This window comes from Pseudoduganella sp. jia 9 (assembly GCF_055502615.1).
The window spans coordinates 280,184-323,007 of record NZ_JBUPWE010000009.1 but is presented as its reverse complement, the minus strand read 5'-3'; the positions used below and the strand labels follow the sequence as shown (position 1 = coordinate 323,007).

General features: G+C 66.2%; 34 protein-coding genes and 1 rRNA gene (1 of these 35 cut by a window edge). 14 read left to right on the top strand and 21 right to left on the bottom strand.

The genetic code is table 11. The annotated features are described in order from the left end of the window. The first annotated feature begins 9 nt into the window (after positions 1-9). The 7 genes from rrf to ACY34H_RS13960 all read left to right on the top strand — a co-directional run bounded on the left by rrf (position 10) and on the right by ACY34H_RS13960 (position 8,906). Positions 10-122 (top strand): 5S ribosomal RNA (gene rrf / locus ACY34H_RS13990). A gap of 364 nt (positions 123-486) precedes the next feature. Beyond that, on the top strand, positions 487-2,187 hold the full coding sequence (locus ACY34H_RS13985) for a hypothetical protein (RefSeq protein WP_464978090.1): 1,701 nt from the start codon (positions 487-489) through the stop codon (positions 2,185-2,187). Between the two features lie 269 nt (positions 2,188-2,456). Beyond that, on the top strand, positions 2,457-4,913 hold the full coding sequence (locus tag ACY34H_RS13980; RefSeq protein ID WP_464978089.1) for a DUF8189 domain-containing protein: 2,457 nt from the start codon (positions 2,457-2,459) through the stop codon (positions 4,911-4,913). A gap of 11 nt (positions 4,914-4,924) precedes the next feature. Beyond that, positions 4,925-5,194, top strand: a complete 270-nt coding sequence (locus tag ACY34H_RS13975) for a hypothetical protein (protein ID WP_464978088.1) — start codon at positions 4,925-4,927, stop codon at positions 5,192-5,194. Between the two features lie 143 nt (positions 5,195-5,337). Continuing rightward, positions 5,338-5,841, top strand: a complete 504-nt coding sequence (locus tag ACY34H_RS13970) for a hypothetical protein (protein WP_464978087.1) — start codon at positions 5,338-5,340, stop codon at positions 5,839-5,841. Between the two features lie 171 nt (positions 5,842-6,012). Further along, entirely contained in the window at positions 6,013-7,458 is a 1,446-nt protein-coding gene (locus ACY34H_RS13965) for a DUF2868 domain-containing protein (protein ID WP_464978086.1), read from the top strand. Further along, on the top strand, positions 7,455-8,906 hold the full coding sequence (locus tag ACY34H_RS13960) for a DUF3482 domain-containing protein (protein WP_464978085.1): 1,452 nt from the start codon (positions 7,455-7,457) through the stop codon (positions 8,904-8,906). The genes ACY34H_RS13965 and ACY34H_RS13960 overlap by 4 nt, the downstream gene beginning before the upstream one ends. A gap of 37 nt (positions 8,907-8,943) precedes the next feature. Here ACY34H_RS13960 and ACY34H_RS13955 read toward each other — a convergent pair whose 3' ends face one another. From ACY34H_RS13955 to ACY34H_RS13945, 3 genes are all read right to left on the bottom strand, one after another. Further along, positions 8,944-10,344: a hypothetical protein gene (locus tag ACY34H_RS13955; protein WP_464978084.1), complete on the bottom strand. Its 1,401-nt coding sequence runs from the start codon at positions 10,342-10,344 to the stop codon at positions 8,944-8,946. 164 nt (positions 10,345-10,508) lie between these two features. Continuing rightward, positions 10,509-11,780, bottom strand: coding sequence for a nitronate monooxygenase (locus tag ACY34H_RS13950; RefSeq protein WP_464978083.1), 1,272 nt, complete (start codon positions 11,778-11,780; stop codon positions 10,509-10,511). A gap of 33 nt (positions 11,781-11,813) precedes the next feature. Further along, positions 11,814-12,299 (bottom strand): YajQ family cyclic di-GMP-binding protein, encoded by a 486-nt coding sequence (locus ACY34H_RS13945; protein ID WP_464978082.1) that lies wholly within the window; start codon positions 12,297-12,299, stop codon positions 11,814-11,816. 133 nt (positions 12,300-12,432) lie between these two features. On the opposite strand from ACY34H_RS13945, the gene murB reads away from it, so the two are divergent. Next, a complete protein-coding gene (gene murB, locus ACY34H_RS13940) occupies positions 12,433-13,473 on the top strand; it encodes a UDP-N-acetylmuramate dehydrogenase (protein WP_464978081.1) in 1,041 nt (346 codons plus the stop codon). Here murB and ACY34H_RS13935 read toward each other — a convergent pair. The 14 genes from ACY34H_RS13935 to ACY34H_RS13870 all read right to left on the bottom strand — a co-directional run bounded on the left by ACY34H_RS13935 (position 13,434) and on the right by ACY34H_RS13870 (position 30,325). Then, complete coding sequence (locus ACY34H_RS13935; RefSeq protein ID WP_464978080.1) at positions 13,434-14,489, bottom strand: diguanylate cyclase domain-containing protein; 1,056 nt, start codon at positions 14,487-14,489, stop codon at positions 13,434-13,436. The genes murB and ACY34H_RS13935 overlap by 40 nt on opposite strands. Before the next feature lie 58 nt (positions 14,490-14,547). Further along, positions 14,548-15,576, bottom strand: coding sequence for a chemotaxis-specific protein-glutamate methyltransferase CheB (gene cheB, locus ACY34H_RS13930; protein ID WP_464978079.1), 1,029 nt, complete (start codon positions 15,574-15,576; stop codon positions 14,548-14,550). After that, a complete protein-coding gene (locus ACY34H_RS13925) occupies positions 15,573-17,939 on the bottom strand; it encodes a hybrid sensor histidine kinase/response regulator (RefSeq protein WP_464978078.1) in 2,367 nt (788 codons plus the stop codon). The genes cheB and ACY34H_RS13925 overlap by 4 nt, the downstream gene beginning before the upstream one ends. Further along, positions 17,936-18,511, bottom strand: coding sequence for a chemotaxis protein CheW (locus ACY34H_RS13920; RefSeq protein ID WP_464978077.1), 576 nt, complete (start codon positions 18,509-18,511; stop codon positions 17,936-17,938). The genes ACY34H_RS13925 and ACY34H_RS13920 overlap by 4 nt, the downstream gene beginning before the upstream one ends. Positions 18,512-18,519: 8 nt before the next feature. Further along, a complete protein-coding gene (locus ACY34H_RS13915; protein ID WP_464978076.1) occupies positions 18,520-19,869 on the bottom strand; it encodes a CheR family methyltransferase in 1,350 nt (449 codons plus the stop codon). Continuing rightward, entirely contained in the window at positions 19,866-20,318 is a 453-nt protein-coding gene (locus tag ACY34H_RS13910; protein ID WP_464978075.1) for a chemotaxis protein CheW, read from the bottom strand. The genes ACY34H_RS13915 and ACY34H_RS13910 overlap by 4 nt, the downstream gene beginning before the upstream one ends. A 10-nt stretch (positions 20,319-20,328) precedes the next feature. Continuing rightward, on the bottom strand, positions 20,329-22,131 hold the full coding sequence (locus ACY34H_RS13905; protein ID WP_464978074.1) for a methyl-accepting chemotaxis protein: 1,803 nt from the start codon (positions 22,129-22,131) through the stop codon (positions 20,329-20,331). A gap of 133 nt (positions 22,132-22,264) precedes the next feature. Then, entirely contained in the window at positions 22,265-23,497 is a 1,233-nt protein-coding gene (locus ACY34H_RS13900) for an argininosuccinate synthase (protein ID WP_137316729.1), read from the bottom strand. An 18-nt stretch (positions 23,498-23,515) separates the two neighbouring features. Then, complete coding sequence (locus ACY34H_RS13895) at positions 23,516-23,923, bottom strand: VOC family protein (RefSeq protein WP_464978073.1); 408 nt, start codon at positions 23,921-23,923, stop codon at positions 23,516-23,518. Between the two features lie 19 nt (positions 23,924-23,942). Continuing rightward, the gene (gene argF, locus ACY34H_RS13890) at positions 23,943-24,866 is read right to left on the bottom strand and encodes an ornithine carbamoyltransferase (RefSeq protein ID WP_464978072.1); all 924 of its coding nucleotides are present in this window, start codon (positions 24,864-24,866) and stop codon (positions 23,943-23,945) included. 110 nt (positions 24,867-24,976) lie between these two features. Beyond that, positions 24,977-27,808, bottom strand: coding sequence for an ATP-binding protein (locus ACY34H_RS13885; RefSeq protein WP_464978071.1), 2,832 nt, complete (start codon positions 27,806-27,808; stop codon positions 24,977-24,979). 2 nt (positions 27,809-27,810) lie between these two features. Then, positions 27,811-28,707, bottom strand: coding sequence for a ribosome small subunit-dependent GTPase A (gene rsgA, locus ACY34H_RS13880; RefSeq protein WP_464978070.1), 897 nt, complete (start codon positions 28,705-28,707; stop codon positions 27,811-27,813). After that, a complete protein-coding gene (locus ACY34H_RS13875) occupies positions 28,704-29,048 on the bottom strand; it encodes a 4a-hydroxytetrahydrobiopterin dehydratase (RefSeq protein ID WP_464978069.1) in 345 nt (114 codons plus the stop codon). Before ACY34H_RS13875 ends, rsgA begins: the two co-directional genes overlap by 4 nt. Further along, complete coding sequence (locus ACY34H_RS13870; RefSeq protein ID WP_464978068.1) at positions 29,045-30,325, bottom strand: M48 family metallopeptidase; 1,281 nt, start codon at positions 30,323-30,325, stop codon at positions 29,045-29,047. Before ACY34H_RS13870 ends, ACY34H_RS13875 begins: the two co-directional genes overlap by 4 nt. A 47-nt stretch (positions 30,326-30,372) precedes the next feature. Between ACY34H_RS13870 and orn the strand changes: the two genes are divergently transcribed. Continuing rightward, positions 30,373-30,969, top strand: a complete 597-nt coding sequence (gene orn / locus ACY34H_RS13865; protein WP_464978067.1) for an oligoribonuclease — start codon at positions 30,373-30,375, stop codon at positions 30,967-30,969. A gap of 60 nt (positions 30,970-31,029) precedes the next feature. Here the strand turns inward: orn and ACY34H_RS13860 are convergent, their stop codons facing one another. Next, positions 31,030-31,713, bottom strand: a complete 684-nt coding sequence (locus tag ACY34H_RS13860) for a PEP-CTERM sorting domain-containing protein (protein WP_464978066.1) — start codon at positions 31,711-31,713, stop codon at positions 31,030-31,032. Positions 31,714-31,885: 172 nt separating this feature from the next. Next, complete coding sequence (locus ACY34H_RS13855; protein WP_464978065.1) at positions 31,886-32,581, bottom strand: UPF0149 family protein; 696 nt, start codon at positions 32,579-32,581, stop codon at positions 31,886-31,888. Positions 32,582-32,662: 81 nt separating this feature from the next. Between ACY34H_RS13855 and ACY34H_RS13850 the strand changes: the two genes are divergently transcribed. Both ACY34H_RS13850 and ACY34H_RS13845 read left to right on the top strand, forming a co-directional pair. After that, complete coding sequence (locus tag ACY34H_RS13850; protein WP_464978064.1) at positions 32,663-33,652, top strand: serine/threonine protein kinase; 990 nt, start codon at positions 32,663-32,665, stop codon at positions 33,650-33,652. Between the two features lie 115 nt (positions 33,653-33,767). Continuing rightward, positions 33,768-35,960 carry a coiled-coil domain-containing protein gene (locus ACY34H_RS13845; RefSeq protein WP_464978063.1) on the top strand — a complete coding sequence of 731 codons (2,193 nt, stop codon included), beginning with the start codon at positions 33,768-33,770 and terminating at the stop codon, positions 35,958-35,960. Positions 35,961-36,229: 269 nt separating this feature from the next. Here the strand turns inward: ACY34H_RS13845 and ACY34H_RS13840 are convergent, their stop codons facing one another. Together ACY34H_RS13840 and ACY34H_RS13835 are read right to left on the bottom strand one after the other, a co-directional pair. After that, on the bottom strand, positions 36,230-36,604 hold the full coding sequence (locus tag ACY34H_RS13840) for a hypothetical protein (RefSeq protein WP_464978062.1): 375 nt from the start codon (positions 36,602-36,604) through the stop codon (positions 36,230-36,232). Between the two features lie 32 nt (positions 36,605-36,636). Next, positions 36,637-37,680, bottom strand: a complete 1,044-nt coding sequence (locus tag ACY34H_RS13835) for a DUF475 domain-containing protein (protein WP_464978061.1) — start codon at positions 37,678-37,680, stop codon at positions 36,637-36,639. A 138-nt stretch (positions 37,681-37,818) separates the two neighbouring features. Here ACY34H_RS13835 and ACY34H_RS13830 point away from each other — a divergent pair, with 138 nt between their 5' ends. From ACY34H_RS13830 to ACY34H_RS13820, 3 genes are all read left to right on the top strand, one after another. Next, positions 37,819-38,241, top strand: a complete 423-nt coding sequence (locus ACY34H_RS13830) for a divergent PAP2 family protein (RefSeq protein ID WP_464978060.1) — start codon at positions 37,819-37,821, stop codon at positions 38,239-38,241. 306 nt (positions 38,242-38,547) lie between these two features. Continuing rightward, entirely contained in the window at positions 38,548-39,696 is a 1,149-nt protein-coding gene (locus ACY34H_RS13825) for an efflux RND transporter periplasmic adaptor subunit (protein WP_464978059.1), read from the top strand. Between the two features lie 21 nt (positions 39,697-39,717). Then, positions 39,718-42,824 carry the 5' portion of an efflux RND transporter permease subunit gene (locus ACY34H_RS13820; protein WP_464978058.1) on the top strand. Its footprint extends 115 nt past the window's final position, so 3,107 of the gene's 3,222 nt are visible here — the first part of the coding sequence; its start codon is at positions 39,718-39,720; its stop codon lies beyond the right edge, outside the window.

Below are 42,824 nucleotides of genomic sequence, written 5' to 3'. Positions count from 1 at the left end.
CAAGTCATGCCTGATGACCATAGCAAGTCGGTCCCACCCCTTCCCATCCCGAACAGGACCGTGAAACGACTTTGCGCCGATGATAGTGCTGCAACCAGTGTGAAAGTAGGTTATCGTCAGGCTGTTATATAGAGAAACCCCCGTCCAGTGATCTGGCGGGGGTTTTTCGCATTTGAACGCTTTGCAGTGTGCTGCGGACTTGGAGCTCGGTCCCGGTTTTAGTGCTCCGCCGGGCACTGCCCGACGTCGCTCTGGCGGGGGTTTTTCGCATTTGAACGCATGCTTTGCAGTACGCCGCAGACTGGCTCCATGTCCCGAACCGGCGCTCCTCCGGGCGCTGCCTGGCGTCGCTCTGCGGCGCGGCGGCAGCCAGACTGTGGCATTCTGGCCTGCGGCACTGGTGATCGGCCGAAAAGATGCTCATTGTCAACTTTCCAGGATGTGGCCCTTGATAAGCTCGGCGCTTTACCAAAGCAGGGAGCCAATATGGCCAAGATCCTTTTTGCCGCCGTCGCCACCGCCTTTTCCATGCTCGCGTGCGCCACGGAGAATCCCGTGACGGCGGCAACCGCTGGCCTGAAGGGCGCACTGGAACGGGAATCCATCGGCCTCCTGCCCGCCGATGGCATGCAGCTCAGTACCGGGAAATGCGGCCATTGCAGGGTGCCCAGGCAGGCCCTGTGGTATTTCCAAAACGAGGTGATTGCCGTGCCTGGAGATGGCATGACGGTGTCGGCCTCCACGCCGGGAACGCACAGGCGACGCGATGTCGCCGGGTGGTCGATGACGCCGCACGCCGAAAAGCTGGCCTATCCGTCCGTCACGTGGATCGGCGCGCCGAGCATCCTGGAGGGGGCAGTCATGATGCCGGGCGCGCGGCGCGTCCGCACTGTGGCCGGGAGTGAACTTGCCATCGAATTCGTGCCAAGGCTCGCTACCAACCTGTCCTATGCCAATAGCGCCACGGCAGCTTACTTCGCCGGACGCGAAGTCAGGCTGCGTGGCCAGATCGGCGGCACCAGCGAAAAAGCAGTATTCGTTACCCGGACGATCTGGCCCGGCGATTTCGCTTTCGATCCGGCCGGCATGCAAAACCAGCCGCTTCAGGAACCGTCGGACCTGACCGCATTCGTGAAAGCCCCGGGCAACCAGGAGGGCGGTATCGAAACGCGCCTTTTATGGGAACGGCACCCCGGCCAGCCGCGTGACTGGCGGCGCAAGCCGGTATTGGGATTCGTATTGAACGGTGCACAGGGCGACGACGACGAATCGCTGGGCGGGCATTTCGCCATCGCCACGGGCCGCATCGGCGACCGGGGTGAATGGTCCGACTGGGCCGTCAACAATTTCTACAATCTGGATTCGGTCAGCGAAAAGGGCATCGTTGCGGCCACGCTGCCGATGGACAACTACCTGATGGACCTGAACAGCGGCCAGCAATACTACCGCCCGTCCTGGATGCTGGTGGCGGTATTGAACAACGCGCGTACGGCGGCGGCATTCCAGGGTGGTGTACAGCGCATCATGAACCAGCTGTACCGGCACGATTTTCAGTATCGCCATGCCAGCGCCAATTGCGCCGGTATCAGTATCGACGTGTTCGACTCCCTTGGCTGGAAAATCCCGACAAGGGGCCCGACCGCGCCGCTGAAGTCGCTTGCCGCATACGCCTATGTTGCCGCCAGGGACGGCAGCCTGCGGAGTGGCCGCAACATCTATGATTACCTGAATGAAGAGCAAATCAGGCTCTTGCCGGCCGTGGCATTCGAGGCTGCCGGACTGGACCTGCTGCGAATCGTCGGCCCCACTGGCACGCAACGCGGCCTGACCGGGTACGAGCGGCAGCTCAGGAGCGATGTCGACGCTGTTTTCCTGGTGCGCATCCCGCAGGTTCCGTCCAGCCGTGCAACAGGCTCGGCACCGGTATTGTCATTCGACGAATTCCGCGCCAGGGTGCCGGCGAACCAGGCCGACTGGAAAATAGTGCCCGTCCCGGCGCGTCCTTTTCCCGCCGCGCTGCGCGATTCCTCCAGCGTGGCGGAAGCCGAACCGTCGCGGATCCCGCTGCCGGTCGCCAGCCTCGGCGCGATCCTGGCAGCGCTCGCTCTGTGGCTCTGGCAGCGCAAGGCGAAATCGAAAGCCGGCAGTAAACAGTCCGCTCCAGCGCCGGACGAGATGGTCTATTAACGGGCCGCATGCTGTTGTGCCCGGCTGCGTAGCCGGCACAGCCGGATGCCAGGCTCGGCAGCTACGGCATATCCCTGTTTTATTCTCCCTATCGCCTTCCGCTCTGCGGATCAATATTAATGTGTGCCGATGCTGCCGATAGGCGGCGCCCTTTGCATTATTTGGCCTAGTATCAAATGAGAGATTCCACCCACGCAGGAATGGAAGCAGGGCGCACGGGCGCTCTGAATTGCGCACGACGACGCGGTACTCATGACTAGGGAGGCAACATGAAAGCGAAACAGCAAAAAAGCGCACGCGCACCGATGGCCGATGATTGCGACTGTAGCGAACCGAACGCGGCGAAAAGCGAGCAGGGGATCGAGGGCAATGGCCTGGCACATTTCTACATGCCTGGCGAACAGCCGCGCGGCCTGGCCGATCCGGATGATCGCGGCATGCCGGGCGTGTCGAAACGGGCGCCCCGGGATGGCATGCCGGATGGCGGCATGAGCGAGCGGACCGACGGCCGCGTCGACGGCATGCCCGGTGGCGGCATGAACGGTGGCGATGGCCATGGCGCACTGCAAGGGGCCGGCGGCTCGGGCGGCATGGGCGGGGCCGGTGGTGGCGGCGGCAGCGGCGGCAGCGGCGGATCCAGCGGCCCAGGCGGAGAAAACCGCCCGCAAGTGCGCCGCTGTGCCACGATGGATGTGCATCGACGCCTGCTGTCGACCAATCCCGACTATGCGCGCGCGCGCGACGACATCGAAATCCAGGCGCTGCGCTACGAGTCCGGCGAAGCAAGCCCGCAGCGCAGCGGCATTACCCGCATTCCCGTGGTGGTGCATGTGGTCTGGAATACCACGGCGCAGAACATTTCCGACGCCCAGATCGCCAGCCAGATCGACGTGCTGAACCGCGATTTCCGCCGCACCAATCCGGATGTCGGCACGGCACCGGCACCGTTCCTGCCGCTGGCGACGGATGCGCGCATCGAATTCTTCCTCGCTACCAGCGATCCGGACGGGGCCTCGACGACGGGCATCCAGCGCCGCCAGACCACGGTCGCGTCGTTCAGCGATGACGACGCCGTGAAATCCAGCGCAAGCGGCGGCCTGGACGCCTGGCCCGCCGACCGCTACCTCAACATCTGGGTGGCCCAGCTGGGAGGCGGCCTGCTCGGCTATGCGCAGTTCCCCGGCGGCCCGGCCGCCACCGATGGCGTGGTCTGCCTGCAGTCGGCGTTCGGTACGACCGGTACCGCGGCGGCCCCTTTCAACCTGGGCCGCACGACCACGCATGAGATCGGCCACTGGCTCAATCTCAACCATATCTGGGGCGACGACGGCACCGGCTGCTCCGGCACCGACAACGTGGCCGACACACCCAACCAGGGCGGCGCCAATACGGGAGAACCGACCTTCCCGCGTATCTCGTGCAGCAACGGGCCGAACGGCGACATGTACATGAACTACATGGACTATGTCGACGACCGGGCCATGGTGATGTTCAGCGCCGGCCAGGTGGCCCGCATGCAGGCATGCCTGGACGGCGTGCGTGCCAGCATCGGGCTCGACGCGGCCGCCACCAGCCGCTCCAGTTCGGAGCCGGTCGTGGCATGGGGGGCGAATCGTCTCGATATCTTCGTGCTGGGTACCGACCGGGCGCTGTACCACAAGTGGTGGGGCGGTTCCTCATGGGGACCGGCGGTCGCCGGTTATGAAAGCATGGGCGGAACCTGTACCAGCGTTCCGCAAGCGGTGGCGTGGGGCCCGAACCGCCTCGACGTGTTCGTCACCGGCACGGACAGCGCGCTATACCACAAGTGGTGGAATGGTTCCGCGTGGGGCCCGTCGGCCACTGGCTATGAAAACATGGGCGGCATCTGCTCCGGCGATCCCCGCATCGTCTCCTGGGGCCCGAACCGGCTCGACGTCTTCGTGCTCGGCAGCAATCGCTCGCTGTTCCACAAATGGTGGAACGGTTCGGCCTGGGGACCTTCCGTCACCGGCTACGAAGACCTGGGCGGCACCTGCCTGGGGCAGCCGGAAATCGTGTCGTGGGGGCCGGACCGGCTGGACATTTTCGTCATCGGCACCGATCGCGCGCTCTATCACAAATGGTTCGACGGCACCTCCTGGGGTCCGTCGCCGACCGGTTATGAGCGGCTGGGCGGTATTTGCACGTCGGCGCCCCGCGCCGTGTCGTGGGGTCCGAACCGGCTCGACATCTTCGTTACCGGCACCGATGGCGCGCTGTATCACAAGTGGTGGAATGGTTCCGCCTGGGGACCGTCCGCCACCGATTTCGAACGGATGGGAGGCATCTGCGTCGGCGAGCCGGAGGCGGTGTCGTGGGGCCCGAACCGGCTCGACCTGTTCGTGATCGGCACCGACAGTGCGCTGTATCATAAATGGTGGAACGGTTCCGCCTGGGGACCTTCGCTCACCGGTTACGAGAACCTGGGCGGTACCTGTACGTCCACGCCGCGCGCCGTATCGTGGGGCAGCGCTCGGCTCGACGTATTCGTCACCGGCACGGACAGCGCGCTGTACCACAAGTGGTGGAACGGCTCGGCATGGGGCCCCTCGGCCACCGGCTACGAGTTCATGGGCGGCGTGATTTCCGCGTTCCGCGAAGGCGCACCGGAGCCGGACGGGCAGACACCGCCGGCACCCCGGCAGCCGTTGATCGCCACGACGCCCAGGGATCTGCTGCAGCAGTCGCTGACGATGAGCGCGTGAGCGGAGCCACCGTGGAAACACGACCTCCCGCCATCGGCGCGGCGACGACCTGGGCTCACTCGTTCGAAGAGGACGAGGGCGATGTCCAGGTCTACCGCCCGCGCGACACGTTTCCATTCCCGCCCAGCCGGAAGGGGCGGGAAACCCTGGTCTTCGATCCGTCCGGGCGCGCCAGTTCCGGCATGCCCGGGCCGGACGACCGCATGATGGCGCCACAGGCCGCGGCACCCTTCGATATCGTCGAGGCCAGTGCCGATCTGTTGAAAGTCAGGAAGCGCTGACGCACCGGGGCCGCCGCGCCACCGCCGGCGAGTGAGTCTCTTCCTACATGCCAGCGGTCCCCGCGCCGATACAGCCACGTCAACCGGGGGTGCATGATCCCTGTGTTGACGCCCGGCCGGCGTCGCCACAGGAGGAGCACATCATGTCGAAGAAAGGCAGCGCGGACGACAAGCGCGTCCGTTCACAAACCACCACCAACCTGAATACGGTCGCCGAAGGCAGCATGCAGACACGGGCCCCGGGGGCCGTGCAAAAGGGCAGCGCGAACGTGCAATCCGCTTCGGAAGAGCAGCAAGGCGCATCGCTGCGCGACCGTGGTTCCCTGCAGGGTACGCCGCAGGGCACGGCGGAGGAGAATGTCGGCAGCAGCCGCGGCGGCGAAGGAGCCCAGCAGGCAGGCTGGAGCGCCCGCCAGAAAGCCATTCGCAACGAAGCCCGTGCCGACGAGGACCGGGAAGCCGCGCCCCAGCAGTCCGGCTACGGCGGCCTCGAACAGAAGCAGCGTGCCGGCTCGCAGGAATCGCCGACGGGACCATCCGGCAACCGGCAGTCCGGCGCGGCGGACAACCAGCAGCGCCAGGGCAATCCTGACGAACAACCATCCGACGCCGGCAGCCGCCGCACCGACAAGATCCAGCAACGCTGATCGGCTGGCTGCCGGCCCCTGGCGCGACTGTCAGAGGCCGGCAGCCGCATGTCCCCCGCATGCAGTGCATTCAGCCTGAAGGAAGAACTGCGGCCCGAAAGGACGCCGTTGAGCGAACGGCTGCCGCGCGCTATGGGCGTTACAATCCGGATTCAACAATGAAGGATGCCCATGAACGAAGAGCTGGCCCGCAGCGTGGTTCTCGTCCGCGCGATCGAAACCACCGACCAGAAGCGCGAAATCCTCAGCGACGACGACCGCCGCTATGCCAACCGCACCGCCCGCGAGCTGGCCCAGTGGCAGGCATCGGAAACCAAAGCCGAGGCGACTTCCGAACATTTCCTGCAGCAGCGTTCCGAACAGGTCATCAAGAAGCTGTCCCAGCGGCACCCGGCGTTTGCCGCATTTGCCAGGCGCGCGCCGGGCCTGCATGCCACCGGCTGGCTGTTGCCGTTGCTGGCGCTGGCACTGGGTGCCGGCCTGGACCGGATCACCGATCCGCACCGCGTCGATCTGCTGTCCGCGCCGCTGCTGGCGATCATCGCCTGGAACCTGCTCGTTTATGTGGTGATGCTGGTCTGGCTGTGCATACCGAAGGCAGGCGTCACCCGTGTGCGGGCAGCCTGGATCCGCCACCTGTCCGTGGGCAAGGGCGCCATGCCGCGCAAGATGCCGCATGCGCTGTCGTCCGGGCTGTACGCGTTCATGGCCGACTGGGCCCAGCTGAGCGCGCGGCTGAACGGCGCGCGGCTGTCGCGCACGATCCATCTGTCCGCCGCGCTGTTCGCCGTGGGCGCGCTGGCTTCGCTGTATGCGCGTGGCATGCTGTCGCAATATGGGGCTGGCTGGGAAAGCACGTTCCTGGGCGCGGCACAGGTCCATGAACTGCTGGGTATCCTGTTCTGGCCGGCGATCGCCGTGTTCGGGCTGCAGGGATTCACGCTGGCCGACGTGCAGGCATTGCACTTTGCCGCCGGCGCGCCGGCAACGGCAAGCGACGGCGCCCGCTGGGCGCACCTGTACGCGGGCACCCTGCTGTTGCTGGTCGTCCTGCCGCGGCTCGTGTTTGCCGCATTCGCAGCGGCCAGGGCATCGGTGCTGAAGCGCCGCTTTCCCATCGATCTCGACCAGCCGTATTTTCGCCAGCTGAACGACGCCGCCGGCGGCGAAGCCGGCACGCTGCGCGTGCTGCCCTACAGCTTCACGGTCGATGAGGCGCGCTCCCGCGGCCTGGAAGCGGTGGCCGCGCAACTGCTGGGCGAGCGCGCCCGTGTGCGCCTGCTGGCGCCGGTGGCGTATGGTGCCGACCTCGCGGCCGCGCTGCGCGACATCGATCCGCGCGATCCCGGCGTGACGTCCACGGCACTGCTGTTCAGCCTTGCGGCTACGCCCGAGAAGGAAACACATGGCGCGTTCATCACGCATGCAGCGGGTGTACTGGCCCAGCGTGCCGTCGTGCTGCTCGACGAATCCGCCTTCACCAGCCGCACGCCGGACCCGCAGCGGGTGCGCGAGCGCGTCGAATTGTGGCGCGAGTTCTGCGTGTTCCACGGCGCCGAGCCCACAGTCGTGAACCTGCTCGCAACACGCGCGCCGGCCAGCGGGGAGGGCGCATGAGCACGACGATCCAGCTGGCCCTGATCTCGCACACCAATAACGGCAAGACCACGCTGGCCCGCACGCTGCTGGGCATGGACGTCGGCGAAGTGCGCGATGCGGCGCATGTGACGGCGCTGAACGAATCGCACACCTTGCAGGCCACCGAAGAAGGCGATCGCCTGGTGCTGTGGGATACGCCCGGCTTCGGCGATTCGGCGCGGCTGATGAAGCGCCTGGCCATGGCCGGCAACCCGATCGGCTGGTTCCTGCGCGAAGTGATCGACCGTTACCGCGACCGCCCGTTCTGGCTCAGCCAGCAGGCGCTGCGCGCCGCGCGCGACGATGCCGACATCGTGCTCTATCTCGTCAATTCCGCCGAGCGGCCCGAGGATGCCGGTTACCTGCCCTCCGAAATGCGCATCCTCGAATGGCTCGGCAAACCCGTGCTGGTACTGCTCAACCAGATGGGGCCGCCCCGGCCCGCACCGGAAGAACAGGCCGAGCAGCTGCGCTGGCGCGAACACCTGCGCCAATACGGCGCGGTCCGCGATGCGCTGCCGCTCGACGCGTTTGCCCGCTGCTGGGTGCACGAACATGTGTTCTATGAAGCGCTCGGCCGGCTCTTGCCGGAAGACAAACGGCCGGCGCATGGCCGCCTGCTGGCCGCATGGGAAGCGCAGAACGCGCAGCGCTTCCACCAGTCGATGGCCGTGATCGCGCAGCAGTTGCACGACGCGGCGCGCGACCGCCAGCTGGTCGAAACGGTCGACAAGGGCATGCTGGGCGCCGCGCTGAAGCTGGTCGGCATCGGCAAGGGCGACGATCGCAAGCGGCAGGAACGGGCCATGAACACGCTGGCCGCGCGCCTCAATCTCGGCATCGGGCAAGCCACCGTCAGCCTGCTGTCGCTGCACCGGCTCGATGCCAGCGCGGCCACCACGATCAATGCCCGCGTCAGCAACAACTTCACCGTCAAGGCGCCGCTGGAGAAGGGGCAGGCGGCGCTGCTGGGCGCGATCGTCTCGGGCGCCGCGACCGGCCTGTCCGCGGACCTGGCCGCCGGCGGGCTCACGCTGGGCACGGGCGCACTGCTGGGCGGGGTGGTCGGCGCGCTGACGTTCGCCGGCGCCGCCTGGGGTTTCAATGCCAGTACCGAGCGCAACACGCCATCGATCACGCTGTCCGACGAGTTCCTGCGCACGCTGCTGGTCAGCAATGTATTGCGCTACCTGGCGGTGGCGCACTTCGGGCGCGGGCGTGGCAACTTCGTTGAAAGCGAGGCGCCGGCCTTCTGGCAGGACGAGGTGGAGCAGGCCGTCGCCCTGCGCGAAACCGACATCGCCGGCTTGTGGCGCACGCTGCGCGAGCAGGACGAGCCGGACATTGCAGCCACCACGGCACTGCTGGCCGCGATCGCCAGGCAGGTGCTGGCGCGGCTGTACCCGGGCGCGCCGATCCCGGGCTGAGCCGCTTCGTGCTGCGTCGCTTCGTGCTGCGTCACCGTCACAGCTTCCCTTCGAGCACATAGCCGTCGGCGAAAATCAGGGCCGGATCATGGTCGCCCGAATGGGTGCCTGGACCATTGACGAGGCCGGCGGCCAGCCAGCCGCCGTTCGACGCCGCCAGCGAGCGCACCTGGTTCTGGCGCGCACCCGCCGTGAAGGGCAGGCGTTGTTGGACGGCGCCATTGGCATCGAGCACGGCCAGCAATGGTTGCGACGTTTCGGAGATGCTCGCGCCACCCGGGTTCTGGGTGTAAGCAGTGGTCCCGGCCGCGAGCATGCGCCCTCCGGCCAGCGGCAGCAGGTCGAACACGATGTCGCAGCGGTCCACGTCGATCAGCTGCACGCGCGGATCCTGGCCGGGCTTGAGCAGTGCCACGTAGGCATCCCAGCCGGCGCCGTTTGCCGGTGTCGACGTGCGCTGCCTTCCGGCCACGGCGATCGTGCCGCCGACCCAGCGCACGCCGTGTATCTCGGGGCGTACCGGCATCGGCACCACGCGCGTGCCGAGACGCGTGCCGGCGGCATCGAGTTCGGTCACGAACAGGCCATACACCATCGCGGCCGGCAGCGTTTCGTTGAAATGGCGGGCATGGCCTTCGATCAGGTTGGTCCGGTCATTCTGTACGGCGATGGCGATGCGCCCTGTCGGACTCACGTCGAGGCGGACGTGGGCTGGATTGGAAAGCGACTGGAACGGGTCGAAGCCGCCGCCAATGATGGCGCTCAGGCCCAGCTGCACGCCGGGCTCGACCAGCGTGCGCCAGCGCTGGTGGAATCCGGCCTGGCCGTAGTCGAAACGATAGGCGACGACCGCATCCTTGCCGGTGCGCAGGACGAGCACCGCGTCTTCGCCAAGCGGGGCAAGGCGCGCCGCGTCGCGTGTCACGTAAGGCAGCATCGAATGCGGATCGCGCACGTAGATCGGGTCGTCCATGAACGGGTCGTGCGGCACCGCCGGGTCAAGCCAGGCCTGCTCGCGCAGCAGGGTGCCGCGTCCGTCGAACCGCAGCAGGCGCACTTCACGGTCGGTGCCGAGTATCGCCGACACCTCGAGCGAAGGGTGCTGGGTGAAGTCGAGCAGCGACCAGCCGGGCTGCGGCGTGTACGGAACGGGCGCGCCGGAGGCTTGCGCGAACAGCAGTCGACGCTCCGGCCGGGTCAGTGCTTCCACCTTCTGGCTTTCGGCCAGCGCCACCCACGTGCCACGCTCCGCGCGCACCTTGGCAATTGCCGCGCCGGTGAGCGCGTACTGTACCGGTGGCGGTGGCGGTGGCGGTGGTGGCGGCGGCTCGCCGTCCTGGCGCGGATCCGGGTCGGACGAGCCGCCGCCGCATGCGGCAAGCAGGGGCACGGAGAGCATGGACAACATGGCGCGCCGGCGCGCGAGGGAAGGGAGCATGGTGTGTTCCTGTGATGAAGGAACAGCCCATTCTAGAGAGCGAGTGTCGCGAAACTATCCGCGAACTGTCGCGATTTGTCCGCCAGCTTGTTACGAGAAGTAAGAATTGAAACGGCGCGATCCTTGCGGACCGCGCCGTTCTTCGGCGTTGTGTCAGGTGACGTTTACGCCGCTGCCGCTTCCTCGCGTTCCGGCAGCGCGATGCGGTTGTCGGTACTGAACTGGTAATCGCGGAACACGTGTTCCGCGGTCAGCAGCTGGTAGTTGCCATTGGCCAGCTTGTGCGTGGTGTCCTTCAGCCGGTAGGTATAGTGGCCGCAGGTCCAGCAGTTGAAGTTGCGCATGTGCGTGCACAGGCAGGTCTTGTCCATCACCTTCACGCCCTTGTCGCTGCCGCCGTTCGCCGTCACTTCGCGGTTGTACGAATTGATGTACGAGCAGTTGCCGTTGGCGTCCAGCAGGTAGCCGTAGGATTCGCAGCCGGGACGGGTGTTGGCGCCGATTGCCGGCGTGTTGCGCAGCATGCGCATCGGGTAGCCGGTGGGCGAGACGCCGTTGACGATCACGTCCTCTTCCGAAGCGCGGGCGTATTCCTGCTTCACCTTGTCCGGCAGGCCGCATTCCTTGGTGATCGTGAAGCGCGTGGCCACCTGCACGCCGGCCGCGCCCATTTCAAGGAACGACACGGCATCGCTGCCGGTAAAGATGCCGCCGGCGGCGATGACCGGGATCTCCAGCCCTTCGCCCTTCAGGTAGGCAAGCACTTCGCCGGTGATCGTGTGCAGGTCATAGTCCTGCCAGTCTTCCAGGCCGAAGCCCAGGTGGCCGCCGGCCAGCGGGCCCTCGACGATGACGAAATCGGGCAGCCGGTCCAGCTTGGCGTTCTTGCGCAGGAAGATCTGCAGCGCGCGTACGGACGACACGATGATGCCCAGCTTGGCGTCGCGGAAGCGCGGGTGGTCCGCCATCAGGCCGAACGAGTTGAAGTGCAGGCCGGCGGACAGCGTGATGCCGTCGATGCCGGCATCGAGCGCCGCATTCAGGCGCACGCGCAGCGTTTCGCGCGGGCCGTTCATCGTCAGCTTTTCCATGCAGTTCACGAAGATCAGGCCGGGGCCCTTCTTTGCTTCCATGGTCTTGCCGATGTGCAGGCGCTGCGCCTCGGCCAGGCGCTCGAGGTCGAACTGCACGACCGCCTTGTCCATATTGTTGATGTTGAACTTGTACAGCTTGGTCTTTTCCTTGACGAAGCTGGTATCGAAGCGGCGGTCGGAGACGTCCTCGACCATCGCATCGGAAATATGACCGATGCCGCCCAGGCGGGCAGCCTCCAGCGCCAGCCCGGCCGTGGAAATGTCCACGCCCATGCCGCCGATCATGATGGGTACATACTCTTTGTCGCCGAACCGCAGGCGAAAATCATCAACACGTTTCATTGCTTTCCTCAGGGACTGCCGGCAGGCGCCGGGTCAATCGCGGAAGTTGTTGAACTCGAGCGGCGTATCGGCCACTTCCTTGCGCAGCAGCGCCATCGCGGCCTGCAGGTCGTCGCGCTTGGCGCCCGTGACCCGCACCGATTCGCCCTGGATGCTGGCCTGCACCTTCATCTTGCTTTCCTTGATGATCTTGGTGATCTTCTTGGACGTATCCGAATCGAGGCCGTTCTTCACCTTGATGACCTGCTTGACCTTGTCGCCGCCGATCTTCTCGACCTTGCCTTCGTCCAGGAAGCGCACATCCACCTTGCGCTTGGCCAGCTTGTTGGTCAGCACATCCTTCACCTGGTTCAGCTGGAAGTCGGAGTCGGCGAACGCGGTGAGGTCGTTTTCCTTCTGTTCAACGCGTGCGTCGCTGCCCTTGAAGTCGAAGCGGGTGGTGATCTCCTTGTTGGACTGGTCGACGGCGTTGCGCACCTCGATCATGTCCGCTTCGGAGACGACGTCAAACGATGGCATGATGTTTCCTTTCGAATTTTTGTTGCTCGCGGCTACGCCGCGCGAAGATGCGACATTTTAACGGACGCGCGCTGCGAACGGTCGATCGTTTTTATCGTGTCCCTCTATAATCGAGCAAATTACTCAGTCAGCCATGCATCCCGAACCGACCCTCCAGCACGATTTTTCCCTGCGCGACCTGAACACCTTCGGCATCGATGCGCGCGCCCGCCACTATGTACGCATCACGGCGGCACACCAGCTGGCAACGCTGCTCGGCGAGCCGCGGCTGGCCGCCTTGCCGCGCCTCGTGCTGGGCGGCGGCAGCAACCTGCTGCTGACGGGCGACTTCGACGGCCTCGTGCTGCACATGGCCAGCAGCGGACGCGAGATCGCCGGCGAAAGCGGACAACACGTGCTGGTGCGTGCGCAGGCGGGCGAAAACTGGCACGGTTTCGTGGAGTGGACGCTGGCGCAAGGCCTGGGCGGCCTGGAAAACCTGGCGCTGATTCCCGGCACCGTGGGGGCGGCGCCGATCCAGAACATCGGCGCCTACGGCCTGGAAACCAGGGACGTCTTCCACAGCCTGACCGCGTTCGATCCCGCGACCGGCACGCTGGCGACGCTGGATGGCGCGGCTTGCCGCTTCGCCTACCGGGACAGCATCTTCAAGCACGCGGCGGGCCGCGGCCTGGTCATCGTCGACGTCACGTTCGCGCTGCCGCGCGCGTGGCGGCCGAACCTGCGCTATGCCGAGCTGGCCAATGAGCTCGCCAATGCCTCGACGAAGCAGGGAAGCGCGGGGCCCAGCGCGCGGCAGGTGGCCGATGCCGTCATCGCGATCCGGCGCCGCAAATTGCCGGACCCGGCCGTGATCGGCAATGCCGGCAGTTTCTTCAAGAATCCGGTGGTCAGCGCGGAGCAGTGCGCAGCGCTGCTGGAGCGCCATCCGGCACTGGTGCACCACCGGCAGGATGACGGTAGCGTGAAGCTGGCCGCCGGCTGGCTGATCGACCAGTGCGGCTGGAAAGGCAGGAATCTGGGCGCGGCGGGCGTCTATCCGAAGCAGGCGCTGGTGCTCGTCAACAACGGCGGTGCCAGCGGGGCCGACGTGCAGCGCCTGGCGCACGCGATCCAGGCCGACGTGCAGGCGCGCTACGGTGTGCTGCTCGAGCCGGAACCCGTGTTCGTCTGAACCGCTGCGGCGCCAGTGGCGCGATTGCGGCCGCCGTCCTTGGCGGCGTAGAGCGCGCGGTCGGCGCCATCGACCAGTTCGGCCGGCGAATGGCCCGCGGCCGGTACCAGCGTGGCGATACCGATCGACATCGTCACGATACGGTGCGGCGCTTGCGGATTGTCGATGCCCAGGTCGGCCAGTGCGCGCAGGCAATACTCGGCCACGCTGCGCGCCCCGGCTTCATCCGTATCGGGCAGCACCAGCGCGAATTCCTCGCCGCCGTAGCGGGCGGCCAGGTCGGCCGGGCGCTTCAGGCAGGCCGTCAGCACGGCCGCCGCCTTCTTCAGGCACAGGTCGCCGGCCAGGTGGCCGAACGTGTCGTTATACAGCTTGAAGCAGTCGATATCGCACAGCAGCAGCGACAGCGGCCGGCGCTCGCGCTGGCCGCGCTGCCACTCGTTGTGCAGCGCTTCGTCGAAACGGCGGCGGTTGGCGATGCCGGTCAGGCTGTCCAGCGCCGCCAGTTTCTGCAGTTCGATGTTCGCTTCGGCCAGGTGCTTCTGGCTCTCGCGCAGGAAGCGGAACGCCTCGTCGCGCTGCAGGCGGCTGATGTAGGCGCCCGAGTGATAGCGCACGCGCGCCAGCAGTTCCAGCCGGTCCGGCAGCTTGACGAGGTAGTCGTTGGCGCCGACCGCGAAGCCATGCGCCTTCGAGGCCGCTTCATCGCGCGCCGACAGCACGATCACGGGCACGTGCTCGAGCTGCGGGCTGGCACGGTAGCGGCGGATCAGGTCGAAGCCATCCCAGCCTGGCATCACCAGGTCCTGCAGGATCACGGTCGGTTGCAGGCGCTCTGCGCAATCCACGGCGGCGGCCGGATCGGTCACGAAATGGAACTCGATATCGGTCTGGTCGGCCAGCATGCGGCGCACGGCTTCCACGACCAGCAGCTGATCGTCGACGAGCAGTACACGCACCTTGAAACTGGTGAGAGAAAATTCCGGTTCCGCGCCAGCGGTGAAGGCCTGGGACATCGGCATTCCTAAGGGTTGATACAACGGTTGAACGCTGGCGGCGTTCAGGGTTGCTTCCCTAGGGTTTGCCTCCAGTGATATTGCGTAAAAACGGGCCGATCTTTTGCAGCGGCAGCACGAGCTGCGCCGCATCGAGTTCGGCGGCCGCGCGCGGCATGCCATAGACGGCGCTGCTTGCCTGGTCCTGCGCGACCGTGGTCTTGCCGGCCCGGCGCATGGCCAGCAAGCCTTCGCCGCCATCGCGGCCCATGCCGGTCAGCAGGATGCCGATCGCATCGTCGCGCCAGTGCTGCGCCACGCAGCGGAAGAAGACGTCGACCGATGGGCGGTAGGCATAATCTTTCGGCACAGCATCGTAACCCAGTTGGTGATTTTCATCCAGTACCAAATGGTCGTTACTTTTAGCTATCATCACGGTTCCGCCCATCAACGGATCGCCATGTTCGATCGGGCGCACCGGCATCGTCAGCTGGTCGCCGAGCCACTTGGCGAAATGATCGGCGAAGTTCTCGTCGATGTGCTGCACGACCACGATCGCGCAGTCCGGTGGGGCCTGCCAGTCGGCAAGGATGCGCGCCACGGCCACCGGGCCGCCGGTCGAGGCGCCGATCGCCACCAGCGAGCGCAAGCCGGGCACCGCCCGTTCGACGGCCGGTGCGGTGCCGCGCGGTGGCAGTGCCTGCACGCCGCCGCTATGCCGGATCAGCTTTTCCATCGTGCGCAGCTTGGCCAGCAACTGGGCTGCGCCCTGGTCATGGCCCGGAATCAGGATCGGCGTCGCGGTCACGTCCAGCGCACCGGCGCCGAGCGCGCGGAACACCTGGTTGACGCTGTCCTGCGGCTGGCCGGTGACGACCAGGATCGCGCACGGCGACTCGGCCATGATACGCCGCGTCGCTTCCACGCCATCGAGTTCCGGCATGTTCAGGTCCATCAGCACCAGATCCGGCCGGTTCTCTGCGCACATGCGCACGGCCTCCAGGCCGGTGCGGGCGATCCACAGCACCTGGTGCAGCTTGGTGCCGGCAATCACGCGGCGCAGCGCTTCCGCCGCCATCGCGACATCGTTGGCGATACCGATCTTCATCGGAACGCATCCCCGATCAGGTCGGCCACCGCGTCCAGCAGGGTCTCGTCATGGAAACTGCCTTTCGTGAGGTAGTAGTCGGCACCGGCGGCCAGGCCTCGCGCGCGGTCTTCCGGCCGGTCCTTGTAGGACACGATCATCACGGGCAATGTGTGCAAATGCGGATCCTTCTTGATCAGGTTGACGAGTTCGATGCCGTCCATGCGCGGCATGTCGACGTCGGTGATGACAAGGTCGTAGTCGCCGGAACGCGCCGCGTTCCAGCCGTCCATGCCATCGACGGCGATGTCGACCTCGAAGCCGCGGCCGGTCAACAGCTTGCGCTCCATTTCGCGCACGGTGAGCGAATCGTCGACGACGAGGATGCGTTTCATTCTACGCTTTGCCGCGCCGCCGGCGCGCGCCAATTGGTGCAGGCCGCCTTCGGCCAGCAATTTGTCGATCGACATCAGCAGGTCGGAAACGTCGAGGATCAGCACGGGGTCGCCATCATTCAGCAGGGCGGCGGCGGCGATGTCGCGCAGCTTGCCGAAGACCGGATCGATGTTGTGCACGGTCAGGCTGCGCTCGCCGCGGATCGCGTCGACCACCAGCCCGTAACGGTGGGCGCCGCTGCCCACCACGATGACGGGCAGCAGTTCCTGGGGCCTCATCTCGCCCAGTTCCAGTACCTGGGCGGCCGAGACCAGCCCCACGTTCTCGCCCTCGAATTCGAAGAACTGCTTGCTTTCCAGTGTGTGGACGGCGGTGCGCTGCACCTGCAGCACCCGCTCCACCTTGACGATCGGCAGCGCGTAAGCTTCGCCGCCGATGTCCACCACCAGAGAACGCACGATCGACTGCGTCAGCGGCAGCGTGATGTGGGTATGGAAGCCTTGCCCCGGCACCGATTCCAGCCGCACCGTGCCGTTCTGCTCGCGGATCGTGTCGTGCACGATATCGAGGCCCACGCCACGGCCGGATATCTCGGTGACCTCGGCCTTCAGGCTGAACGCCGGCAGGAACAGGAACTGCATCAGCTCCGCGTGCGACATCGTGTCGGCCATCGCCTGCGCGGCCATGCGGCGCGCCACCACGGCGGCGCGGATGCGCTCCGGATCGACGCCGGCGCCGTCGTCATGGATGTCGATGTTCAGCATGCCGGCGCGGTGCCGCGCCTCGAGCACGATGGTGCCGTGCGGCGGCTTGCCCGCGTGCGCGCGCGCGCCGGGTGCTTCGATGCCGTGGTCGACGGCATTGCGCAGCATGTGGTTCAGCGGGCTTTCGATGCGGGCCAGGATATCGCGGTCGACCAGCGTGTCCTCGCCGCGGATCTCCAGCCGGACATCCTTGCCCAGGCTGCGGGCCAGGTCGCGCACCATACGCGGGAAGTGATGCACGCCGTCGCGGAATGGCCGCATGCGCAGCGCCAGCACTTCATCGACCATGCCTTGCGTCACATTCAGCAGGCGGCGTTCGTACTGCTCCATGTCGCCCACGTGCGCCAGGATGAACTGTTTCAACGGCTGGCCGCGGTGCACCACCTGCGCCACCTTGTCGCGCAGTACCGGGTCGCCGCTGCGGTCGATCGCTTCCTGCAAATCGTCCAGCGCGGTGAACAGCGCGGCCTGGTGGCGCTTGTGCCGCTGCATCGCCTGGATCAGCGGCTGCATCTGGTGCGCCGCGATGCGCGCCTCGCCGGCCAGCGACAGCAGCCGGTCCGACTGCACGGCGGGCTTGCCGCGCGGTGCCGGCGTTTCTGCCGGAGCGGCCGGCGGGGCGGGATCGCGCGCCGGTTCGGGCACCGCGGCGGCAGGGGTCGCAAGCGATGCGGCGGCAGGCAGCGCCGCTGCCGCGGAACCCGGCTCGGGCATTGCGGCCGGCGCGGAAGCCGGAGCCGATGCAGGAGCCGATACAGGAGCCGATACAGGAGCCGGCGAGGCCTGCGCGGCCACCGGCTCGGGCAGGAACGCGATATTCCGGATCGCGTCCATCGTGCGCCGGATCGTGTCGCCCTGTTTTGCCAGCCAGTCCTGCAGGCCGCTCTCCTGCAGGTGCGAGCATTGCACGATCAGGTCCACGCCGGCCAGCAGCACGTCGACCCGGTTCGGGCTCAGTTTCAGCAGGCCGTGCTGGGCGGCGATGAACGCATCTTCCATGCCGTGCGACAGCTGGACGATCACGTCCAGCCCGACGATGGCGGCAGCGCCCTTGATCGAGTGGGCCGCCCGCATCATCGCTTCGAGCGCCGCCGGATCGGCATGGCGCTCGACCGACAGCAGGCAGTCCGTCAGCGCCTGCGTCTGGCTCTCCGCCTCCATGCGGAACAGTTCCAGCATCGAAAACTGCGACAGGTCGCCGTCGGGAGCACGCGGTCCGCTCATCGCAAGGCCCTCGCCAGTTGTGGCCCCAGCAATGCCGCATCCAGCAGGCCGATGCGCATCTCTCCCTCGGCCACCACGCCGGACAGGTAACGCTGCAGGCCCTTGCTGATGGTTGACGCCGGCGGCTGCACGCGGCTTTCGGCATAGCGCACGATGCCGTGCAGGTCGGCTACCGGCAGCGCGTAGGCACGCGCTTCCCATTGCACCAGCAACAGCCGCGCGAACGTGTGGCGCCCGCTACGCGCGCTGCCGCCGTCGGCGTCGATGCCGAGCAGGTCGGCCAGTGCGATGCATGGATGCAGCTGCCCGCCCACGTTGACGATCCCGCGCAGGCCGCGCGCGGTGCGGTGCGGCACCCGGTGCGGCAGTACATGGGGCGCGACGCGCAGCAGCATCGGCGTCGGCAGCGCCAGCCATTCGGCGCCGATGCGGAATGCCACGGCCGAGGCGTCGGCGGCCTCGCTGCGGGCAAGCGGAGCGCGGAAGTGTTCGGCCCACTCCTGCAGGTAGGCGTCGTCGATGGCGCCGTCCGTGCTGCGCTGGCGGGGTTCCGGTGGTGTGACTGTATTCATCGTTCCATTCATGGTTCGGCCTTGTCTCCTGTCCGACCGCCTGCCTGGCCTCCTGCCTGGCCAGCCCTGCGCCGCCACACGCGTGCGGCGCGCTCCTGCAGGTTGTCGCGTGCCGCCGCGTCGCCGCGCCGTCCCGCCAGCAGGGCCAGGTGGCACAGCGCGTCGTAGTGGTCCGGTGCAAGGTAGATGCAGCGCCGCAGGTGCGCCTGCGCCTCGTCCGGCGCGGTATCTTCGGTGAGCAGTCCCAGCAGGAACCAGGCGCCGGCGTTGTCCGGCTCGCGTGCCGCCAGCGCGCGGCACAGCGCTTCCGCTTCGCGCCGCAGGCCCAGGTCCGCCAGGCGGCTTGCCTCGTCCAGCGTGCCCGCCGGCGCCGCTGGCGGCGTAATCGGCGGCGGTGCGGCCGGCGGCAGGGCTGAACGGCGCGGGACGGCATGGGCTGGCGCCGCAGGCACGGCAGCGGGCGGTCGGGCCGCCGGCCGGGGCACTGCCCGCCGCTCGCGCGGCTGGACCGCGGGCTGCGGGCGCCGGCGCCGCTCGGCGGCTGCCTCGCTCATCGGCAGGGGCAGGCCGGCATAGGGCCCGTCCTCCGGCGCGCCATCCTTGCGCAGCGCGAACGCCTGGCGGTAAGGCAGCGGCGTGAAACCGTTCTGCACGAACGACGGCACCTCGGCGTAGCCAGCCAGCAGCACGCCGTCGTCGGCCAGCAGCGCGGCCAGCCGCGCGATCGCGGCGGCGGTGGTCGGGGCGTCGAAGTAGATCAGCAGGTTGCGGCAAAAGATCACGTCGTAGCTGCGCGCCGGCGCCAGATCGCTCGCCAGCAGGTTGCCCTGGCGGAAGCGCACCCGCCGCCGCAGCGCTGGGTCGATCAGGTACAGATCGTCTTCCACATGCGTGAAGTGCCGGTCGCGAAAGGCCAGTTCCTTGCCGCGGAACGCATTGCGGCCGTATATGCCTTCCTGGGCGCGCGCGATGCAGGCGGTGGACAGGTCGACGGCGTCGATCGCGAACGCCGTTGGCGGCACCCCGGCATCGACCAGCGCCATCGCCAGCGTGTATGGCTCCTCGCCGCCGGCACACGGGATCGACAGCATGCGCAGCAGTTGCCGCTCGCCAGCGGCTAGGCGCCGCTGCGCGTAGGCCGCCGCCACGGCGAATGCCTGCGGATCGCGGAACAGCCAGGATTCCGGCACCACCACCAGTTCCACCAGCGCCGCCAGTTCGGTCTCGTCGATGCCCTGGTCGTACTGCTGGCGGTCGGCAATGCCGGTGGTGGCCATCCGGCCGAGCACCGCCCGCTCGACGGTTTCGCCGCTCAGGTTCATGCCCGTGGCCGCGCGCAGCCGCTCCAGCGTGTTCATCGCGGATCGCCCTGGAACAGCAGGGCGCGCAGGGCATCGGGCAACATGCGGTCCGGCTCCACCAGTTGCACGATGCCTTGGCCGTCGCCGGCCACGCGGTCGAGGAAGGGCGCTGCCAGCACGCCGGCCGGCGCCAGCGCGCCGTCATCGACGTCCTGCACGCCCTGCACGCGTTCGGCCACCAGGCCGAGTTCGTGCAAGGCGCCGTCCGGCCCGGTGTAGTCGACCAGCACGATGCGCGTGTCCACGCGGCGCGCGGCGCCGGTATTGCAGGCCAGCGTGCTGATATCGATGACCGGAATGCTGGCTCCGTGCAGGTTCATCAGGCCGGCCACCGCGGCCGGCGCGCCGGGCAGGGCCTTCAGCGCCATCAGCGGCAGCACGCGCCGTATCGCCGCCAGCGGCAGTCCATAACGGTCAGCGCCGATGTGGAAGACCAGCACTTTCATGACGGCCGGATCAGACGTTGACCGCGAACGTGGCCACTGACGTCTGCAGGTCGCTGGCCGCGTACTGCAGCTGGTGCACCGCCTCGCTGGTGGCCTTCAGCGATTCGACGGTCTGCTGCGTGGCATCGTTCAGCTGCATCATGGTTTCCGAGATCTGCTGCGCACCCACCGCCTGCGCCTGCATGCCCTGCAGCACCGCATCGAACTGGGGCGCCAGCTTGCGCACCTGGTCCATCATGCCCGACAGATGGTCGGTCACCGCGCGCACTTCGCCCACGTTGCGGCGGATCTCTTCGGAGAACTTGTCCATGCCCATCACGCTGGCGGATACGGCGGACTGCATCTCCTTGAGCATCTGCTCGATGTCCCAGGTGGATACCGAGGTCTGGTCCGCCAGCCGGCGGATCTCGGTGGCCACCACCGCGAAGCCGCGGCCCGCCTCGCCGGCCTTTTCGGCCTCGATCGCGGCGTTCAGCGACAGGATGTTGGTCTGGTCCGCCACCTTCGTGATCGTCGTCAGCACGCTGTTGATGTTCGATGCCTTCTCGGACAGCGCGGCCAGCTTGGCGTTGATCGAATCGGTGGCCGAGACCATGTTCTGCATGGTCGCATCCATGCGGCGCAGGTTTTCCTGCGCCTCGGCGGTGGCCGTCGTCGTGTAGTCGGCCACCGCGGTGGCGTCTTCCATCGTCTTCAGCAGCTGCGACGTGTTCGACGAGATTTCCTTCGTGGTCGACAGCACTTCGACGCTGGTCTGCGCCTGCTCGACGCCGGTGGCCTCCTGCTGCTTGGCCGACGCGGCGATCTCGGTGGCCGACGTGGTGACCTGGATGCCGGCCTTCTGCACATTGTTGAGCAGCAGGCGCAGGTTGTCGAACATGCGCGCCAGGCCGTGGCCGAGCTGGCCGATGGCGTCGCTGCCGCCGATGTCCACCTTGCCGGTCAGGTCGCCCGAGGCGGCCCGCGACACCACGGCGAGCAGGGAATCGACTTTCGCGCGCAGTTCGTCCGTGGCCGCCCGTTCGCGCTGCTGGTTATCCTGGATCGACTGGGCCATCCGGTTGAATTCCATGCCGACCTGGCCCAGTTCGTCGCGCGACACCACTTCGACGCGCGCGCCCTGGTCGCCGGATGCGATGCGGCTCACCACGTTGGTCAGGTTGTTCAGCGGACCCATGATCGCCTGGGTGAGCAGCCAGACGATCAGCATGCCCAGCAGCACGCTGACGGCACCACCGGCCAGCAGTACCAGGTTCATGTCGCGCCGCAGTTCGGTGGCGGCTTGCGAGCGTTCCGCCAGCAGGCTGTTTTCCTCCGCACGCGCCTGGTCGAGCAGCGCGTGCACCGCGTTCACGGCAGGGCTGCCCTGCTGGAACTGCGGCATGCGGCCGATGACGTCGGCGGCGCCCGGCGCGTCGCCCAGCTGCGCGCGGCGCGCGGTCTGCGGCTCGATCACATCGCGCACCCACGCGTTGATCAACGTTTCAAGCTGGCGCACGCGCGCCAGCTGCGGCGGATTGTCGGCAACGAGCTTCTGCAGCGCGGCGACCGCGGCGGGCACCCTGGCCAGCTCGGCACGCACCCTGGTCATGCGCGCCTCGGCGCCGGTCAGGTAGAAGCCGCGGGTTTCAGCCTGCACTTCCATCACGGCGAGGCTGACCCCATCGATCGCGTGCAGTACCTGCATGGTATGCCGGTCCCACTCGTTGGCCTCCGACAGGCGGGAGAAGTTGTTGTAGGCCAGCACCAGCAAAATCAGCAGGATCGCCAGGATCGCGCCGAAGCTGGCGTACAGCTTGTTCTTGATGCTCATGTTCTGGATCATCGTTCTTGTCGCCTCCGAAGAGTTCGTGTCGTGGGCAATGTATCACTTTCCGCGTGTGGGGCGAGCACGGCGGAAGTAAAAAGGGCTGCCACCCGGCAGCCCTCGTTTCCCGAAGGATGGCTTATTGGCCGCGCTTGATGCGGGCGTTGGCCGCGATGCGCATGCGCAGCGCATTGAGCTTGATGAAGCCGCCGGCGTCGGCCTGATTGTACGCGCCGCCATCTTCGTCGAACGTGGCGATGGTCTGGTCGAACAGGGAGTCGGTCTTCGAATCGCGCGCGACGACGATGACATTGCCCTTGTACAGCTTGACGCGTACCCAGCCGTTCACGGTCTGCTGCGTGTGGTCGATCAGCGTCTGCAGCGCCACGCGCTCCGGTGCCCACCAGTAGCCGTTGTAGATCAGCGAGGCGTAGCGCGGCATCAGGTCGTCCTTCAGGTGCGCCACTTCGCGGTCCAGCGTGATTGATTCGATCGCGCGGTGCGCCTTCAGCATGATGGTGCCGCCCGGCGTTTCATAGCAGCCGCGCGACTTCATGCCCACATAGCGGTTCTCGACCAGGTCGAGGCGGCCGATGCCGTGCTTGCCGCCCACGCGGTTCAGCTCCGTCAGCACTTCGGCCGCGCTCATGCGCTTGCCGTTCAGGGCCACGATGTCGCCCTTCTCGTATTCGATGTCGAGGTACTCGGCCTGGTCCGGTGCCGCCTCCGGCGACACGGTCCAGCGCCACATCGATTCCTCGGCTTCGGCGCTCGGATTTTCCAGGTGACGGCCTTCGAACGAGATGTGCAGCAGGTTGGCGTCCATCGAATAGGGCGCGCCGCCGTTCTTGTGCTTCATGTCGACGGCGATGCCGGCATCCTCGGCGTATTTCAGCAGCTTTTCGCGCGACAGCAGGTCCCACTCGCGCCACGGCGCGATCACTTTCACGCCCGGCTTCAGCGCGTAGGCGCCCAGTTCGAAGCGCACCTGGTCGTTGCCCTTGCCGGTGGCGCCGTGCGAGATCGCGTCGGCGTTGGTCTCGTTGGCGATCTCGATCAGGCGCTTGGCGATCAGCGGGCGGGCGATCGACGTGCCCAGCAGGTATTCGCCTTCGTACACGGTGTTGGCGCGGAACATCGGGAACACGAAGTCGCGCACGAATTCCTCGCGCACGTCGTCGATGTAGATGTTTTCCGGCTTGATGCCGAACTTCAGCGCCTTGGCGCGTGCCGGTTCCAGTTCCTCGCCCTGGCCCAGGTCGGCCGTGAAGGTGACGATCTCGCAGTGGTAGTTATCCTGCAGCCACTTCAGGATGACGGAGGTGTCCAGGCCGCCGGAGTAGGCGAGGACTACTTTCTTAATGTCGCTCATTGCAATTCCAATCTACATTCAAACAGGATCGTGGCAGACCGCTTCGATGTTGTGCCCGTCCGGGTCCAGCACGAAGGCGCCATAATAATTAGGGTGATAGTGGGCGCGGATGCCCGGTGCGCCGTTGTCGCGCGCTCCGGCCGCCAGCGCCGCCGCGTAAAACGCGTCGACCAGCGCGCGGCTGGCGACGCGCAACGCAACGTGCACGTGGCCGTGTTCCGCATTGCCAGCGGATCTGCCGGGTGCCGCTTCCGAGATCCAGAAGTCGGGCTTCCGGTCCTCGCCGAAGCCAGCTACGCGAACGGTACCCGTGATCTCCGGGCCCAGTTCCATCAGCATGGCATAGCCGATCGGTGCCAGCGCTTTCTGGTAGAACGCGCGGCTGTTGGCAAAATCGGTGACGATGATTCCAATGTGGTCGATCATGGATGGCTTTCGCGATGTCTTACTTGCTGTCGAGGCGGCCCAGCAGCAGGTATTCGATCAGCGCCTTCTGGATGTGCAGGCGGTTTTCCGCTTCGTCCCACACCACCGACTGCGGGCCGTCGATGACTTCCGCCGCGACTTCCTCGCCGCGGTGCGCGGGCAGGCAGTGCATGAACAGTGCGTCCGGGGCCGCGCGCGCCATCTTGGCGCCATCGACGATCCAGCCGTCGAAGGCTTTCAGGCGCGCGGCGTTTTCTTCTTCGTAGCCCATGCTGGTCCACACGTCGGTATTGACCAGGTGGGCGCCCGCGCAGGCGTCCGACGGATTGTCGAACAGCGTGAAGCGGTTGGTGGAGACCAGCGACATGTCCATGTCGTAGCCCTTCGGCGTGGACACGTTGACATGGAAGCCGAACACCTCGGCCGCCTGCAGCCACGAATACAGCATGTTGTTGGCGTCGCCCACCCAGGCCACCGTCTTGCCCGCGATCGGGCCGCGGTGCTCGTAGTAGGTGAAGATGTCGGCAAACACCTGGCATGGGTGGTGCTCGTTGGTCAGGCCGTTAATCACGGGCACCCGCGAATTGGCGGCGAAACGCTCGATGATCTCCTGGCCGAACGTGCGCACCATGATGATGTCGCACATGCGGGACATGACCTGGCCCGCATCTTCCACCGGTTCGCCGCGGCCCAGTTGAGAATCGCGCGTGTTCAGGTAGATCGCGGCACCGCCCAGCTGGTGCATGCCGGCCTCGAACGACAGGCGCGTGCGGGTGGAATTCTTCTCGAACACCATCACCAGCGTGCGGTCGATCAGCGGGTGATAGATCTCGTAGTTCTTGAACTTGCGCTTGATGATGTGCGCGCGTTCGATCACGTATTCGTACTCTTCGAGGGTGAAGTCGGAAAACTGGAGATAATGCTTGATCGGTTTTGTAGACATATTCACAACGGATTGGGCGGCGCGATGGTGCTGCACACTTGAATCGGCTCGCCGGATGGCCGGGCCTTCGCGGCAAGTTGGCAAATCATTATAAGGGGTTTTGCCGGGGACTAATAGATCGGCGGCTGGCGTTCCGGATCGTTGTGCGGCGCCACCAGCGGCAGCTCCACCGTGAATGCGGTACCGGCGCCGCTGCTGGCCACCGCGATCTGCCCGCCGAGCAGGCCGGTGACGATGTTGTAGCTGATCGATAGCCCGAGGCCGCTGCCGCCCCGGCCCAGCCGGGTGGTGAAGAATGGATCGAAGATGCGCGACAGGTGCTCCGGCGCGATGCCGGCGCCGTCGTCCTCGAACACGATGACGGCCTTGCCGTCCGGCCCGGCGCTGGCCGTCAGCTGCATGGTGCCGCCCGCGCGGTTGTCGAAGGCGTGCAGCAGCGCGTTATTGATGAAGTTGGTGATGACCTGGCCGAAGGGGCCGGGATAGCTGTCCAGCTCGATCCCTTCCGGTACATGGAAACCGATCCGGTGCCCGGAAGCGCGGATCCGGTTCATCATCGTGGCCACGATCTCGTGCGTAACCTGGTGCAGCTGGAAACGGCGGCGCTGTTCGGTGGTGCGGTCCACCGCTACCTGCTTGAAGCTGGCAACCAGGTCGGCGGCACTGTGCAGGCCGCGCATGACCAGTTCCGACGCCTTGCGGGCATCGTCGATGTAGGCGGCCAGTTCGGAACGGCGCAGGCCGGGCCCGTTCAGGGCGTTCTCCAGTTCGAGCGTTCTCTGTTCCAGCGTGCTGGCGATCAGCAGGCTGTTGCCGATCGGCGTGTTCAATTCGTGCGCCACGCCGGCCATCAGCGCGCCCAGCGCGGCCAGCTTTTCCTGCGCCGCCAGCTGCGACTGCGCTTCCTGCAACTGGCGGTACGCCTGCGCGTTGTCGAGCGCGATGGCGCCATAGGCGCACAGCGTGCGGAAGATCAGCCGTTCCCGTTCGCCGTACGCGGCGCGCTGGCGTGCCTGCACGGTCATCGCCCCCAGCACGCGCTCGCCCACCAGCAGTGGCGCGAACAGCGCGCTGGCGCACTGCGCGCAGCCGTCCACGGCCGGGGAATGACGAGCCAGGTCGTCCACCGCGATTTCGCGCCGCTCGCGCACACAGCGCCGGCTCCAGGCGGTCTCGTCGTCCGGCGCGATGGTGAACGGCGCCAGCGGCGCACCTGCTTCGATGCCGAATGCCAGTGCCAGCGTGGCGCCGTCCGGCGCCTGCAGCACGATCGCAAAGGCATAGGCGGGCAGCAGCGCATGCACATAGCGGCTCAGCACGTCGTAGATGCCATCGGCGTCCAGGTGCATGGTGATTTCCTGGCCGATCGCGGACAGGCGCTGCAGGATGGCGCTGGTCTGCTGCTGCAGCTCGGCGCGCTCCGCCTCTGACACCGCCAGCGCGCGGTGGTGCCGTTCCTCGGCGCGCGCCTTCTCGGTTTGCCGGTGCAACTGCATCGCGATGGCGCGCCGCGTCGCCTCCTGGCTGTGGGTCTTCTCGCGCGCGGCGCTGGCGGCGCGCGCCGTCAGGTACGCTTCGCGATAATCGCCCACGCGGGCGTATTGCTCGGCCAGCGCGTCGTACAGGTCGCCCGGGACGATGTAGCCGTCGATCGTGGCGGCCACCTGCAGTGCCTGGCGCAGGTAATGCAGCGCCGGGCTGGCTTCGCGCATGCCAACGGGGCCGGGCAGGGCGTGCCTGCCGTGGATCAGTGCCAGCACGCGCAGCCCGGCCACCTGGTTGTACAGGTTGTGATGGCCGGCGGCCAGGCCGATCGCCTCCTGCGCCAGCACCATCGCCTCGGCGGGCCGGCCGAGGAAGCACAGGCCATGGGCGCAGCCGCGCCGTGCCACCATCCGGAAGTCGGCCTGGTCGAGTGCATCGGCGCGCAGCGACAGCTGTTCGAAGGCCGCCAGCGCCCCCTGGTAGTCGCTTTGCGCCAGGCACAGGTCGCCTGTGTACTGCAGCGCGATCGCGTACAGGCGGCTGTTCGCATAGGGCTGCAGCAGGTCCAGGGCTTCGCGCAGCAGCTCGCCGGCGGCATCGAGCCGCCCCAGCCGGCGCAGCGTGTCGCCGGTGTGCAGCAGCGCCGCCGCCGTGCTGCGCGGCCAACCCTTCGGCCGCGCCGTGTCGAGCGCGCGCTGCATCCATTCGAGCGCGGCGTGGTGATCGTTCAGGTTGGAGAATTTTTCACCGATATTGGTGGCGGCGATGATGGCCGTGCGCACCTGGCCCGTCGCCAGCGCGGCCTCGTAGGTGCGCAGGTAGTGGCGTGCGGCGCCGGCGAAATCGCTGGACTGGCTGGCAGCCATGGCGAGAAAGTCGTGGACCCAGCAGTCCAGCGCCGGCGGCCGCGCCACATCCGGCGCGAAGTGTTCTCCCCAGCGGGCACGCGCCGTGTCCAGGTCGCGCAGCACCGCCCAGCGGGCGCTGGCCGCTTCCGCGATCGCCGCCCGGTCGGCATTGCCGGGTACATGCACGGCGGCATGCGCCGCGGCGGCACAGCGCTCCAGTTCCTGGTCGCGGCAGGCGTGATCGCCGCGGTCCACGGCGATCCAGGCGCACAGCCAGTGCGCGTCCGCGCAGCCGGCCATGTCGTCGGCGGCGCGGAACGCATCGCGGGCCGATTCGGCCATCGACTGCGCGCGATCGAGCTCGCCCATCAGCCAGCGCATCTCGGCGCGCAACAATTGCAGCCTGGCGGCGAGCGCGCCGCGCGCGGCGGCATCCGCTTCCGGCAGCAGGGCTTCGGCTTCGTCGGCCAGCGCGCCGGCGCGGCCGGTGTCGCGCTGGCGCAGGTGCCAGGCCAGCGCCACCAGCACCGGCAGGCGCGCCGCGCCGGACAGCCCCGGCAAGGCCAGCTCCCACTGCGCTATCGCGTCGTCGCCGGCGAACAGGTCCATGGTCAGTAGAGCGTTTGCGCCGATTCGTGCAGCAGCTGCCCGTACAGCTCGTGCCGCATCTTGGCGATCTTCCCGGCGCGCACGGCATCGAGCACGCCGCACTGCGGTTCGATCAGGTGCCGGCAGTTGTAGAACTTGCAGCTGCCCAGGTAAGGCTGGAAATCGCGGAACGCCCGTTCCAGCATGCCTTCGGAAAGGTGATACAGGCCGAATTCCTGGAAGCCGGGCGAGTCGATCACCGTGGCATGGCTGTCCAGGTGGTACAGGCGGGTAAATGTGGTGGTGTGCTTGCCGGTATCGAGCGCCGCCGAGATCTCGCGGGTGGCGATGTCGGCGCCCGGGACCAGCAGGTTGATCAGGGAAGACTTGCCCATGCCGGACTGGCCGATCAGGATCGTCGACTGGTTGCCCAGCAGCGGCGCCAGCGCGTCGATGGTTTCCTGCGGCCGGCCTTTCGCCGATACCTCGTGGACCGGGTAGCCCATCGCCGTGTACATCTCCAGGCGGGCACGGGTCCTGTCGAGGTTTTCCGTGACATCGACCTTGTTCAGGATCAGCCGGGCGGAAATGCCCGCCGCTTCGGACGCGACCAGGGCGCGCGACACCAGGTCGTCGGTATAGCCGGGTTCGGTGGCGACCACGATGAACAGCTGCGTCACGTTCGCCGCCAGCAGCTTCGATTTGTATTGATCGGAGCGGTACAGCAGCGTCTTGCGCTCCTGGATCCTGTCGATCACGGCCTGGTCGGGGGAGGTCAGCGTCAGGTCGACGATATCGCCGACGGCGACGTTGGTCTTCTTGCCGCGCGTGACGCATTGCAGCCGCGTGCCGTCCGCTTCGGCCAGGTAATGGCGGCCATGCGCCGCGATGATGAGGCCGGTGCGCTGTTCCTTTTTCATGGGTGGCCCGCCACCCGTACCAGCGTGTCCGCCTTGGCGGCGCAAATGAAATCGTTCAGGGATAATCCTTTCACCGAATGGGTATCGAAGCGCACCACGCAATTCCTGTAGCCCACCACCAGTTCCGGGTGATGGTCTTCGCAGTGGGCGATGTAGGCGATGGCATTCACGAAGGCCATCGTCTGGTAGTAATCCTTGAAGCCGTAGGCCCGCGTCAGGCGGCCGGCATCGATGGCCCAGCCATCGAGCAGGGACAGCAGGCGGGCCGCCTCCGCCGCGTCCAGCGGGTCCGTGGCGTGGGCGCAGTGCAGGCTGCGCAACTGGTCGGCGTGCGTGATCATGCGTGCGCCATGTTCGGGTGCCGATGCAGATGCTGGATGCGCACCGATGCCGGCGGGTGCGAGTCGTAGAAGGCCGAGTGCAGCGGGTCGGGCGTCAGCGTCGACGCATTATCCTCGTACATCTTGACCAGCGCCGATACCAGGTCGCGTGCGTCTGTGTGCTGCGCGGCAAAAGCGTCGGCCTCGAATTCGTGCTTGCGCGAGCTGAGCGAGGCCAGTGGCCCGAACAGGAACGTGAACACGGGCAATGCCAGCATGAACAGGATCAGCGCCAGCGCATCGTTGCCCTGGCCGGGGGCGATCAGCGGCGACACACCCAGGCCGGTGTAGAACCACATCTGGTTCTTCAGCCAGCCGAGCAGCGCCAGGAATGCCAGCGACAGCGCGAACATCAGCGCGATGCGCTTGACGATGTGTTTCAGCTTGAAGTGCCCCAGTTCGTGTGCCAGCACCGCCTCGATTTCCTGCGGGGCCAGGCGCGCCAGCAGCGTGTCGAAGAACACGATGCGCTTGGCCGCGCCGAAGCCGGAAAAATACGCGTTGCCGTGCGCGCTGCGCTTCGAACCATCCATCACGAACAGGCCCTTCGAAGCGAAGCCGACCCGTTTCATCAGGCCTTCGATGCGCGCCTTGAGCGTTTCGTCGGCCAGCGGGGTGAACTTGTTGAACAGCGGCGCGATCACGGTGGGGAACAGCACCATCATCAACAGCTGGAAACCGCTCCACACGAACCATGCATACAGCCACCACAGTTCGCCGGCACTGGACATCAGTGTCAGCACGATCCACGCCAGTGGCAGGCCGAGCACCAGGGCCAGCAGCAGGCCCTTGACCATGTCGGCCAGGAACAGGCCGGGTGTCATCTTGTTGAAACCGAAGCGCTCCTCGAGGCGGAACTGGCGATACCAGTCGATCGGCACGTCGATGAGTCCCGAGATCGCGGCGAACGCCACCAGCAGGCCGATCTGGTATGCCATGCCGCCGCCGGTCAGCCCGAACACCTGTACCGACAGCCATTGCAGGCCACCCAGCAGCGTAAAGCCCACCAGCACCACGGCATTGACGAACATCGTCACGATGCCGTACCTGGTGCGCGCGATCGTGTAGTCGGCCGCTTTCTGGTGTGCCGCCAGCGGAATCGTGGCGGCGAATTCGGCGGGAACCGCGCCGCGATTGGCCAGCACGTGCCGCAGCTGGCGCGACGCCAGCCAGAAACGGACGGCCAGCGTGAGCACCAGAAAGGCGGCAAACAATAATGAAAACCCGTGTGAATACATTCTATGCCTGTGAGAAAATGGCGGTTTAGTCTGGCCAAGAGAGAATTATGTCACAAGCGAACGATACTTCCGTCACCACTCCGGTCGCCCCCCAGCAGCAGCGCCCCAACGAAATGAACCTGGTCTGGGTCGACATGGAAATGACGGGCCTGGAACCCGATACCGACCGCATCATCGAAGTGGCGATGGTCGTCACCGACATGCACCTGAACGTGCTGGCCGAAGGGCCCGTGCTGGCGATCCACCAGTCCGACGCCACGCTCGATGCGATGGATTCCTGGAACAAGGGCACGCACGGCCGGTCCGGGCTGATCGACCGTGTCAAGGCGTCCACGGTCTCGGAAGAACAGGCCGTGGAGGAATACATCGCTTTCATGAAGCAGTGGGTGCCGAAAGGCAAATCGCCGATGTGCGGAAACACCATCGGCCAGGACCGCCGCTTCATGGTGCGCTACATGCCGCAACTGGAAGCGTTTTTCCATTACCGGAACGTGGACGTGTCGACGCTGAAGGAACTGTGCCGGCGCTGGAAGCCGGAAGTGGTGTCCGGCTTCAAGAAGGCGCAGAAGCATACCGCGCTGGCCGACATCCTCGAGTCGATCGAGGAACTGAAGTACTACCGCGAGCACTTCATTAAGCTGTAATGCGCGAGCCGTGATGCCGCTCTCCCGCCACGCGACGCCATGCGCGGGAGGCATATGGCGTCAGGCGTCGACGGTACGCGAGCGCCGCCGGCTGGCCGCCGCGCCGAACACGGCCAGCCCGGCAAGCATCATCGCCTGGCTGCCCGGTTCGGGAACCGCGCTGGTGATCTGGAAGCCTGCCTGCGTGATGGCTCCTTCGCCGCGGCCCAGGCCGAGGGTGATGACGTCGTTGTTGTACGTGAAGCCCATCGAGACTTCGCCCGTGACGGGCTGCAGCGGTACGCTGGCGTAGGATGGCAACTGGCCCAGCGGCAGCACCTCGGGTGAAAATACCAGCCGCTGGGACAGGTCCATCGTCACGCCCCAGTTCGACCAGCGGAACTCGTCGAAGGAAATGCTCAGCACGGTCGCCGCGTTGCCGGCGCCATCGGTGCCGGCGGAGGTACCGACAAAGATAAGGTCGTTGATCGTTGTGTGCCGTGTCACGCCGCCATAGGTCAGGCCGATATCGATGTCCGCGAGCGTGCTGAAATTTCCCGTCCCGCCCGCAGTGTCGATGGTGGTCGACAGCGTCAGCTCGAATGGTCCCGTTCCCTGGATATCGCCGAGGCCGTTATAGTCCCAGAGCTCGAATACACCGGCATCGCCTTTCGCATGCGTCGTCAGCGTGAGCGGCGCCGCGTGAACATGGGTTACCGCCAGGAGGCTGCAAAAAAGTACGCCGAGTGCTGGTAGTCTGGGCATGGTGGTTCTTTCCTCGATCAAGAAGTTGGCGAAAAGCCAATTCTAGCAGCGGGTTGCCCCATGCCGGCCGAGGTATCGAAGATTCATGTATCGGTGCAACACTTGCACGGTACAAGCCGGGCGGCACGCTTGACAATCTGCCGTGCGCCGCCGCGGGGTGGCTTGCCTGGCGTCAGCTGGCTGCTTCCGTGCCGCAGCACTTCTTGTACTTCTTGCCGCTGCCGCAAGGGCAGTCGTCGTTGCGGCCCACCTTCGGCTCTTCGCGCTTGACGGTCGTCACCGGTGCCTTGCGGCGCGGGATCCAGAACTTGTGGATCGCCGGCAGGTTCGCTTCGATTTCCAGTGCCAGCTTGTGCGCCTTCAGCGGGTCTTCCACTTCCGGCAATTCGTCTTCCTCGATCTCGTCGGCACCCAGCAGGTAGATCGGGCGCATCAGGGCGCCGATCTCGGAATCCCAGATCTCGTCCCACGAGCCGGGGCGCAGTTCCATGCCTTCCCAGAAGCCCCAGCACCACGCTTCGGCATTCATCAGCGGCTTGCCGTCTTCCTCATATTCGACGAACAGCGGCTCGAATTCCTTCGGCGCCACCTCGAAGGTGATGGTCACTTCGTTATAGAAGCGCATGATCAGGTTGAAGATGCGGTCCGCTTCCTTGTCGTTCTTGTATTTCGGCACCTGCTTGCCGTCGTCGCCCCAGATGCGCGGGATCCACTCGGCCGGCATGATGGTTTCCGGACCGATCGCGATGGCCGTCATGTAGCCGTGCAGGTGGTCGAGCGTCATCGCATCCTCGGGCGTGCGCTCGCCCAGCAGGAACTGGTCCAGGTCGTCGAGTTCTTTTTCGGAGAGTGGCTGGTCGAGTTGCATGGATGTGCTTTCTTCTAAAGTAATCCGACAGTATACGCGGGTCGCCATGCCGTGGCGAGGTCCGCCGCCTTACAATGCGGGATGGCCAATCCAACCACACATCCATTTTCCGCACTCGGCCCCGATTGCGTGCTCGATGCGCTGGCCGCTGTCGGCCTGTACGGCGACGGCCGCCTGCTGGCACTGAACAGCTACGAGAACCGCGTGTACCAGGTGGGCATCGAGGATGGCAAGCCCGTCGTCGTCAAATTCTACCGGCCGGAACGCTGGAGCGACGCCGCGATCCTCGAGGAACACGCTTTCCTGGCCGAGTTGCACGGCCAGGAGATTCCCGCCGTGCCGCCGCTGGCGATCGACGGCCGCACGCTGCACGGGTTCGCCGGCTTCCGCTTTGCCGTCTTCGAGCGGCATGGGGGCAGGGCGCCCGAGCTGTCCGATCCCGATGTGCTGGAATGGACGGGCCGCTTCATCGGCCGCATCCACGCCGTCGGCGCGACGCGCCCGTTTGCCGAGCGGCCGGCGCTCGACATCGACACCTTCGGCATCGCATCGCGCGACTACCTGCTGGCCAATGATTTCCTGCCCCCGGAACTGATCGAGCCTTACCGCAGCGTGGCTGCCCAGGCGCTGGACGGCATCCACCGCTGCTACGACCGGGCGGGCGACCTGCCGCTGCTGCGCCTGCACGGCGATTGCCATGGCGGCAACGTGCTGTGGACGGATGCCGGGCCGCACTTCGTCGATTTCGACGATGCGCGCATGGGGCCGGCGGTGCAGGATCTGTGGATGATGCTGTCCGGCGAGCGGCACGAGATGGTGCGGCAACTGTCCGACATCCTGGCCGGCTACGAGGATTTCATGGAGTTCGATCCGCGCCAGCTGCACCTGGTGGAGGCGCTGCGCACGCTGCGGCTGATGCACTATGCCGCCTGGCTGGCGCGGCGCTGGGACGATCCGGCCTTTCCCGCCGCGTTCCCATGGTTTAACACGCAGCGCTACTGGCAAGACCGCATCCTCGAATTGCGCGAGCAGGTGGCATTGATGGATGAGCCGCCGCTGTGGCCGGCCTGATCCGCCGCAAGCGGCGAACAGGCGGGGAAATCCCGCTCTGATCCAGCGCTGGCCGTGCGCGAACGGCCGGGATAATGGCAGCTCGGAAATCCCGTAACCTTCGAGCGAGACTGTCATGCAAGCACAACTGGCCCACCCCCTGCACGTCGCCTACTCCGCCGATGACGCCGACCACGACCTGGCCGAGCCGGCCGAAGCAGCCAATAGCGCGGTAAAACCGGACCGCGCCGAAGCGGAGATGCGCGCCATCCAGCAGGCCATCGCGCGGGTGGAAGCGGAAGCCAAGGCGGCCTGCGCGGCCGAGAGCCGGGCCCATGCCGAGGCGCGCGCCCGCTCGCTGGCCGAGGACCGTGCCGCGATGGATACCGCCGCGGCCGCCGTGGCATTGCAGAATGCCCAGGCCGCCGAGGACGTGATTGCCGCCAACCGCGAGCGGCTGGAAAGCCTGCGTGCCGCCGCCCAGGCCAGTGTGGCCAAGCTGGAAGCGGTCAAGCAGGAAACCGCCGAACTGCGCGCACGCGTGGAAGCCGACAACCAGATCCGCCAGGCCGCCGAAGGGCGTGCCCGTGCCGAGGAGGAAACGCGCCGCCGCGCCACCGAGCAGATGGAAGCGGAGGCGCACCTGGCCGAACAGGCGGCCCAGGCCGCCGACGAATTGCAAAAGCAGACGCAGCAGGCCCGACTGCAGGCCGCCGAACGCGTGGCTGCCGTGCAGGCCGCGAAAGAGGAAGTGATCGGTATCGCCACCGCCGATGCGCGCATGGCCACGCTGGCGCGTGAGCGGGAGCGCCATGCCTATTCGGCGCGGCAGACCGCGCAGCAACTGGCCGAAGCCGAGGCCGAAGCACTGGAAGCGACCCGCCAGCGCGAGCGCGCCGATCACGTGGCGCTGGAATCGGCGTTTGCCCGCGCTGCCGCCGAGGTCCATGCGGCCGAAGAAGCGCGCGCGCTGGCCCACCTGGAGCAGGAACGCGAAGCGATCGCGCTGGCGAAAGCCGAGTCGGACCGCAGTGCCGCGATGTCGCTGCACCTGCGTTTGCAGACGGAAAAGGAAATCCGCGATGCCGCCCAGCACCGCGAACGCCTGGAAGCGATGGCGGCAACGACGGCGCAGGCGCGCCGCGATGCCGATGCCCGCATCATTGCCGCCACCGAGGCGCGCATCGCGGCCGACCGCGAATTGCATGCGGTGGCGCTGGGGCGCGTGGAAGCGGAACAGCAGGCCGAATTCGATGCGCGCGGCAAGCTCGATGCCGAGCGCCACGCTACTGAACAGGCAAAACTGCGCCAGCAGGCCGAACAGGCCGCCGCCGAAGCCGCTCGTGCCGAGGCCGAGGAGCAGGCGCGTGCCGCCCGGCTCGCCGATGAGCGGGCCGAACTGTCGCGGGACGCCACCCGGCTGGCGCGTGAGAAAAACGATGCCGAAAGCGCTGAAGTGGCCACGCTGGCCGAGCACGCGTCGGCACTCGATGCCGCCAATGAGCTGGCGCGCCGGAAGGCCGGCGAAGCCGAGCGCCTGCTGGCAGCAGAGCACACCCGTGCCGCCGCCGAGCAGGAAGCGATCGCCGCGCTGAAGGTGCGGCTGGCCGAGGAAGAGCGCGCCACCGCCGCCGCCGAGGCGCGGGCCGCGGCCGAACGCGAGCAGGCCGAGGCTTCCGCCCGCCATGCCGCTGCGGACCTGCGGCGCGCCGAGGCGATCCGCGAAGAGGCTGCCGCGCTGGCGATGATGGCCGAACAGTGCGAAGTGGAAGTGCAACAGAAGGAAGAGGCTGCCCAGGCCGCCGCGGCGCAGGCCCGTCTCGGCGCCGAGCTGTCCGAAGTGCACCGCGAGCGGGCTCGCACCGAACTGGCCAAGGCGGCGGCCGTGCAAGCGCAGATCGAAGCGGAACGTGCTTTCATTGCCCGCGAAGAAGCCGCGCTGGCGCTGCTGGAACAGCAGACGGTGCAGCAGCAGGCAGCCGCCGCGGCCGAGGAAGAGACCGCGCGCGCGATCGAAAGCCGGATGGGCTCGGAAATCGCGATCGCCACCACCGCGCGTGAACGTGCCGATGCCGAATTGGCCGCGGCCGCCATGCTGCGTGAACGGGAAATGCTGGAATCGGCTGCCGCCGCGGCCTCGCGCGACAAGGCGGCGCACCAGCAGGAATTGCTGGAAGCGGCCCGGGCCCATGCGGCCATGCAGCGCAAGGCCGCCGACACCACCGCCGCGCTGGCCGCCGCAAAACAGGCGCTGCTGGAACAGGAAACCGCCCGCTACGAAGCCGCCCAGCGCTCGCTGAACGCCGTGCAGCGCAAGCTGCAAGCTTGAAAATAGGGACGAACCCGAAAATAGGGACGGACCCTGTTTTTCAGGCAATTCGAAAATAGGGACGGACCCTGTTTTTCAGGCAATTAAAAACTGGGGACGGACCCTGTTTTTGAGACAACAATGCCGAGGCAGGGACGGGCCGGGTGTTCAACAACGATCCTGGCCGAGCCGCTTTCTAGCGTTGCCAATCAAACAAAAGGGCTGCCGGAGACGGCAGCCCTTTTGTTTCCTGAAAAACAGGGTCTGTCCCCAGTTTTCGTTTCTACCGGCTACTGCACCAGCACTTTCTCGATGTAGTACTCGGTTTCGCCGAAGCAGTTGGTTGGTACGCCCTTGTGCTGGGCGTAGGTCAGCGTCACGCGCTTGCCCATCGCGGCCGACAGGTTGCGGGCCACCTGCTCGTCGCGCACGCTGAAGTGGAATTTCTCCGGGATCGCGCCCGGCATCGAGGTCAGCAGCATCTCGCCTTCCCATGTCTTGCAGAACCAGCCCACCTTGGAGAATTTCTGCAGGAAGCCGTTGCGCTCGCCTTCGGAGTACGAGAAATTGAGCGCGGCCATGGCCCATACCCAGAACAGCAGGGCGGCCACGACCAGCAGGCCGATGAGGATCAGGAAGGGGGAACGTCGGGTGCGTCGTATCATGGCGGGCTGGTCAGAGTTGAAATGCTGCGATCTTACTGCATCACCATCCGTTTGCGGTACTTCACCGACGAGTACAGTGACACCACGATGAACGCTACCCCCGACAGGCCGGTAAACCATTCTGGCACGTGATATCGCACGCTGGCCAGCATGATCACCGCCAGGATGCCGATGGCGTAATGCGCGCCGTGTTCCAGGTAGATGAATTCGTCCAGCGTGCCCTTGTGCACCAGGTAAACAGTCAGCGAGCGCACGTACATCGCCCCGATCGCCAGCCCCAGCATGATGATGACCACGTCGCTGGTGATCGCGAATGCGCCGATCACGCCATCGAAGCTGAACGATGCATCGAGCACTTCCAGGTACAGGAAGCCGCCGATGCTGCCGCGCTGCACCGCCTTGCCGATCTCTCCGGTTCCTTCCCCGACATGCTCTTTCTCTTCCAGCAGTCCGGACAGCCATTTGACGCCCAGGTAGATCGCGATGCCCGAGATACCGGCATATAGCACGGCGAAGCGATGCGTTTCCTCCACCAGTTCGACGCAGACGAGGATCGCCAGCAGCGCCAGCAGGACCGACAGGCTGCCGGTGCCAATCTTTGCCGCGGCTTTCTCGAACCAGCCCAGCCAGTGCACTTCCTTTTCCTCGTCGAACATGAAGTTCAGGAACACCAGCAGCAGGAACGCGCCGCCGAATGCCGCCACCTCGGCATGCACGTCCATCAGGTGGCGGGAATATTCGTTCGGCTGCGTGGTCGCCATGGTCCACACCTGGAACAGGTCCAGTCCGGTGGCGACCGCGACGATCGCCAGCGGGAACACCAGCCGCATGCCGAACACGGCGATCAGGATACCGACGGTCAGGAACAGCTTCTGCCAGAACGCGTTCCAGTCCTTCAGCACGGAAGCGTTGACCACGGCGTTATCGAACGACAGCGACACCTCCATGATCCCCAGCACGCCGGTAATCCACAGCGCCGAGAACAATCCCGCGATGCCGCGCTGGCTATAACCCCACCAGCAGGCCACTATCATTAACACCACCGTGACGATGATTGAAATCCTGAAATGCTTCATGCCCCATCCTTCATGATTAGTTATTAGTTATAAAAGAAAATAAAACAGCACCCGGCCGATTTTACTTGAGCCGCTTCCTTCGGGGAGCCGGCTTCTGCGATAATGAAGAATTGCCAAAAAGGAATTCGGAAGTTACTCATGGATATCGCCTATCTCGTCACACCGCTGCTCACCTGGATCACTGTCGGCCCGATCAAATTCCTGATCAACAGTATCCGCGCCCGAAAATGGGCGTTCAATCTGGTGGGCAATGGCGGCTTTCCCAGCAATCACAGCGCCGTGGTGTCCAGCATGGCAACGCTGATCGCGCTGCGCGAGGGAATCGGCCATCCTGCGTTCGGCGTGGCGGTCACGCTGTGTTTCATCGTGATCATCGACGCCAACAGCCTGCGCCAGCACGTGGGCCGCCAGGCGGCGGCGATCAACGCGCTGGCCGAGGGGCGGCCGGCCCATCGCTGGCTGCGCGAACGGATGGGCCACACGGTGGTTGAAATCTGCGGCGGCCTGGCAACCGGCGTCGCCATCGGCCACCTGGTATTCGCGCTGTTCGCTCGTGGCTGAACGGACCAGGCTGGGCGACCATTCCCGGCGCAGGGAAACTGCCGCGGCGGACAGCGCGGACGTCCGCCGCAATAGCGTCCGGCTCGCCGGTCGTCCGGCCGTCCGGGAACGTCTCTGCAGTCTGTCCATGATTTTCAGCAGTCCAGCCACATTTTCCCGCAGTCTGGCCCGGGTGAATTGACACTGCCTGCCGCACTGGACATACTCGGCGCTCCCGGTCATACAAAAAACATAACGCAGTCCAATTGCTCGCTGTTCAAGCTGTCACTCAATAAGCTCAGCAGTCCAAAACTCTCGGAGATCTTCATGTTGCGAAATACCCTGATCGCTCTCGCCGTCGCCACGAGCCTCGTCGCCTGCGGAAAACCACCCGGTGCAGCCGATGCGGCCGCGAAAGGGGAGGATAAGAAGACAGCCAGGCTTCTGATCGCGCCGGAAGATCTTCTGACCGTGCACAGCAATGCACTGGCGGCCGGTCCCGTCATCACCGGCTCGATCCAGCCGGAGCGCCGTGCCGACCTGCGCGCCGAAGTCTCGGCCATCGTGCTGCAGGTCCTGAAGGAAAACGGCGAGCCGGTCAGGAAAGGCGACCTGCTGGTGCGGCTGGACGATACGTCGATCCGCGACAGCCTGTCCTCGAGCGAGGAAAGCGTGCGTAATGCAAAGCAGGTGGTCGACCAGGCCCAGCGCATGCTGGAACGGAACAAGACGCTGCGCGCATCCGGCATGACCTCGATGCAGGCGCTGGAAGATGCCGAGGTGCGCCTGAATACCGCGCAGAGCGAGATGGCCGCCGCGCGGGCCCGCGCCGTGCAGGCCCGGCAGCAGCTCGACCGCACGCTGGTGCGCGCGCCGTTCGACGGCATCGTCAGCGACCGCAAGGTGTCGAACGGCGATACCGCGCAGATCGGCAAGGAGCTGATCAAGGTGATCGACCCGAACAGCATGCGCTTCGAAGGCCTGGTATCGGCCGACAAGATCGGTGTCGTCAAGGTGGGCCAGCCGGTGCTGTTCCGCGTCAACGGCTACCCGGGCCAGAATTTCCAGGGCAAGGTGCGGCGCGTGGACCCGGCTGCAAACGCTGTCACGCGCCAGGTCGAAGTGCTGGTCGACTTTGCCGGCACGTCGCAGCCGCGCGTGGCCGGCCTGTATGCCGAGGGCCGCGTCGAGAGCGAAACGTCGGACGCGCTGATGCTGCCGGAATCGGCGATGGTGCAGGCCGGCGACGACCGCTACGTCTGGCGCGTGAAGGATAACAAGCTGACCAAGGTGAGCCTGGCCATCGGCTCGCGCGACGAGCGCACCGGCCAGTGGCAGGTCACCAAGGGCCTGGCGGCCGGCGACACGGTGCTGCGCGCACCCGGCTCGACCGTGCAGGACGGCCAGCCGGTGCAGCTGACCGCGGCGAAGAACGTTGCATCCGCCAGCGGCAATGCCGCCAACAAAGGCAACTGAGCCTGACCAGGATACGTCACCATGTTCCTTTCCAATTTCAGTATCAAGCGCCCCGTCGCGACGGTCGTGCTGATCGTCACGCTGATGTGCGTCGGCCTGCTGGCCCTGAGCAAGTTGCGCGTCAACCAGGATCCCGACGTCGAGATTCCGTTCATCGTCGTCGCCATTCCATACCCGGGCGCCTCGCCCGAGACGGTCGAGCGGGAAGTGCTGAACCGCATCGAAAAATCGCTGCAGAGCATCACCGGCGTCACCGAGATCAACGGTACCGCCGCCGAAGGCTCGGCAACGATCCTGATCAAGTTCACCTTCGAGCGCAACCTGATCGAAGCGTCGGACGATATCCGCAACGCGATCGCCTCGGTGCGCTACAAGCTGCCGCTGGAAATGCGCGAGCCGGTATTGCAGCGCATCGACACGTCGGCCCAGCCGATCATGCAGCTGTCGCTGTCGTCCACGGCGCAGACCCATGCCGAGATCTCGCGCCTGGCCGAGGACGTGCTGGCCGAGAAGTTCCGCGGCATCGATGGCGTGGCCACGGTCAACGTCGACGGCGCACTGCGGCGCGAGCTGTCGGTGCTGCTGAAGGCCGAGAAGCTGCGTGAATACAATGTGTCGATCACCGACGTGACCAACGCGCTGCGCATGCAGAACACCAATGCGCCGGTCGGCAAGCTGCGCGGCGCGCTGGACGAAAAGAGCATCCGCCTGGTGGGCCGTATCGAGCGGCCCGAGGAGTTCCAGTCGGTCGTGGTCAAGCGTAATGGCGATGAGGTGGTGCGGCTCGGCCAGGTGGCCACCATCGAGGACGGGTTTGCCGAAGTCAACGGCCTGTCGATGCGTTCCAACCAGCCCAACGTGGGTATCTCGATCATCCGCTCGCGCGACGCTTCCACCGTGTCGGTCTCCAAGCTGATCCATGCGATGGTCAAGGAAATCGAGCCCACGCTGCCCAAGGGCACCACGCTGGAGATCACCAACGACGGTGGCGAGGATGCCCAGAGCAGCCTCAACAACGTGATCGAGGCACTGGTGCTGGGTGCCGGGCTGACCATCTTCGTGGTCTACGCTTTCCTCAATTCATGGCGCTCCACGCTGATCACGGCGCTGTCGCTGCCCACCTCGGTGATCGCCGCCTTCATCGGCGTCTGGCTGTGCGGCTTCACGCTGAACTTCATGACGCTGCTGGGCCTGTCGCTGGCCATCGGCGTGCTGATCGACGACGCGATCGTGGTCCGGGAAAACATCGTGCGCCACATGCAGATGGGCTCCGACCGCCGTACCGCCGCCATCAACGGCACCAACGAGATCGGGCTGGCGGTGGCCGCCACCACGTTCTCGATCATGGCCGTGTTCATCCCGGTGGCGTTCATGCCGGGCATCACCGGCGAATGGTTCCGGCCGTTCGCACTGACCGTCACCGCGTCCGTTGCCGTGTCGCTGCTCATCTCGTTCACGCTCGACCCGATGCTGTCGGCCTACTGGGGCGATCCGCCGGGCCACCACGATGCGCCGCGCAAGGGCATCGAGAAGGTGCTGCAGCGCTTCAACCATTGGTTCGACCACCAGGCCGACCGCTACGGCAACGTGATCGCCTGGGCACTGCATCACCGGCGCTGGATGGCCGCGATCGCGGTGGCCAGCTTCGTCGCCGCCATCGGGCTGCAGATGAAGTTCGGCGGCGGCTCGTTCCTGCCGACCACCGACTTCGGCACCATCATGATCGACGTGCGCACGCCGTCGTCCTCGAGCCTGGAGTATTCGAAGCTGAAGATGGTCAAGGCGGCCGAGATGGCGCATTCCATCAAGGAAACCAAGGCGACCAGCACCTACGTCAACCTGACCGGCGGCCGCATCTACGTGGACATCGGCAAGAAGAAGGAGCGCGACCGTTCCGCCACCGACGTGGCCAAGGAGTTGCGTGAAAAGCTGGCGCAACTGGTCGGCGCCGAATACACAGTGCTGGAAGACCTGAACAACGGTGCGCGCAAGCCGGTGCAGATCGAATTCATGGGCGAGGATTCGCGCAAGCTGATGGAACTGACCAGCCGCTTCATGGATGAGCTGAAGAAGGTGCCGGGCGCGGTCGACGTCAGCCTGTCCGAGCAGGACCCGAAGGATGAGCTGCAGATCGAACTGAACCGCGGCCTGGCGAATTCGATGGGCATCGGCGCCGGCGATGCCGCCTCGGCGCTGCGCGTGGCCTTTGCCGGCATCGAAGTGGGCGACTGGGTCGACCCGACGGGCGAAACGCGTGACGTGGCCGTGCGCCTGGCGCCGGAAGACCGCACCAATGCGCTGAACATCGAGCGGCTGCCGATCGCCGTGTCCGGCACCAACCAGATGGTGCCGCTGGACCAGATCGCCACCGTCACGATGGGCAAGGGCCCGGCCAAGATCCAGCACAAGGATGGCAAGCGGGTGATTTCCGTGTCCGCCAATGTGCAGGGCCGCTCGCCCGGCGAGGTGACGGCCGACGCGATGAAGCTCGCCAAGTCGATGGACTTCCCGCCGGGTTACGGCCTGGCCGTCGCCGGCTCGGGCAAGGACATGCAGGAAGTGTTCACGCAGATGGGCATCGCGCTGGTCGCCGGTATCGGCTTGATGTACCTGATCCTGGTGATCCAGTTCGGTTCGTTCACCGCGCCGGTGGCGGTGATGCTGTCGCTGCCGCTGTCGCTGATCGGCGTCGTCGTCGCCCTGCTGCTGACGAAGGGCACGATCAACCTGATGAGCCTGATCGGCGTGATCATGCTGATGGGGCTGGTGGCGAAGAATGCGATCCTGCTGCTGGACGCGGCGCGCAAGCGTGAAGAGGAGGGCTATGGCAGGGAGGATGCGCTGATGTATGCGGGCCGCATGCGCCTGCGGCCGATCCTGATGACGACGTTCGCGCTGATCGCTGGCATGCTGCCGGTGGCCATCGGCCACGGCGAGGGCGGCGAGTTCTACCGTCCGCTGGCCGTCTCGATCATCGGCGGCACGATCACGTCCACCGTGCTGACCCTGCTGATGGTGCCCACGTTCTACGACAGCATCGAGATCACCCGCGACCGCATGTTCGCCAAGTTCAGCCGCCGCGCCGAACGCAGGAACGTGGCTGTTGCCGGCGTGCTGACGTTCATCGA

Excerpts from the sequence above, each read along its gene's own strand:
- ACY34H_RS13985 (WP_464978090.1), top strand. The coding sequence starts at position 487 with ATGGCCAAGATCCTTTTTGCCGCCGTCGCCACCGCCTTTTCCATGCTC.
- ACY34H_RS13980 (WP_464978089.1), top strand. The coding sequence starts at position 2,457 with ATGAAAGCGAAACAGCAAAAAAGCGCACGCGCACCGATGGCCGATGAT.
- ACY34H_RS13970 (WP_464978087.1), top strand. The coding sequence starts at position 5,338 with ATGTCGAAGAAAGGCAGCGCGGACGACAAGCGCGTCCGTTCACAAACC.
- ACY34H_RS13965 (WP_464978086.1), top strand. The coding sequence starts at position 6,013 with ATGAACGAAGAGCTGGCCCGCAGCGTGGTTCTCGTCCGCGCGATCGAA.
- ACY34H_RS13960 (WP_464978085.1), top strand. The coding sequence starts at position 7,455 with ATGAGCACGACGATCCAGCTGGCCCTGATCTCGCACACCAATAACGGC.
- ACY34H_RS13955 (WP_464978084.1), bottom strand. The coding sequence starts at position 10,344 with ATGCTCCCTTCCCTCGCGCGCCGGCGCGCCATGTTGTCCATGCTCTCC.
- ACY34H_RS13950 (WP_464978083.1), bottom strand. The coding sequence starts at position 11,780 with ATGAAACGTGTTGATGATTTTCGCCTGCGGTTCGGCGACAAAGAGTAT.
- ACY34H_RS13945 (WP_464978082.1), bottom strand. The coding sequence starts at position 12,299 with ATGCCATCGTTTGACGTCGTCTCCGAAGCGGACATGATCGAGGTGCGC.
- murB (WP_464978081.1), top strand. The coding sequence starts at position 12,433 with ATGCATCCCGAACCGACCCTCCAGCACGATTTTTCCCTGCGCGACCTG.
- ACY34H_RS13935 (WP_464978080.1), bottom strand. The coding sequence starts at position 14,489 with ATGTCCCAGGCCTTCACCGCTGGCGCGGAACCGGAATTTTCTCTCACC.
- cheB (WP_464978079.1), bottom strand. The coding sequence starts at position 15,576 with ATGAAGATCGGTATCGCCAACGATGTCGCGATGGCGGCGGAAGCGCTG.
- ACY34H_RS13925 (WP_464978078.1), bottom strand. The coding sequence starts at position 17,939 with ATGAGCGGACCGCGTGCTCCCGACGGCGACCTGTCGCAGTTTTCGATG.
- ACY34H_RS13920 (WP_464978077.1), bottom strand. The coding sequence starts at position 18,511 with ATGAATACAGTCACACCACCGGAACCCCGCCAGCGCAGCACGGACGGC.
- ACY34H_RS13915 (WP_464978076.1), bottom strand. The coding sequence starts at position 19,869 with ATGAACACGCTGGAGCGGCTGCGCGCGGCCACGGGCATGAACCTGAGC.
- ACY34H_RS13910 (WP_464978075.1), bottom strand. The coding sequence starts at position 20,318 with ATGAAAGTGCTGGTCTTCCACATCGGCGCTGACCGTTATGGACTGCCG.
- ACY34H_RS13905 (WP_464978074.1), bottom strand. The coding sequence starts at position 22,131 with ATGAGCATCAAGAACAAGCTGTACGCCAGCTTCGGCGCGATCCTGGCG.
- ACY34H_RS13900 (WP_137316729.1), bottom strand. The coding sequence starts at position 23,497 with ATGAGCGACATTAAGAAAGTAGTCCTCGCCTACTCCGGCGGCCTGGAC.
- ACY34H_RS13895 (WP_464978073.1), bottom strand. The coding sequence starts at position 23,923 with ATGATCGACCACATTGGAATCATCGTCACCGATTTTGCCAACAGCCGC.
- argF (WP_464978072.1), bottom strand. The coding sequence starts at position 24,866 with ATGTCTACAAAACCGATCAAGCATTATCTCCAGTTTTCCGACTTCACC.
- ACY34H_RS13885 (WP_464978071.1), bottom strand. The coding sequence starts at position 27,808 with ATGGACCTGTTCGCCGGCGACGACGCGATAGCGCAGTGGGAGCTGGCC.
- rsgA (WP_464978070.1), bottom strand. The coding sequence starts at position 28,707 with ATGAAAAAGGAACAGCGCACCGGCCTCATCATCGCGGCGCATGGCCGC.
- ACY34H_RS13875 (WP_464978069.1), bottom strand. The coding sequence starts at position 29,048 with ATGATCACGCACGCCGACCAGTTGCGCAGCCTGCACTGCGCCCACGCC.
- ACY34H_RS13870 (WP_464978068.1), bottom strand. The coding sequence starts at position 30,325 with ATGTATTCACACGGGTTTTCATTATTGTTTGCCGCCTTTCTGGTGCTC.
- orn (WP_464978067.1), top strand. The coding sequence starts at position 30,373 with ATGTCACAAGCGAACGATACTTCCGTCACCACTCCGGTCGCCCCCCAG.
- ACY34H_RS13860 (WP_464978066.1), bottom strand. The coding sequence starts at position 31,713 with ATGCCCAGACTACCAGCACTCGGCGTACTTTTTTGCAGCCTCCTGGCG.
- ACY34H_RS13855 (WP_464978065.1), bottom strand. The coding sequence starts at position 32,581 with ATGCAACTCGACCAGCCACTCTCCGAAAAAGAACTCGACGACCTGGAC.
- ACY34H_RS13850 (WP_464978064.1), top strand. The coding sequence starts at position 32,663 with ATGGCCAATCCAACCACACATCCATTTTCCGCACTCGGCCCCGATTGC.
- ACY34H_RS13845 (WP_464978063.1), top strand. The coding sequence starts at position 33,768 with ATGCAAGCACAACTGGCCCACCCCCTGCACGTCGCCTACTCCGCCGAT.
- ACY34H_RS13840 (WP_464978062.1), bottom strand. The coding sequence starts at position 36,604 with ATGATACGACGCACCCGACGTTCCCCCTTCCTGATCCTCATCGGCCTG.
- ACY34H_RS13835 (WP_464978061.1), bottom strand. The coding sequence starts at position 37,680 with ATGAAGCATTTCAGGATTTCAATCATCGTCACGGTGGTGTTAATGATA.
- ACY34H_RS13830 (WP_464978060.1), top strand. The coding sequence starts at position 37,819 with ATGGATATCGCCTATCTCGTCACACCGCTGCTCACCTGGATCACTGTC.
- ACY34H_RS13825 (WP_464978059.1), top strand. The coding sequence starts at position 38,548 with ATGTTGCGAAATACCCTGATCGCTCTCGCCGTCGCCACGAGCCTCGTC.